Genomic DNA, 57671 nt, shown 5'->3' with positions numbered 1-57671 from the left:
GATTATATAGATGATGAGGTTTAAAAAACTCTCTTTATAAAAACAAAAAACTCACCTATTTGGTGAGTTTTTTTGTTATGTACTAAAATTCTAATTTATTAGAAACATTTCTTTATTTACCTATAAGCGCAACAATAGGAGCTTTATTACTCCAACTTCCTTTTTTATACCAAAAAATAACTTTTTTAACAATTCTTTTATTTCCTTTAAGATCTATTGCTCTTGATTCCTGTCCTTTAGAAAAACGATTCTTTAACCAAACATCTTGTTTGCTACCGTCACCAAAATGTACAATCATTTTTTTCATTTCTAACGAAGAATTTCTTACTTTAATTTTAAGATGTGTAAACATACCTTTACTAGCAGTAACTCTTACTTCATCTCTATCTACACTTCCTTTTACTGTTGTAATACCTAACAACTTCCATTTTCCTACAAGCTTAGGTGGATTATTATTACTCGATTTATTTTGACCTATAAGCGCAACAATAGGAGCTTTATTGCTCCAGTTTCCTTTTTTATACAAAAAAACAACTTTTTTAATGAGTCGTTTATCCCCTTTCAAATCTATTTCTCTTGACTCCTGTCCTTTAGAAAAACGATTCTTTAACCAAACATCTTGCGTACTACCATTTCCAAAATAAACTACCATTTTCTTCATTTCTAAAGAAGCATTTCTCACCTTAATTTTAAGGTGTGTAAACATACCTTTACTACCAGTAATTTTTACTTCATCTCTATCTAAACTCCCTTTTACTGTTGTGATACCTAATAATATCCACTTATCATTTTTTTTAGAAGTATCTTCTGTAGAACTCGCTAAAAGAGAAAATGATTTACAAAATAAGAGAATTGTTACTAATATTATTGTCTTAAAAATCGTTTTGTTATTCATCATTTTATTTATTAAATTAATTTATTAAAAATCTATTAGTTCAATTCCTATCACACCAATAACACCTATATATCAAAGCATTACTTCTTATTCATGGTACAAACATACAGTAAGGGACTAATCTAAATTATTATTTATAAGTGAAGCGTCTAAATTGAGATGTGAAGTATTCTAAAATAATAGTCAACTAAAATTCCTATTGTTTAATAGTAAAATAAGGTGGTGAAAAAAATATTTTCAGAAATTAAACACCCTTAAATAACGACTAACTATTACACGTGATAACTTTTTAGGATATCCTGTTTCGAAAGATCTTGATTATTCCTCCTTAAATGAGCTTTTTCAATTTCCTACCAACAATTTAAATTACTGAAGCAGCTAAAGAGAACACCAACAATCCTTTAGAAAGTGCACCGCATACACAAGGTATGTTAACTGCCGATGAATGGTCTTTACCATACACTCGTAAGCAAGCTGTTTTTCCTTTAGAGTATATTGCTGATAATAAGTTTTGGTCTTCAGTACGTCGTGTTGATGATGCTTTTGGAGATCGTAATTTAATTTGTTCTTGTAATCCTATTGAAGATTATATAGATGATGAGGTTTAAAAAACACTCTTTATAAAATAAAAAGCTTACCTATTTGGTGAGTTTTTTGTTTTTATAATACTCTTACCTTCTTTTACCCCTATGCTGAATTAGAAATATTATATTTTTGTTAAAAAATTAAATGATGAAAAAAATAATATTAATTATTTGTTTTACAGTATATGGAATCTGTTTTTCTCAATATACAGATAGTTATCTTGATTTTACTAATGATTATATATTCTTAGATTCTTCTAAAGTAAATACAAAGTGGAAGAATGGAAAAATTAGAGAATTAAAAAACAATATGAAAATCAGTTATAAAAATAAACAATATGAATATTTGACTGGTGTGTTTTTAGAGTTTAATAAAAGAGGTAAAAAAAGAACAGAGTCACTATTTGATAAATATGGAAACTGTTTAAGTTATAAATTTCATGATTTAAATGGAATTGTTTCCCTAAAAAAAACTACTGAAAAAATTGACTACAATAAGAAAACAGCATTAGTTGAGATTATTATTCACGAGAAGCATTTTATGAAAAAAAAAAAAAGAAAACTACCTATATAAAGAAGGAAAAAAACTAAATGATAAAAAAATAGGAAAATGGTTGACTTATGATTTTTGTGGAAATATAATAAAAGAAAAAAAACACTCCAAATAACATAATCAGAACGCACTTTCATACTAAAAAGGCCTTTCTCTATTTCCTTAAACTACTACTTTTTAAAGAATTCTACAGTCTACAAGATCTTGAAATTTTGCTAAATTAGATCGCTTTTGTGATGCAATGATTTCTACTAGAAAAGAAATTTCTAAAGCAACCAACCTATAATTAAGTATTCATGTAGTCTTGCCAATGCACTAATACATACTTTTCTTTTTTGCTCATAAAACCATATTCATAGCAAAATAAATAAACATCTCCTTTACTATTCTTCCAATAATGTGTAAAGTACTTAGAGTCAAAATTTTTCTCAAAAAGTTCCTCTTTTCTTATAGTTGTAAAACCTGCTTTATTAAAGTACTTTAAAACCTTTCTATTATTTTTTAATTTATTATCTATTGTTTTGAATAAGCTATCCCCTTTTTCTTTATCATTTTCATAATGGTAAGACGATCTACAATATGACGAACAGTATTTTTTATCAATTCTTCCTTCTAATTCATTTTTACAATACAAACATTTCTTTTTCATAAACGTTTAAATCTACGTTTATATTTTTTTAACTGACGGCTTATTTTCATTTTTATGCCATGCAATCAGTTCCAAAACATATTACTTTAAAGCATTTGTTTATTAATAATTCTAAGATGATTGGCTTACAGTTTTCTCCAAATAAGGTTATTCATGCATTAATAAAAGAGTTACCTAAACCCAAATGGAGCACACATTATAACATGGTTTACTTAAAAAATTCAAAGGAAAATATTGATGCTATATTTAAAAAGTTTAAGGATCTTGTTTGGATACACGGTAGCTCTTTCTTTAAAGAGAAGCCTATAAGAAATAATACTTTACCAAATATTGACTGGTATAGAAATAGAGTTAAAAAGGAATCTTATAAATACGCTCCCGAAACCTACTTACAAAAACTAGAACTAAAAAGATACTCTTTAAATACTTGCAAAATTTATATTTCATTATTTGAAAAGTTTATGAATCAATTCTATGAAAAATCTATAAACGAGCTATCTGAAAGAGATATCCAAAATTACCTTCAATTACTAATACAGCAAAATAAATCGAATAGCTATGTTAATCAACCTATTAATTGTATTAAATTTTACTATGAGACTGTATTAGGTATGCCTAATAGATTTTACAGCATAGATAGACCAAGAAAAGAACATAAATTACCAAAAGTAATATCGAAAGAAGAAATTATTACCATTATAAATAATACAAACAATATAAAGCATCGCTGTATAATAAGTTTACTCTATTCTGCAGGGTTACGTAGAGGTGAAATACTTAATTTAAAAATAACAGATATAGACAGCAAGCGTATGCTAATACATATTAACAAAGCTAAAGGAAATAAAGACAGGTACTCTTTACTTTCTAATACTGTACTTAAAGAATTAAGAGAATATTATAAAGAATGGAAACCTAAAACATATTTATTTGAAGGCAAAATAGGTCAAAAGTATTCTGCTGAAAGTATAGCTAAAGTCCTAAAAAAAGCTAGTGAAAAAGCTGGCATACATAAAAAAGTAACTCCTCATATGTTACGCCATTCTTTTGCTACCCATCTTCTAGAAAATGGTACCAACCTGCGCTATATTCAAAATTTACTCGGACACAGTTCTAGTAAAACTACAGAAATTTATACACATGTTGCTTCTCACAACTTTAAATTAATTAAAAATCCCTTAGATTTGTAAAAAACATAATGGAAATATATGTACCAGTACATATATCCCGTTGTTGTAAAACATTTAATGAAAAACAATACTACATTATTAATAATCGGGTTTTTGATTCTGATTTCTTGCTCTGAAAAATCTGAATTTCTTGCTGACTGTAAATGTGAAAAAATAGATTTAAAGAATGGAATAGTCGTAAAAGGAACAGAAAATCGATATTCTATTGTTTTGCCTGACAGTAGCTGGAATCCCGAAATCACAAACATTGGATTAAGCGCTAGAACTTTTGACGACACTTCTTTTAAATATTTTGGCATAAATGAAATGGGTAAAGCAAAACCTTGGATGAGTTTAGAAGAACAACAAAAAGATGTTGAAAGCAAGTACGATGTGATTGAATCTGGAGTTTCGGATTTACTTCAAAAAAAAGCAATATGGAATCTTGTAGAAGAAAAATTTGACACAATTCCAATTATTGGTTTGTATGTGACAGTAGAGCATCCGACAGATGATGTTTTCTATACTGTCAACCTTGCGGTATCAAAAAATAAATATGGGAAAAAAGAATTATGCGAACTTGAAAGTGTAATTAAGTCGTTTAAAATGAACTAAAAAAAACGTTTTACAACAATGTATATAAAAAATAGCGCGAGTCGTTGCTAACACAAAGGTTCGGGCATTTTTGGAAAGTCGCCAAATTTTTAAATTTGACAAATTCCCAAAAACAAAATAATTAGTAAAATTTAAAAATTAGGCTTGTGTTTTATTCGAAAATTATCGCTTTTTTCAGCGCTACTTTTCATATACACAACCGTTGTGCGTCATTTAAAAACCGACTCAAAAACTAATAACAATTATGATTTATAAATGAATCTGGAAAAAGAAAAATTGAAAAATAAGTTTATTAATTCACTTCAATCAATATTGGAAAAAATTGATTTGGAATCAATTGACAACATTTTAGATTCTAGAGATTCTGATTTATTTTCTACTCAATGGACAAAAGCGTGGAATAAACTCGACACTCAAAAGATAAATTTAGAAACTGAACGAGAGGAAATTTTTAAATTGATTTTTAGGAAAACTGAATCGGATGATTTATCTGCATATATTACAGAGGATTTTGAATTGATTGCTAATTATTTGAAGTTGGAAGAAAATAATTGGGTTACAAGTTTATGCAACTCTTATTTTAATGAAAAAATACCTGAAGGAAAAACTAAATCTTCTAATAAAACTTTAATCGAATTAATAAACGAATAGATTGAATAAAAAACGAACGCACAACAAAGAACTGAGGTGAAAAACAAATCTTTTCTTCATTAAATTTATACAATATTATTCTAGGCTCAAAATGCTATTACTTGGTATTTTGAGTTTTTATTTTTTTAGATAAACACTACTTATTTTGACAAAACGGAAACATACTTTTCATTATAAGGCAAACCAGATTTTGCAATAGCAAAACTTTGTTTGATTAACTTATTTGAAACGGCTATTAAAGCTAGCTTTTTACTCTTTCCTTTGTTTACAATACGCTCATAAATATCTCTACATGCTTTATTATGCTTACATGCATTAAAGGAGCATAAAAACAAGAGATTCCGTAATTTTCGATTACCTACTTTACTTATCCTACTTCGTCCTCTTACACTACTTCCTGATTCTCGTATTGTTGGAGTTATACCAACATAACTACAGAGTTCTTTTGAGTTTTCAAACTTGGTAAAACCATCGGTTATTACAATCATAAATAAGGCCGTTTTAAGTCCTATCCCTGGAATACTTGTCAATAAAGTTAATTGTACTTGCTGTTCTTGTTTTACTAATGATAATAGCTTTTTTTCTATCCCTAAAATCTCTTTATCTAAATACTTTTTTATTCGTTTTAAACTACGATATACATATTTAGAAGGAATATCTAAAACTTCCTCACCATGGATTTTATTCTTTGTCGCTGTACGTTTCTTGATACAACTATCCATCAATCTAAACAATTGCAAACATTCACTTTGAACATTTGTAAGTGCTGTATATAAAGGCACTTCATTTATTTGTCCATATTCACAAATGGCTTTAGCATCACTTTTATCTGTTTTTATTTTAGCTAATTTCATTTGAATAAATCGCTTTACCGATAAAGGATTTACTACTGAAACAATAATGTTTTGTTTGTATAAAAACTGAGCTAATCGATAATGATAATACCCTGTTGCTTCCATTACAACTAATGATTCTTTAGGAAGGCTTTTTAGAAAGGACTTAAAACCAGATGCATTATTTTTAAATTGATCATGGCCACTTTTACTTCCATGAACATCAAATACGTCTTTGCTAATGTCAACTCCAAAAATTTCCTTATATTTATTCATAAGAACTGATTTATGAAAGAATAAGCTACTTGACTCACAACAACTTGAAATCGAGATCTAGGTCTCACAGAACTGAACGTGATTTTTAGTAGAAAAGAGAGCCAATTACCAATGTTGTCGAAGTCTAATGCTTCACCGTATAAATTAACCTTAATTCTCTCTTTTATTCTTTCTGATTTATATCTCTTAAATTTAACCTTTTTATTAAATTGCTAACTTAAGATGTATATAAAAAATAGAGCAAATCATTGACAACACAAAGGTTTGGGTATTTTTGGAAAGTCGCCAAATTTTTAAATTTGACGATTTCCAATAAAAAGATAAACAGGAAAATTTAAAAATTAGGCTTCTTTGATGAAAAGAACCTCAGAAAAAAACAACAATCAACAAGGTTAGAAAATAATTTAGTGTAAACACTAATCTTTAACTTGTGTAAACTATGTCCCTTAACGAACATTGCAATGAGGACGAAAAAATCAAAAAGATATACTGAGCAAATTGATCGAGAAATTGAGAAAGCAGTTTCAGTATTCTCAGAGCATCTTATGTCCAATTCGAAGTGGGTTCGACTTATAGATAGACTTGTAGAAAATGTTGCTAAAATTCAAAAAATTGAATTCAAGAAAGTCCAAAAAGACCAAATCGGTGAATTATACTTAGAAGAAGACACAACCTATGGATTTGACTATTGGAAAAACGGATTCGAAGGACATAATTCTCTTGGAGGTTGGTTAACTTTTAAAGAAATTGAATATCTTATTTTCCCAAGGATTGTAAACTCTGAAAATGAAAGTTCACAGGATCTTAATGAAATAAAAAACCTAATCAATAGTGCTGGTCAATTCTTTCTTGAAATTGATGAGAATAAAATAAAACTCATCTGTTATAAATAAAAAACTGTGGGTAACAAAACCTATAAATAATACGGGTTTTGGTGTTTAAAATCTAAAGTTTGGGTATATTTATAATCAAAGCCAAACCTTTTAATTTGGCTTTTTTAAAATGACAAACTAAAAACAAAACAAAAAGCTTATGGCTTGTGACGATACGAAAATCTGCGGATTTTCTGCCCCGAACTATTCATAGCTAAACGTTGGCAACCATTAGAAAGTACGAATATATTATATGAATAGAAAAATTGCTATAGTAACAGGAGTAAGTCGATTAGAAGGGATTGGACGAGCAATTTGCTGTGAATTGGCAAAAAGAAAATTTGACATATTCTTTACTTATTGGACGGAATATGACAATCAGATGCCTTGGAAAGTAAATGAAAGTGAACCCGAAATAATTCAGAAAGAAATCAGAGAATTTGGCGTAAAATGTGAAAAACATGAATTAGATCTATCAAGCGAAAATGCAATCGAAATTTTATTTAGAGAAGTAAAAAATAAATTAGGTTCCCCAATAATTTTGGTGAATAATGCGACTTATAGCACTCAAACAACGATTGACAATTTGACAGCGGGAGAATTAGATAAACATTATGATATTAATCTAAAAGCGACAACTTTATTGACCATTGAATTTATTAAACAATTTGATTTTAACAAAAATGGTAGGATTATAAATTTAACATCAGGACAATCTCTTGGTCAAATGCCAAACGAAATAGCATATGCGATTACAAAAGGAGCAGTTGAAACTTTGACTTATACATTATCCCAAGAAATTGCACCAAAAGGAATTACGATTAATGCAGTTAATCCAGGTCCAAATGATACAGGTTGGATGGATACGAAAATGAAAAAAGAATTACTAAATCAATTTCCAATGAATAGAATTGGAAAACCAAAGGATACAGCAAAATTAATTGGTTTTTTAGCAAGTGAAGATGCTGAATGGATTACAGGACAAATTATTCATTCAGAAGGTGGATTTAAAAGGTAAAACGGGTGCCAACAATGGCTATAATTAATACGGGTTTTGGTGCTTAACCCAAAGTTTAGAGCTTTAAACTAAGTCCGCCAAATCTTTTGATTTGGCTTTAAAAATGAAAAGATAAAACAAAATAAAATAAAAAATTTTGGCTAAGTGCTTAATCGGAAATTAATTATTTTTAATTCCCGTACTAACCATAGCCAAGACGTCAGACTGTCTAAAAACTTAAAATAACCCCTCAGAGAATCCTGTATTTGTTTTTTTTAAAGATAGCCCTCCGAATATTAAAGTTACAAAAATAGGTTTTTAGACAGTCTGACGTTAGCTATAATTCAAGACAAGACATTAAATAAGGATTACTCCCCCATTCAATAATTTAATTATATCACCCTCTATTTACAGTTCTTTTATTTCTTAAAAAGAGACAAAACCTTACTTAACATTAATAACAAAGTGGACACAAAAACGCATTTTGTTTTTGTTTTGGCAAACATAATATCAATTAAAAGAAACTAAAGGTACATAAACCCTAATTATAGTATATTTTTGAGTTTTCAATTACATAATAATTAATGTTACTGACAAAGTATTATACTGAAATTAATACCCAAAAAAGAGTTCTAATACAAATAGTGATATCTCAGTAATCTTTAATTTCGTTACATTTGTTTTTTTCAAAAAAATATGGGATTAGTAAGTTCAAAAGAAATTGCAAAAGCACTAAATGTTAGTAAAGCAGGGTTTTTAGGAACCTTTATAGGTTGGATTGTGTTAAAAGTATTACGAATAGATGCTATTAATCGATTGTATGACAATAATAAACATCTACCAGATATTGATTTTTTGAGAGGTATTTTAAAGGATATGAAAGTCAAGTATGAAGTCTCTGACGAAGACTTAAAGCGTATTCCTAAAAACGGCTCCTTTATTACAGTTTCAAACCACCCAATGGGTGGAGTAGATGCAATATTGCTTTTAAAAATAATGCTAGAAGTTAGACCAGACTTTAGGGCTACTGCTAATTTTTTTGCGCAAAGAGTAGTGCCAGTAGAATCTATCATCATTCCAGTAAATCCTTTTGAAAATAAAAAAAAGGAAATTGGATCCTTAGGAGCTTTTGAGAAATGTCTAACGATTATAGGAGAAGGAAAGCCTTTAGGGCTTTTTCCTGCAGGAGAAGTGTCTACTATAAAAGATGGGGATATTTTTCAAGATAGACAATGGGGACGGTCACCTATAAAATTAATTCAAAAATCTCAAGTACCCGTAGTGCCATTATATTTTCATGCTAAAAACAGTAATATATTTTATTGGCTTTCCGGAATTAGCGGTTTTTTACGTACCGCAAGACTACCTTCGGAGTTTTTTACTCAGAAAAAAAAGATTGTTAAAGTTAGAATTGGAAATCCTATATCTGTAAAGGACCAAAATGGACATACCAACATTGAGGGCCTCTCTAATTTTTTAAGAGAAAAAACATATACCTTGGCTAATTCATATGATGAAACATTTAACTCTTTAAAATAAAAACTGAGCTAATAGATAGTGATAGTAACCTGTTGCTTCCATTATAACTAATGATTCTTTAGGAAGGTTTTATAGAAAGGTTTTAAAACCAGACGCATCATTTTTAAATTGATTATGACCGCTTTTACTTCCATGAACATCAAATACATCTTTGCTAATGTCAACTCCTAAAATTTCCTTATATTTATTCATAAGAACTGTTTTATGAAAGAATAAGCTACTTGACTCACAACAACTTGAAATCGAGATCTAGGTCTCACAGAACTGAACGTGATTTTTAGTAGAAAAGAGAGCCAATTACCAATGTTGCCAAAATTTAAGCTTCACCGTATAAATTAACCTTAATTCTCTCTTTATTCTTTCTGATTTATATGTCTTAAATTTAACCCTTTTATTAAATTGTTAACTTAAGATGTGTATAAAACATAGCTATTTAGTGCTTTACCTAAGGTTTGTGCTTATTTAACAAGTCCGTTAGGTAGCAATTACAAGAATAGTGAAATAGATGACGGAAAAAGATTTAAATATTGACCTAGAAAAGCTTCAATCTGAAGCTCTAAATAATGGAGGTACATTCCGATTTTTAAAATCACCAATACAAAAATAAAGGTAATCTTGAAGAATCGCTTAAAAATATCATTAAAGAAGTAAAACTCGCTTCTGTTTATAATGAACAGATTAAAGATTTAATTATTGAATCAATTGACCACTGGTCACCATATTCTGGTCCTTGCCCTGAAAGGAATGAAAACAGCAAAAATTATGATAGATTAAAAGCAAGTTTTGTTAAAAACCTGTTTCATTTTTTGGATAAAAAAGGTCTTGCCGATATATATCGTGTTAAAAATTTAGACTCTTGGCTTAATGAAGTTATTGAATCAGGAATTGACCATATCAATGAAGATTTCATTATTCAAACTGATGGTGGGAGTTACATTCTACATTTAGGATTCAGTTCATAAAAAAAGCACCTAACACTATATATAGCAAATTGGGCGATTATTATTTAAACCAAAATATTATTATCTATTTGTAAAGTCGCCAAATCTTTTGCTTTGGTATTAAAAAAACACGAAAGATTTAGCTTGTGGCTAATCCGAAAAACATAGAAAACATCATCTTACCAAATGCAAAAAATTACCATTCGAAAAATAAAATAACCTCATTTTTTAGGAAGTTTTGAGATGATTAATCTTGGAGATTTGCTGGTTGACAAAAATATGAAAGAAGGTTTACATCGGCATAATTTCTTTTTCCTTATGATCTTAGAGCAGGCAAGTCGTAAACATCATATTGATTTTAAAAATTATCACGTAGTCTCAAACACTATTTTTATAATACCTTCTGGGCAAGTTCATGAACTAATCCTTGAACAAGGTAGTAAAGGCTATCTTATTACATTTTATTTTAGCTTCTATTCTCATATTCATAGCTATAAAAAAGAAGTATTTCAGAGAGCAACTTTAAATAATCTTTACCATTTAGACAATGAAAAATTTACTAAAATTTTAGCTATTTAAAAATGTCTCTTTGATGAGTTTATTAATAAGGGGTTAAGTTCTGAAGAAGTAATTAAAGCTAATTTGGACATTCTGTTTATAGAGTTAATGCGAGAGGTTTGGGCTAGCAATACTTCAAACAAGCAAAATGCCCCTAAGAAACAAGAACTACTGGAAAAATTTACACAATTATTGGAAAGCGAAATATGCACAAATAAACAAGTTAACAAATATGCCGAGATGCTTTGCATTACGCCATACAAACTAAATACCATTACCAAAAATTTGTTAGACAAAACCAGTTCTCAATTAATCAATGAGCAAATTATTCTTGAGGCAAAAAGATTGTTGCTGGCAACCTCTAATCAAGTAAATGAAATAGCATTTCAACTATGTTATGAAGACCCTGCTTACTTTATCCTGTTTTTTTTAAGAAACATACAGGTTATACTCCCCAAATATTCCTTCAAAATTTCAGATAAGTACAATTATTTTTAAAATTTGTCCTATCAAAACATTTCAATTCCTAGCTACTTTTGTTAAGTCCTTGAACAGGATGAACACAATACTTTAACTAACAAAAATTACAATCATGAAAAAAGACAAATTCTCATTTTTTTGCAAAGCCAATGAAGGAATTCAGGTCATATCCACAGGTAATTTGTATAGAATTATTGCCGATGGTAAAAGAACAAAAAATAGTTTTTCTTTAATGGAAACTATTCTAGAACCTGGTCAAGGAGCACCTCTTCACATTCATACTAGAGAATATGAAGCCTTCTTTATTTTAGAAGGAGAGGTTGCCTTTAATTTAGAAAATTCGGAAATTATTGCTAAAAAAGAAGACTTTATATCTTGTGCACCAAATGAAATACGTGGTTTCAGAAACAATACCAATTCAACTTCAAGAATGTTATTGTTTTATAGTTCTGCAGGAATAGAAGAAATGACCTTGCGAAACGGAACAATTGTAGAACAAGGATTAAAACCGCCCAATGAAGATGAATATGTAGTACAATGCCCTCTTTTATCTGAAAAATATGGGGTTATAGAATTTAAAAGAAAATAAAAATGAATACAGTATTTAAAACTATTCTAATAGGAATTGGAGCTACTTTCACAATGGATATCTATGCCTTTATTTTAAAACTGCTCGGAATTAAAGGACTTGGCTATAAATTTTTAGGTCGTTGGGTTGGGCATATATTTAATGGAAAATTTAATCACAATAAAATATTTGATTCAGTACCTATTAAGTACGAACTAATTACCTAGCAGACAACCAATTATTCTATCTAAATTATCTTCGCTTTTTTATTAGTAATACTGTTTGAAAAAAATTAGCTGAATAATCCTTCACTTTCTCCTGCTTTGGTTGTTGGTTTGCTAACAATGCTTGCACCATTTTTTATAATGCAACCTGCATTTGGGTTTGGTGCTGCAGGTTCAAATTTACCTGACTCAAACAAAGCTAGATTAATGAGCCTGATCATTCACTACATATACGGTTTTGGTTTGTTTGTAACAGCACTAATAGTAAATAGGATTAACTTAGCAACTAAAGTACGAACACATAATAATGGCTATAATTAATACGTGTTTTAGTGATTAAACCAAAGTTTGAAGAAAAGTCTGCTGTTATTTTAACCTAAAGCTGCACATCCAGTCCGACTTTAACCCTATCCATTCCCACAAAAGTTTCAAAACGCTTTATATTGTTATCTTCAAAAAATAAAGCTCTTGTCAGTTTTTCATAATCAGCCATAGTTGGTACAACAATAATTAATACAAAGTCTGCTTTTCCAGTAACATAATAACATTGTTGAACTTCCAGAAAATTTTTAAATTTTTTCTTTGCTTCATCAATGAGTTCGATTTTTTCACTCTCTAATTCAACTTCAACAAATAAAGTTATAAACTTTCCTAATTTTAATGGATCTATTACAGCAATATTAGACTGAATTACACCCGAAACTGTCATTTTCTTAATTCTTCTTTGCACTGCTGCTGCTGATAAATTAACCGATTTGCCAATATCTCGCTGAATAATGGAATTGTCCTTTTGTATAATTGTTAAAATATCTAAATCAAACTTATCTAGTTTCTCCATGTTTCAAAAGTAATTAAAAATGCAATAAAATTGCATATACGTAGTCATTTTTAATAAAAAAACACAGTATTAATGATTTAAATTTGCAAATCATTAATAAAAGTAATTAAAATGAAAACATTAAAAGATTTAGTATTGCTTGGAAACCCTCTTCTATATAAAGTATCTAGCCCCATAAAGAAATCTGAATTACCTCTTGTAACAAAATGGGTTGCAGATTTAGATAATGTAATGAAAGAGATTAGAATGAAATACAATTTTGGACGAGCTATTGCAGCTCCTCAATTAGGAATAATGAGAAGATTAATTTATATGAATATTGAAAAACCTATTGTTTTCATAAACCCAGAATTCACTTATATGAGTGATGAAAAAATGGAAATTTGGGATGATTGCATGAGTTTTCCAAATCTTTTAGTAAAAGTAAAGCGACATAAAAAAGTAACTATAAAATATCTAGACGAAAACTGGGAGACACAAAAATGGGAATTGAAAAATGATTTATCTGAGCTATTACAGCATGAATATGACCATTTGGACGGGATTCTTTGTACCATGAGGGCTATAGATTTAAAATCATTCAAATGGAGATAAAAACTAAAATCAACTCTTCATTTTACATAAATAATGCTACCATAAAAACAGTAGAGAATGTGCCCTTTACTATTATCAAAAAAAGTAAGGCTCTTGAGTTTCATTCTTCTTTACCAATTTATCGACCTACGCCATTAGTCCATTTGCCTAACTTATCTAAAAAATACAATGTAGGTAACATTTATCTTAAAGATGAATCATTTCGTTTTGGTTTAAATTCATTTAAAGCATTGGGTGCTTCTTATGCAATTAATGAAATCCTTAAAGAAAAACCAAACATAACGACTTTTTGTACAGCAACAGATGGAAACCATGGACGAGCAGTTGCATGGTCTGCAAAATACTTTAATAAAAGAGCAATTGTCTTTGTTCCAAAAGATACGACTAACGAACGTATAAAGGCCATTGAAAAAGAAGGAGCCATTGTCGAACAAGTAAATGGAAATTATGACGAAACTTGTGCTCATGCAGAGCAAATAGCCAACAAAAATAATTGGGAATTGATTCAAGATACTGCTTGGAAAGGTTACGAAAGAATCCCTGCACAAATTATGGGCGGTTATTTAACACTCTTTCAAGAATTGGAAGATACACTTCACTTGCCACAAAAGCCAAAAGTAGACATTGTTTTCCTTCAAGCAGGAGTTGGTAGTTTTGCGGGAGCTGGAATCGCTTATTATCTAGAAAAATATGGCGCAAATTGTCCGAAAATTGTAATCGTGGAACCAAAAGAAGCGGATGCCATTCTTTCTTCATTCAAGAAAGGAAAAATAACCACTTCGCAAGGAAATAGCAAAACAATAATGGCTGGGCTTAATTGTGGAACCCCATCCTTAGGTGCTTGGAATTTATTAAAAGCTGGAACATCAGTTTCTATAAAAATTGATGATAAATATTCTAAACAAGCAATTCGGGAACTATATTTTTGTAATGGTTTGGATGAAAAAATAATATCTGGTGAATCTGGTGTTGGTGGTTTAGCAGGATTTATTGCTATAATGATAGAAGATGAATTCAAACATCTTCAACAAAAATTAAATATAGATCATACTACCAATATCCTTTTCGTAAGTACAGAAGGAGCAACAGACATAGATATGTTTAATAGAATTATTCGTTCTTAAGATAAAACTTCACATGACAAAGAACTGAGCTAAAAACCAAACAAATTCTTAATTAAATTCATACAATATTATTCTATGCTCAAAATGCTGCTACTTGGTATTTTGAGCTTTTATTTCCTGTATAAACACTACTTATTTGGGCAAAACAGAAACATAACTTTCATCATAAATTAAACCAGATTTCACAATTGCAAAACTTTGTTTTATTAGTTTATTTGATACTGCTATTAATGCTAATTTCTTACTCTTACCTTTATTTATAATCCGCTCATAAATATTTTTACATGCTTTATTGTGTTTACACGCATTAAAGGAACATAAAAATAAAAGATTCCGTAGCTTTCTATTGCCAACTTTATTTATACTACTTCAACCTCTTATACTACTCCCTGACTCTCGTATTGTAGGCGTTATACCAACATAACTACAAAGTTGCCTTGAGTTTTAAAACTTGGTAAAACCATCGGTGATTATAAGCATAAATAAAGCCGTTTTAATTCCGATGCCTGGAATACTAGTTAATAATGTTAACTGTACTTGTTGTTCTTGTTTTACTAATGATAATAGTTTTTTTTCAATTCCTAAAAAACGTTTATTAGCCAATAACGTCAACCTTAATGCAGAAAAAAAATGAAAATTTTTAAATAACTCCCTTATTAAATTTATAACCAATTAAAAAAGAAAGCTAAAAACAATAATAAAGGATTATTATTAAATTTCCTTTTCTTTAAACTTTATACTTAAAACCTGTAGTACATAATTTATGTACTAAAAGTTTAATTTGTATTTATTAAATAGATTAATTTATTGACCTACGTCAAATAATTTGACTTATAACAACATTAGTTTTGTAGTTGAAAAATTAAAATAATTTAAAATGGTAATTACAGAACTAGATGCACTAAAACTATTTGGCAACAACAGTCAAGAACGGTTAGAAAAAGCATTCACAAATCTTCAAAATGGAAATGGGGTTATATTAATTGACGATATAGATAGAGAAAATGAAGGTGATTTAATATTCTCTGCTCATAACATGACTATTAACCAAATGGCATTAATGATTAGAAAATGTAGTGGTATCGTTTGTTTATGCTTGACCAACGAAAAAGCTGACCTACTTAATTTACCTTATATGATGAAGGAAAATACAAGTAGTTTTCAAACACCTTTTACTATTACTATAGAAGCAAAAGAAGGTGTAACTACAGGAGTTTCTGCTAAAGATCGATTAAAAACTATCCAAGTAGCTTGCAATGAAAATACTAAAAGCAGTGATTTAGCTAAACCTGGTCATATTTTTCCCTTAAGAGCAAATGATAATGGTGTACTAGAAAGAAAAGGTCATACTGAAGGAAGCGTAGATTTAATGAAATTAGCTGGTTTAAAACCAGAAGCAGTATTATGTGAATTAATGAATGATGACGGTACAATGGCTAAAAATGATACGATTATACAGTTTGCCAAGAAACATAATTTGGTTGTTTTATCTATTCAGGATATTATTCAATATCGTAAATTTGTGAGAGACTATAAATAAATGACAAACTATAACGAACTCACAAATTACATAAAAAAGAATATTGATATTGATGACAACGATTTAAAAATAGTGTTATCTCATTTTAAAACAATAAAAAAAAGTAAAAATGAAACTTTACTTTCAAATGGAAAAAATAGCCAGGTTAGTTACTTTGTAAACAAAGGTTGTTTAAGATTGTTCTATTTAGATGAAGAAGGGAAAGATGTTACACGCTATATTGCTTTTGAAAATCAATTTGCTACAGAATTCGTTAGTTTTATAACAAATCAACCTGCTCAAGAATCTATTCAAGTGATTGAAAATAGTGAGCTTTTATATATTACTCACGAAGATTTTAGACATCTTATGAAAATTATTCCCAAATGGAAAGATTTTTATAATACTTATTTAGAAAAGGCATATGTAAATAATTCTAAAAGATTAATTTCATTTACTACTCTAAACGCATCTGAAAGATATAAACAATTGTTTCAAATTAATCCAAATATTGTAAAACGCCTACCAAACAAGATTGTGGCTTCTTATATTAATATATCACAAGAAACATTGAGTAGAATCAAATCTAAATTTTACTACAAAGGAAAATAAGTTAAGATCGATTATCTAAACTTATAGTAAAGCATATCGTGAAATAAAAAATACTAGATACTAACAGTTTATTAAATTAATTGCGAGTGCTCCCCGCTGGTATGAGTGTTACGCTCGTACTTACTTTAATTCTAACACGAGCTTTTTATACTAAACATAACTATAATTCCCCCATCAGAACTAAATCAAATACTTTAATAGAGGTCAGTAGTTAAATACACATCATTAAGTAACTGATTTTAAGCAGAGTGATGTACCTCTTGTTGTCAGTTCGAGCGCAGTCGAGAACTATTAGCCTCTAAAAAATAGGTTTCGACTACGCTCAACCAGGCATTACTCATGGTGTTCCAATTAAAATATAGGTAATTATCTACTGACCTCTTTACTTTTAAATAAAAAAACAGGCTGAAAAAGGGAGAATATTTAACGAACTTATTAGTATTTATACAAAGGTTAAGTTAACTAGAATTAATACCATTTCTCACTTACTACTTTAATCTCTTCTTTTGCTTCCTCTATCATTTGTTCAGACTTATCTGCATATTGTATCATACCAAACTTATTAATAGCTTCAGCTGAAATACCAAGAAATTCAAAACTTGTAATTAAAAGAGGTGTTGCAAAATTAACACTTTTATAAGGTTCCATTCCAAAATCACTCCCACTTGTCATTAAAATTAAAGCTTTTGTGTTTTCGCATAACCCTTTAATACCTGTTTCAGTATATGTAAATGTTTTCCCAGCCTGTATAACGGCATCAAACCAAGCTTTTACTGGTGCAGGAATTGAAAAATTATACATCGGGCTCGCTAAAACAACAAAATCTGCATCTAGTAATTGGTACATCATTTCATCATTTTTAGCTAAAACTTTCTGTTGCTCATCATTAAGTTCTACTCCACCAAAATTTCTATTTACATAAAGGTTTAAATTTTCTTTCAACAATAAATCTGGAGCCTCTTCAGCTAAATCAATAAATGTTATTTCTGTTTTCTCCTTATTATTCTCTATAAAGAAGTCAAGCATTTTTTTTGTATTCGAGTTATCTCTTGGTGTATAACTTATTATTAATGTTTTCGTCATTTCTAATATTCTTTTATTATTGAGTAACAAATTTATATTAAATTTGATATACAAAGTATACTACTATACTAAAGGATACCAGTATCCTTTAGTATAGTAACTATTGAAATAAGTTTAAAATGAAGACAAAAAAAGATAAAACTGATATTTACACACCAACCGAGTGTAAAAAATTTATTCTTCCTGTTCGAGATGTTATAGACATAATTGGAGGCAAATGGAGATTACCAATTATTATAGCGCTTTCTTTTAAAATTCATAGATTTAAAGAATTAGAACGTCAAATTGAAGGAATTACTCCAAGAATGCTCTCTAAAGAGTTAAAGGAATTAGAAATAAACGGCTTAATAAATAGAGAGGTATTTAACACGATACCTGTTTCTGTTCAATACAGCCTTACCGATTATGGAAAATCATTAGATAAAGTAATTGAAACAATGCGAGATTGGGGCTTAACGCATCGTGATAAAATTATTAATAAATAATTATGCTTAGCAAAAAAAGGAGCTAAAAAACCAAGATAATTCTTCATTAATTTCACTAAATACTAAGCTTAAGGTAATATCATTAAGCATTTTTAACTTATCATTTTTTACAATACATAAACCTATGTTTCATCATATGCTAATTCTGATTTTACAATTGCAAAAATTTATTTTATTAGCTTATTAGAAGCTGCTATTAAAGCTAATTTACATCCCATAAATATCGGCTTCTTACAAAAACATTTTCAAATTATAGCTTGAGAATAAAAATTAGTTCCCATTAATTTATAAACCCTATTAGTGTTCAATTTTTGTAAGTATTGTTATTTGTACATTTTTAAAATTATTAAAAAAAAACGTACAATAAATAAAGCTAAACTACTGTACACTCGTTAATAAATAAAAATTACAAGTGTACAACTATGTACATTTTTAGTTTTAATAAAAAAAACCTGTACATCATCATACAGGTTTAAAATATTTAATAAAAAAATATTTTAATGTAAAAATTTCATCCGTAATCAATTACTTAAGCGCTTCTTGTGATACAGATTCACAAATACCTTAAACCAATCACAAAATATTGGTATTATTCTATTAAATTTGAAATAAAAAAACGACTATGTATTTTAAGAATAAAAAACACAAAGATATTTACAATTATGAACTTTAAATATCTAGCCCTGCTAAGTTACTTTATATTATCAATTTCTTGCAAAAAGAATAAATCCAATATTGAACATAAAGTTAAAGAAACAATAGTACAAGGTGCTCCAAAACCGAATGAAGCTACTAAAAAAAGAATAGATACTCTTTATTACAATGAAAATTGGGATACAACAACCAAAGATAAAGCTTCTTTCTTTCGTCCTTTAAACTTCCTTAAAAAGGATGATTTATGGATCATTAGAGATTACTATATTACTGGTGAATTACAGTATGAAGCATATTCAAAAAATAAAATAGAAAAAATTTGGGAAGGTGATGCTATTTGGTTTGAAAAAAACGGAGCTATATCGCAACAAACAAGGTATTTTAGAGGTATCGAAATAACAGGCGATAATAAAAATGAAATTGAACAGGAAAAAATGTATGAAACATATGACATAGAAAAAATCGCAGGAGAAGTTTTAAAATCTAAAGAAACTGGCTATATTTTAAATGATACTATTCCTGACAATCTATTTCTATTCAATGACGATTACACGGATGTAATACCTAATAAAAGACTTATAATTCAATTAAACTCAGAAGAAGGTCTTTATTATCAAAATGAATTTACCTTTAACAAAGACAACTATTTAGATAAAGCTTATTTTGAGAACAACCAGTTAATCTTAAAATTCAAAGATGAAAGAAGATTAACCAATTGGAAACGTACTTTACATTTTAAACTACAAGAACTAGATTCAATAGAATCGATGGATTATGACGAATATTATGAACCTGAATTTATTCTTCAAGAAGATAAAAGTTTTGCAGAATACCCTATACTCAATAAAAAAGATTATAGTAAAAGAAATACTTCTCATTTTGGCGATTCAATATACTTAAGGTCTTTAAAATTTAAAGATACGACCAATAATTATACCTGGAGTAGCTTACAAAAAACAACCAATTATCAAGATACTTTATATAATGATAATGATGTTGAGGACATTAAAATATATTCTTTTTTAGATAGCATTAAAGACAATAAAACTATTCATATAAAAAAAGGAGTTTATAATTTTTCTAAAATATCTTACCACAAGTTTGAGGCATCAGATAAAGAAATCACGGTAGATTATGGAGAGCTATCTATTAAAGGTTATTCAAATATTAAATTTATTGCAGAAAAAGGAGTTTATTTTGTTTCCAACGATACGCATTCAGACGTTGTTGATTTTACAAATTGTAATAATATAGAAATTAACAATATACATGCTGTGCATAATGTAAAAGAAACGTTTTGTGAAGCGCCTGTATACGGTATATGGAATTCAAATAATATAACATTTAATAATTGTATTATAGATGGTAGTGGTAAATATGGTTTTTATATAAATAATAATTCTAACAGTATTAGAATACTAAATTCTACAATAACAAACTGTTCTAGAAGCGCTTTATATGTTTCCAAAAGCAATATTTTTATGGATAACGTAAAAATAATTAATAATGATTTTGAAGGCTGTATTATTAATCTGAATGATTCTTCTTTAGAGCTAGAAAATTGTTTAATAGAAAAAAACACCGTGAAAGCTTACTATAGTTTCGACTTTAGAGATTCTAATTGTAAAATAAGTAACAGCACAATTAATATAGATTTAGATTCTAATAATGAATATATCTTTAATATTTCAAGTAATAAAAACAACACCTTAGTTGAACATTCTACTATCAAAATAAAAAACAAAGAAAAATTATCTAAAGAAAAATCACCAAAACTTAGATTTATAGATTGTACTTTTAAAGAAATGTAGAGCCAGATAAACTAATCAACAAAATGATCTGCCCTGAAAATTGTCATAATCGATGTTTTTTAGTTTTTTAAAATAGAAACTGAGCAACTTTACCTAATAGATATTAAAAATGAGAGAAAATAACTGTGGTATTAATTTACTAAAAAAACTAAAACAAATTATACTCCAATAATTATTTTAGATATTATTTCAATCATGTATCAACTACATAAAATATGACTTTAATATCACACAATCTCTTGCTAGTGCATTATCAATATTTGTATTTTAGACCATAATTAACCTCCTATATTCAAAGGTTTTAAACCTACACAAACCAGTTCCATTTTTAATAAAATGGTGGCAGATTTACGGATTTATAATTTTGTTAGAATAATAGTAAATTGAATTTATTTTTTATAACTAGAATGATTATTCTGTACAATACAAAAAAATAAATTCTAGGATTGTACACGCTCGTACAATTTTAAAAATAAAAAAACAGGATTGTACAGCCATGTACAATCCTGAAAAATAAAATTTAAAAACAGTACAAAAACAAGCAAAAATAAAACCAGTTTTAATCACTTATTTTAAAAGAATATTATAAAAATCTATTTTTTTATGCACAAGAGTTGTTCTGTTTAAGATTCGAGACAATCTATTTATTGATATTAAAAAAAATAAGTCAATAATAAAATATGTGTGTTGTGCTGCTATAAACTATTTTAGAGGTGTTAAAGATTTACTACCTTGATACACATAAAATAGATATATAGTTAATATTAACTATATATCTATTTTAGCTACAAGCTTGAAAAATGTCCGTACCCAATTTATTACATTCAAAAAACAAAACATGAACATTAAAATTAGAAAATCAACAGAAAAAGACTTTCCTCAAATACTATCTTTAATCAAAGAGCTCGCTACTTTTGAAAATGCAGAAGATCAAGTTAAAAATACTGTAGAGCAAATGGTAAAAGATAAAGATTATTTTGATTGCTTTTTAGCAGAAACTGAAACTAAAGAAATCGTAGGTATGGCTCTATATTACTTTGCTTATTATACATGGGTAGGTAAGTCTTTATATTTAGACGATTTGTATGTAAAACAATCTGTTAGAGGAAATAAGATAGGCTCAAAATTACTAGAAAAACTATTTGATATTGCTAAAAAAGAAAACTGCAATCGCATACGCTGGCAAGTATTAGATTGGAATGAACCCGCAATTCAGCTATACAAAAAAATGGGAGCAAAACTTGATCCAAACTGGTATAATTGTGATTTTGATAAAAAAGCAATCAAAGAAGTCATCATATAAACAAACTAGAAGATTACCTAGTTCTTATTAAATGATATAAATATGTTTATTCATTATACATACTAAATTCTTTAAAAGTAAAATAAATTAGCTGACCTAGAGAATTTATTAATACCTGTTGCCAACAATATGTCTAAAACATAGCCCGTTTGTATTTTCCTAAAGGTTCGTGCTTATTTACAAAGGTCTCAAAATTTTATAATTTGGCTTTTAAGTAATTTACGATAAAAACAAAATTATAAAAGTTTAGCTCGTGCATAATTCTAAAAATTAGCACCCTTTTATGTGCTACGCTTCATACACCAACCGCTAGAATATACATCTTATTATCTGTAATATAGAAATTCCGACAAATACATTTTATAAATTCATAGCCTAAAAACTTAATCAAAACACTACAAAAATAACCATTTAATTAATAATTTCAAGTTGTTAAATGGGGGTATTTCAAATATGACTTCTATCACAAATTTGATGATCTATAAAAATAAAAAGCTACCAAAAGAGTAGCTTTTTATTAAAATATAAAATTATAGAGTAGCTATCACTTCTTTTGTTGATTTTACATCTGCATAAGCAAATGCTAGAGAAGCCATAAAAGCAGCATGTACATATTTAGCTGGTACTTTTACATCATTAAACTCTAAGTCTAATGTTGCACAAGCATCATGAGCAACGGTACATTTGTAACCAAAGTCGTTTGCAGCACGAGTAATACCACCAATACACATATGACTCATAGCTCCACACACTAAAACTCTTTCAATATTTTGTGCATCTAAAATTTCTTTCAAGTTTGTTTCACGAAAGCTATTAATAAAATGCTTTAAAACAACTGGTTCATTTTCTAAATTTGCAACCGATGAATGTATTTCCGCACCTTTAGAATTAGGTCTAAAAAATGGAGCCTCAGTTGTTGTAAACTCATGTCTAATATGCACTACAAGCATGTCATTTTCTCTTGCAAAATCAAGTAATTCTCCTGCTTTTTTTGCTGCTGCTTCTGTTCCTACAAGTTCCCAATCACCACCTTTAAAATAATCATTTTGTAAATCCACTACGATTAATGCTGTTTTCATAATATTTTGTTCTCTAGCTATAGAATTAATTTCCTACACTGCAAAATTATACACAAATAGAAAACAACAATTTACTCTAAAGTTTTTTGTTTTTGCTCTAAAGTTATTCAATAATATTTAAATAAAAAACTACACTATTCTCTAGTTTTAACAGGACTATAACTATATTTTTCTTTATAGACTCTAGAAAAATGAGAAATATTTTCGAACCCAGATTGATACGCAATATCCGAAATAGCACCTTCTGTTGTTCGTATTAAATAATTGGCATAAGTTAACCTACGGTCGATTAACCATTTCATGGGTGAAGTATTAAATTCTTTTTTAAAATCGGTCTTAAAAGCACTTAAACTACGTCCTGTTTGTTTCGCTAAGGTTTCTAAATTAAGATTTTTGGTGAAATTAGTTTCCATATAATAAGGTAAGTCTAACTTTTTATTATTAACCAAATATTTAAGGAACGATACATACTTTTTATCCTTAGACTTATCCAGAATTTGCAATAAAATTTGATGTAGTGAAAGTTTAGTAATACATCCTCTATATTCTCTATTACTTTTGATCACATTAATAGTTTCATGAACATTAGACAAGATAAATGGTAAGGTTTGAAAGGTAAAAGGAGATATTTCTGCATGTATTATTTCTTTTGAATAGGAAATAACATGTTCTTTTAAAAAACTTAAAATAAAAGGGTTTTCAAAATAATAAACTACGCTCGAATAATCTTCGGTGCTTTCAATAATGTAATTCCCTCTTTTTCTAAATTGAATCGCATTTTTTTCAAGTTTTTGCACATCTACAGAACTAATAACTGTACATGCCCCACTCAACACTATTTCTAAACAATGTTTGGTTTGTAGAATTTTTTCATCTAAAAAACTCTTATTTTTTTCCATATAAAAAGCTTGTATATCTCTTTTTATACTCTGAATGCATACGTGCTCTTTTTCTAAATATTCTGGAAATTGTAACATATTTTTTTAGTATTGATACTAATATCAAGCACAAAAGTATAAAATATCTTCTAAAAACATTTTGATAAAACCGTTAATACAACTAATCATTAAGTAACTAAATTATAAAAAATAATCCCATCATCTTTCTATAGATCATTTCAAAAAGATAAACCTAAAGTTATAACGAGTCAATTATTGTTTAATCCAAAAGTTGCATTTGTAACTTGAACCCTACTATCATAAAAAATAACGCTTGCTAACTTAAGTAGTGTATAAAAAATTGCTAAATTAGTACTTAAACAAAGTCAATTGCATTTTTGTTACGTCAGAATTTATTTCAGAAATTCCTCGCACACAAAAACGTAATTTTCCATACACAAAACCGTTAAAGTACAAGCTTGCCTCTACTATGAATAATAAATCGTTATTAGAATACATAAATAAATTCATTACGCTAACTGATGAAGAAGAAACCTTTTTACTTTCTAAAATAGTTCATAGAAATTACCTTAAAGATCAATATATAGCACAACAGGGAGATATATGTAAAACCGTAAATTTTATTATTTCTGGATGTACAAAAACATTTTATATGGATCTAGAAGGTCAAGAACATATTGTAATGTTCTCAATTGAAGATTGGTGGACATCCGATTTAGGAAGCTTCATAACACAAACCCCTGCTGACTTTAATGTTCAATGCATTGAAGGCACACAGCTTATTCAGTTTACCTACGATAATCTTGAAGAGTTATACAAAGAGATTCCCAAACTCGAACGTCTTTTCAGAAAGATTGTAGAACGTGCTTTTGCAGCTTCACAGAAACGTATTATTAGAAATTTTAGCCTTACTGCCAAAGAACGCTATCATATTTTTAAAGATAGCTACCCTGCTATTAACCAACGAATTCCTCAATACATGATTGCTTCTTACCTAGGTATTACTAAAGAGTTTTTAAGCAAAATTAAAAGCCAAATCATACAAAACCAATAAATGTTAATCTAGTTTAACATCATTTCATAATCTACTTCATTTTCTGTCATTTCATAGTTTTAGATATTTGTACTATACTATTTAAAACAAAAAAAAATGAATATACTTTTAGAAAAAATTAGTACCGTTAATGACATGATTCTTCAAGGAAAAGCCTTGGAAGCTTTTGACCAATTTTATCATGACGACGTAGTTATGCAAGAAAACAATAATCCTATTATTGAAGGTAAAATAGCCAATAGACAACGTGAAGAAGAGTTTTTTGGTGCCATTACAGAATTTAGAGGAGCTCAACCTTTAAAAGTAACCATCGGAGAAAACACAACCATGGTAGAATGGCATTTTGATTATACACATAAAGATTGGGGAATTAGAAATTACAATCAAATTGCTGTGCAAGAATGGCAAGACGGAAAAATAATTAAAGAAAAATTTTACTACGGAGCATAATTAAACGAAATAAAAATTTAAAAATAATAAAAATGAAAAACTTAACTAAAAACACAGTACTTATTGCAATACTTGCATTTATTACATTCTCATTTACTACAATTAACAGTAAAAAAGAAATTAAAATAAAAAACAGTAACGTTGTTTGGAAAGGGTATAAAGTTACCGGTGCTCATCAAGGAACAATAGCTATTAAATCTGGACATTTAAATTTTAATGAAGATAAATTAACCGGTGGAGAGTTTACTATAGATATGTCTTCAATTTCGAGTACCGACTTACAAGGTGAATACAAAGGTAAGCTAGAAGGTCATTTAAAATCTGATGATTTCTTTGGTGTTAAAAAATTTCCAACAGCATCTCTAGTTTTCAAAAAAGTAAAATCTGTTAGTAAAAACGCATATAAAATAATAGCAGACATTACTATTAAGGGTAAAACTGAAAAGGTTTCGTTTAATCTTTCTGTTTACGGAAATAAAGCAAATGCATCGTTAAAAATTGATAGAACAAAATTCGATGTAAAATATGGCTCTACAAGTTTCTTTGATGGATTAAAGGATAAGGCTATTTATGATGAATTTGATTTAATTGTTGATTTAGAATTTTAATAAAAATCATTAATTACAAGGAAAAATCAGTGCCTAATAGCATATATAAAAATAGTAAGATTAGCGCAAGCCATTAGGTTTGCGCTTTTTTAGTATCTTTAATCCATCAGGAATGGATAAATATTAATCTGCGAATCCGTATGCCTTTAAAAAATTAAATTTGAAAATAAAAATAACATTATACATCGGAGTTTTAATTTTCAAAGTTGTGCATCATTTCAAAAGAATGTTTCAAATCCTACTCTTTTAAATGAAAAAAATATAACTGAATTAAATGGAAAATATAATATTCTAAATATTGAGGCTGACTCTATTCAAAAAAAAAACTGGATACATAACAACTTCTTAAGAGAAATTGATTGCAAAAAATTAAAAAACACGCTGGAATTAGATAATTTAAAAACTTATGAATTTGAATTAAAGGTAATAGATCAAAAAAATATAAATTTTAAGTTTGTTGAAAACGGAAAAGTTTTTAAAGAAATACCACTAAAAGGAAAATTTAAAAAAGATGGATATTTTTACCTAAAAAATAAGAATGTTGAATTCTGGGGAGTTCCTTATTTAGCAGGAGCTATTCATATTAACAAAAGTCGCTTAAGTAAAACAAAAGAAGGAAATCTAATTTTTGATTTAGCACATCATCAATCTGGAGCATTTTTTTTAGTTGCTTTTCTTGATGGAACAAATTGGAAGTATCGAAAAATATATGAAAGGAATCAATAAAACACTCAATTAACACAACTCTTATTATATAGTAATTACTATTTTAGTAAGTTTAAATTTATACTTACTTTTATTGTTAACTCTGTAACATTTTTTTGCTATTAAAATGGATAAATTAAACAATATAATAGAAGAAGTATTATTAAAAGAAAAACGAAATAAATTTACTTTTCTAACTGGTGCAGGAATATCTGCTGATAGTGGAATTCCAACATATCGTGGATCAGACGGAATTTGGGTTAAAGGAACTAAGTTTCATAAACCTGAAGAGTTTGGAACATATAAATACTTTACAGAACATCAAGAAGAAGTTTGGCAATACACATTGTTTAGAAAAAAAATGATTGAAAGCGCTAAACCAAATAAAAGTCATAAAATACTTGCTGACCTTGAAAAAATATTAAATGATCGATTTCATTTGATAACCCAAAATATCGACAATCTTCATAGAAGAGCTGGGAATGAAAACATTTACGAAATTCACGGAAACTATAGAGAAGTTAAATGCTCTAAAATCTGTAATAAAATAATACCTATTCCTAACAATATTACAGGAAAAGATATAAAAGAAGAGCTTAGAAAAGATGAAATTAACGCTTTAAAATGTACTGAATGTGGAAATTGGCTAAGACCAAATATTTTATGGTTTGACGAATACTACAATGAAAAAACGAACAAAAGATTCAGCTCTTTAAAAATTGCAAAAAATAGTGGAATTCTTTTTATTGTTGGAACATCAGGTGCAACTAACTTGCCTTTAGAAATTGCCAGAACAACTTTAAAATATGGTGGGTATGTTATTGATCTGAATATTGAGGATAATCATTTTACGGAACTTTTAAAGAATAAAAAAAGAGCACTAATAGTTAGAGAGCGAAGTAGTGAAATACTTCCTATAATAAAGGAACAAATAGAAAAGAATCTAAAAAAAACTATCTAATTTATTAGGTGTAGTCTACTTACAAAAAACTATTTTTTTCAATAATTCTATGCTTCAACATCTGATTAACGAAGAAAAAAACATTAATTGATATAAAAAGAAATGGGAATATTTAGGAAAAAAAATAACAAGAGTGAATCAAATAATGAAGATATTTTTTACGCACAACAAGATGATAAAATGAAAAATGCCTATATACAGGCACAACAGAATTTTAAATATTTTTGGAGAGAACTGTCTTGGGAATATAGACGAATAGTTCCTGCACATGACTTTGCAATGGTAAAAATTCCATTCGAACAAATAGTCGCTGAACAAACAGCGCCACTGGTTGAACATATGTGGATTAATAACATCAACTTTAATGGTGAGTTTATCACTGGTGAATTGGTAAATACCCCAAATGAATTAACTAATGTTACGAAAGGAGATTTAATATCAAAAAAAATCAACGAAATAGATGATTGGATGCTAGCAATTCAAGGAAAAACATATGGAGGTTTTACAATTCAAGCAATGCGCTCTGAAATGAACGAGGAAGAAAGAAAAAATCATGATGAAGCTTGGGGATTGGATTTTGGAGATTATAATGAAGTTTTATTGGTTTACAAACAAAAAGAGAACCCTGAAAATTTACTAGAACATCCGATGAGTAAAAATATGGTTGAAAATATGCGCATATTTTTAAAAGAAAATCCAAATGAAATAGCTACAAAAGATGAGCACGGGCTCACCATTTTACATAAAGAAACAATTGCTGGTAATAAAATAAATGTTGAAATTTTACTAGAATTAGGTGCTGATAAAACAAATAAATCTAAATCAAATAAAACAGCTTTAGAATATGGAAAGTTAATGAATTGGGAGACTATAACAGAACTATTAGATTAAACAACTTCCATTAACAAAAGCTTTTTTTACAAATTTATATAATATCGTAAATTAACCAATCCCTAGAAAGGGGTTGGTTTTACTTTAGTTTTCATAAAAAAATAAATGTTACCCTCTACGCTATTCCCCCATTCAAAATCTGTAAATAATCTATAAAACAACGTAAGATTACATGTATCTTTATATTATAAAAAAATAAGATTGACAAGAGAAAAGCACATTTCAGAATTAAGATTAAAATTTGAAAGTTACGCTCCAATTTCTAATGAATCTTGGTTGTTAATTGAATCGATAATTTCATTTAAACAATTAGAAAAAGATGAAATTCTACTAAGAAACGGGCAAGTTGCAAAAAATGTGTATTTTATTTGCAAAGGGGCTATGCGAGCATATGTAACAGATTATGAAGGAAACATTTACAATAAAAATATTTTTCTTGAAAATGATTTTGCTGGGTCTACCGTCTCATATTTATTAAAAACCCCATCAAACTTCACATTAGAAGCACTTGAAAAAACGATTCTTATTAGCCTTGATTATAAAAAGTACAGACAGTTTATTGAGCTAAATATCGATTTAAAAAATTTCTATATCGCTTATTTAGAAAATAATTGGATTATTGAAAAAGAGCAGCGAGAAGTTTCTTTAGTAATGGAAAACGCGACTGAAAGATATCTAAAACTACTTCAAAAACATCCAAATATCGATCAACGAATACAAAAACTACATATCGCTTCGCATTTAGGCATTACCCCTACACAATTAAGTAGAATAAGAAAAAACATAAATAAAATTTAGTGAATCGACATATGTAAAGGCACAACTTTATTTCCCATTTTATCTTTGCTCTATTAATTAATAGTAAAAAAGATATAATGGATTTAATAAACAATCTTGAATGGGAATATGTTACTAAAAAATTTGATTCTTCCAAGAAAGTTTCAGAAAAAAAAATAGAACAACTAAAAAAAGTCATTCAATTATCAACCTCTTCTTATGGTCTTCAATTATATAAAGTATTAATTATTGAAGAGAAAATATTAAGAGAAAAGCTAAAAAGTGCTTCTTATAACCAAAATCAAATAACTGAAGCATCTCATTTAATTCTTTTTTGTAATTACGCGACAGTTAATGAATCACATATAGATGAATACTTCGATCTAAAATATAAAACAGCACAACTTAACATAGCCAATTACAAGGAGTACTCAGATTTCATAAAAAAAGATATTAGTACTAAATCTCAAATAGAAAAAGATAAATGGACTTCTAACCAAACTTATATTGCTTTAGAGAATTTATTAAATGCCTGTGCAGCACTTAAAATTGATACTTGCCCGATGGAAGGTTTTAATGCCGAAAAGTACAACGAAATACTAAACCTTACTAAACAAAACTTAAGTACCACTGTTATAGCAACTGTAGGTTACCGTTCAGATAAAGATTCTTCTCAGCATTCTAAAAAGATTAGAAAACCTATCGAAAATATATTCATATAATGAAATCACTAAAAAAAGTATTTATCTTAATGTTGATTAACATCATAGTATTCTTTACAACTCCCTATTTTGTATTAGCCACTTGGGTTTTATTTATAACCTGGTTAAATTGTGTTTTTCATTCGACAAACATAAACTTAGGTAAATCAACTGAACTAAAGCATCAATAATGATAAACATGACAAGTAAATATAACTTATTAATTTTAGCTTTTATTGGTGGTGTATTTTTAGCTATGCAAGGTGGTTTAAATACACGATTGGGTATTCTTTTAAAGAACCCTGTGTTGGCTAGTCTAGTCGCATTTTTTAGTAGTACTGTGTTTGCCCTAATATTTGTACTATTCAATTTTAAAGCTATACCAACAATCCTACAAATAAGAGAAATACCTTTTTATCTGTGGTTTACAGGTGGTTTTTTTAGTGTTTTAGGAATAAGCTTATACTACTACACGATTCCAAAATTAGGAATTTCTACAATGATTTCAATTGGACTCTTTGGTCAATTAATCTTTGCAGTAATTGCAGGAAACTACGGTTGGTTAAATTTACCATTAGAACCGATAACTTTAAAAAAAATAATTGGAATTTCATCAATGATTATTGGAGTCTTATTAATTAATATAAAATGAAAAACATATTAGCAAATATTGAAAACTTAACCTCGCTTTGGCAAATAATATGCGAACCTTTTAATTCTAACTTTAAAGAAGAATGTTTTAATTATAATTTAATTAAAAACTCTGAGTGGCCAAATAAATTGTGGTTTACTAAAGATATTGATATGAACACTGTGTTATTAGCTAAAGAAAAACTAGTATCGCTATCAACAGATTTAACGGTACCGTATTGGGATATTTACAATAGTAATTCTTTTAATATATTAGAAAAAAATGGATTTAACCTTAAGTTTGAACAAATAGGAATGTCTTTAAAAAGAGATTACGTATTTACAAAATTAGGTACTGTAAGTTTAAAAAAAGTATCTTTTGAAAACGAGACTCTTTTATGGTCGGAATTATTCTCTAAGTCTTTCGGGTATTTTATAAACCCAATATTGCTTACCAAATCTCAAAAAAACACCACTTTTTATATTGCTTATCATAAAAATGAAGCTATAGGAACAGGCGTTTTACATACAACAAACAATATTACGGGTATTCATTCTGTAGGAGTTACTCCTGAACAAAGAAGGAAAGGTTATGCTGAGCAAATAATGAAACTTTTAATAAATGAATCAATTAAAGCAAATAGCAATTATATTACTTTACAATCATCTAATATGGGAAAAGGGTTGTATTTAAAACTAGGGTTTGAAGAACAGTTTACAATAAAAAACTACAGTTTACAACGAAATTTAGAGAACTATTAGCAAGTTAAAAATAGGTTTCGACTGCACTTCATCCAAACACTTTAAAGATGATTAAGATTAGCTTATACCGACACTAAAATTGATGTAGAAAAATAATAGTAAAATTGTTAATTTTGGCTAAGTGCTAAAATCGAAAAAGTAAGTGCTTTTTTACACCTTACTATTCTTATGTAAAATTGTTGTGCTTCATTATACAATCAACTTTAAAACACAAAACCTTTACACAATCTAAAAAACGAAAATTGAATGAATAAGATACTACTCTTTATGTTTTTACCTTTTATGTTTTTATCTTGTATATCTAACAACTATAAAAAGCAAAAAACTGAAGAAATAAATAATTCAAAAAAAATTCAGACTTCAACTAAATCTGAAAATATAAAAACCGAGACTGAACATAAAACAGCTACTCAAAAAGAAGTAATTGTTGTTGTTAAAAATAAATCTGACTATAGCGAAAAATTTATAAAGGGGTTGAAAAAAATAGTTGGTTTTGGAGATTTTGAATTAACTGACAACTTTTTAATATTAAAAAATAAAGACACCGTTGAATTTCCTGACAAACCTAAAATAAACAAACAAATAGTTTTAACTGCTGAAAAAGATAATTTAGCAATAACTCTAAAAATTAAAAGAATTAATCAAGTTTCAATTGAATATATAATTGATATGGCTCAATTTGGTAAATCAACATTTAAAAGTAATGGAACTGCTGAAATAAGTCCAGGTTTCTTTTTAGGTTCAGAAAGTGATACAGATGAAGCAACAGGCATTTCATACTTTTCAACATCATATGAAAATGTAAACAACAAATGCTTTACATATATCCGATTAGGAACTCAAGAAGAATCTCCTCTTTTACTTGGTAAAGTAATAAAAAATTGCAACGACAAAATAAAAGAAATAAACCTAGAGAACTTTCCTACATTACGTGAAGAATAAAGGCGAATAAAAACACTTTAGCTAGGTACCATACTTAAAATCTAATGTTACAACTCTAGCATTAAACATAATTAGAAAAAAAGAAAATGAATTTATTCAAAAGACTATTTAGTTCGAAAGCTAAAAAAGAAAACACAGAAAAAATAACATTATCTACAACAACAATATCTAAATCTGAATTAGATAAATTGAAGGTTGGAGATACTATTACTTTAGGAAACGACAATAAAGTTACCTACGAATCTAAATGGATTAAAGCAAGTGACAACTCATATCAAAAAGACATATTTGATTGTAGAGAATATGCGATAAATATGCTTTCTTCAACCCAAAATTCTGAAATAGCAAATAAATTTCTAGAACTTAGAAAGAGCGATGGTAAAGAATACATTGGTCAGTTTCCTAACAATGGAACAAAGTGTGAAGTTGAATTAAACTTTAACAATAATAGAGAACAACTTTCGGATGGAATAATTTTTAAAGCGCAAACAATGGAAGAAAAATGGGATATTTATAAATATGCAAATTTTCTTTTTTTTATTAGAAGCTGGACTGGTGATTTAGTTTACTTTTCAAATTACATACCTACAGAAGAAGGTTTTAAAGTTGATCTTATTGTTTTAGATGCCAATAAAATTGACCAGAAAGATCCGTTTTTTGAATTTAAAGTTGTTGAATTTTTAATTCATAGCCATATTTTAAATTACAAACTACCACATCCCCTACCTAAAAGTTTAGAAAATAAAGTTGATAATATTTTAGGGTATTCATTTTCTATGTTTGGAAATAGAGGACATTACGCTTCTTATGAATAAAGCTAATTATTTTAAAGAAACAGTCATGATTTAGTGGATAGTCCAGCCTTTTTTCTATTTTTACTGAGTTTAATAAAGTACGATAATAACCTAAATATTGGTAATCGTATTTTAATATAAACATCCTAAAAATTGCAAAAAAATGAAAGATCAAATTAAACGAATGCGAGTCGGTGAAGGACGAATTAGCGGAGCTATTTCAATATTCCTTGGCTGTCTATCCTTAGTAGGAATATTATGTTTCAAATTCCCAGAACAACTAACAACACCTGAATTCCGAGAGGTTTATACCGCTGAAATTGTTGAAAACCTTATGCTAGGAGGAATCATTGCTACATTTCTTTTTGCACTAGTTAGTATACTACTTAATAAAAACAAACAAAATGCCGTAATAGGAATTTGTTTGGGTGCACTAACAATCGTTTTTGGAGGAATTACAGTTGAAGGTAGGACTGTGCAAGAAATTAACTGGAGTATAGGACTGGATTGGCTTATTTTAGATTTATTAATAATGGCATTACTATTTGTACCTATAGAATTAGCTTTTCCAAAAAACAAGTTACAAACCAAATTTCATGAAGAATGGAGAACTGACCTTATATATTTCGGAATAAGCCATTTAGCTATTCAATTATTTGGAGTTATAACCAAAAAACCAGCAGTTGCCTTTTTTGGTTGGATGAATTTAGATCAGGTTCATATTTTTATTTCAGAATTACCATTTCTAGTTGAGTTATTCCTAGCTTTATTTATAACAGATGTTTTTCAATATTGGGCACATCGTTTTTTTCATTCACACCATTACTTATGGAGATTTCATTCAATTCACCATTCAACACAAAATATGGATTGGCTTGCTGGCTCTCGAACTCATTTTATAGATATATTTTTCACCCGTAGCATATCTTATATACCTCTTTATGTATTAGGTTTTTCTACGCTTACATTTAATGTTTATATTTTATTTATTGCAATTCATGCCGTTTTAATTCATGCCAATACAAGAATTAATTTCGGGTTCTTAAAGTACATTATAACAACACCGCAATACCATCATTGGCATCATTGCGAAGAGCCTGAACATTACGGAAATAATTTTGCTGTTGTGTTTCCTTTTATAGATAAAATCTTTGGAACTTATCACCTGCCTGGAAAAGAATGGCCAAAAGGAACTGGATTAATTGATGCAACATTTCCGAAGGGTTTTGTAAAACAGCTTTTCTTTCCCTTTACAAAGAATCCTTTCAAAAACGACTTATTGCCTGAAGAAAAGAGTAATCGATAATTAAACATTTTTTTTTAAGATTTCTTTTTTTGATGTTCGAAAATAGAAAAATAATAAAACTATTTAATTACGGTAAATCGAGTTAAAAATTTATTTTTTTATAGTGATTACACGTTTAAGGAAAATTAAAATATAAATAGGTAGCCTATTTATCTACCCAATAAAATTAAAGATAAAGAATGTTTAAAGTAGCTATTAAAAGCAAAGAAGATGAGGATATTTCTATTTTAATAAAAGTAGCTAATCATTCATTTAATTATGTATGTGATTGTGGTGAGGCTAAAAGTTTAACTGTAAAAGAATGTCAAAACATAAATGCAATTTTCATAAGCCATACTCATATAGATCATTTTGTGAATTTTGACACTATTCTAAGACATCAAATTGGTATTAAACGAAAAGTTGTTATTTGCGGACCTAGAGGCATAATTGACCAAGTTCAAAACCGTATTAAAAGTTATTGTTGGAATCTTATTGAGAAAGATGCTATCTCATACGAGATTAGAGAAATTCTAACAAAAAATAAAATTAAAACAACTATTTTAAATCCGCCTTTGTGGGAAAAAGAAGAAATTAAAGAAATAAACAATACTGTAATATTTAAAGAAAAAGACTTTTTAGTAAATTTTGATATTCTTGATCATAAAACAGCTTCTATCTGTTATTTATTTAAAGAAAATGATAAAACTAAAATTGAACTTAACAATAATTTTAAAGGTGGGAAATGGGCTTCTGAACTAAAAAAAGCCTTTGAAACAAACAATGAAAATTTAATAATTACTGTTAATAATAAAGATTATTTAGCAAAAGAATTATTTCACATGGTAACCTCTCAAAAGGGAAAAAAAGTTGGTGTTATTATGGATCATAGTGCGAATACAGAAAATCATAAGAAAATAAAAGAGCTATTTATTAATGCTGATGAGGTATACATTGAATGTTTTTATAAAGATGAAGACAAAGAGTTTGCTATAAAAAATTACCACAGTTATGCATCTATGTCAGGAAAAATAATGAAGGAAACAAATGTTAAAAATGCAATTCCGGTTCATTTTTCTCGTAAATATGATGAATATGAAATTCTACAATTAATTAAACAATTTGAAAATGCGAAAAAATGATTTTAAATAATCAATAATTACAGAATAACTTTATTACCTCCTATAATATTAATGCGAACTTTGTAGTTCCTACAATATACTTATCGAGTATTATCAACACTAAAAAACGGATATAAAAAACAAAACCTAATGAGAAAATTATTACTAGTTATCTTTATTATTACAACAGCAGTTTTTATTTCATGTAAAAAAACTTTAGCTAAACACAATCAGAAAAAACAAGAGACTAGCAACAAGAAATCTAAAACAAATTTTGTTGACAGTTTAACTATTTATCAATCGAAAAATTTGATAATTAAAAAACTTTCTAATCATGTTTATCAACATGTTTCTTTTTTAAATACTGACTCTTTTGGAAAAGTATCCTGTAATGGTATGTTAGTTATAAATGAAAATAAAGGGATAGTTTTTGATACCCCAACTGACAATAAAAGTTCTTTAGAATTAATAAATTTTGTTGCCAATAAACTTAAAAGTAAAATAATAGCACTTATTCCGACTCATTTTCACAAAGATTGCATTGGCGGAATACAAATATTTGAAGAAAATAATATACCAACATATGCTACAAACCAAACTATAAAGTTATTAAACAACAATGGTAAAGCCTTTACAAAACCAGTTAATAAGTTTAATACTAATCTCACTTTAGAAATTGGAAACAAAAAAGTATATGCAGCATATTTAGGAGAAGGTCATACTAAAGATAATATCATAGGTTATTTTACTGAAGACAAAGTTCTGTTTGGTGGATGTTTAATTAAAAAAGTAAATGCAAGTAAGGGGAACTTAGAAGATGCAAACACAAACGATTGGTCAGAGACTGTTCGTAACATAAAATTAAAGTACCCTGACACTAAGATTGTTATTCCTGGACATGGAAAACATGGCGGAACTGAATTATTAGAATATACAATAACTCTTTTTGAAGAAAAATAGATTACTAATTACGATGCACATACAAACTTTAACTATTAAATAAGGAAACACCAGAAACCACCAATAAAACCTGAAGATGTTTGTATTAGACGAAGAGATCTTAATTGTTGTCTTATCTGGTATTAAAACATTTAACGACTGTTAATTTACCTCTCCTTTTAAATTTTAATCGATACTTAAATGCCACTTATCTAACATTTAAAAATTAAACCCTCTTCTTAAATTATATTTACTACATGGTTTAAGTTTGAGTTATATATATATAGAAAAGAAGTTATCCCGGGGGACGGCTTCTTTTCTCTTTTATTACAATTTGATTAAAATTTATTTTATGGTTTTACCTTACTTATTTTATGTTTTTTTTCTATACCCTTATCTTTAATTATTTAATTTTGAAAATATTAAATGTAAAGAGCTTTCTTTATGGGGATAAAAGCTTTTATTAAAAAAGAGTTCAGAAATGAACTCTTTTTTATTTTATTTGTGACCTAACATAAATAACTGTGTCACAACAGTGTAAGAATTATTTTATCCCCTTTTAATAATTCCCTTATAAAATAAACATCCCTATATTATTTGAATTGATTATAAGCTCCCTTTGGAGCTTTTTTCATGTCTTTTAACTACATTTTTTCACCCTTTTACCTTGCTTATTTTATGTTTTTTTTCATAATTATTCTTTTTGATTACATACTTCTACAATTTCACAATTCAAGTTCCAATTTTATTTAAACAAATAAGCTATTCATCTATACTTATCTTCAATTAGTCTAATTTTTTAATTAATTACTATATATGATACTATCTTTAACATATCAATTTGAATTAAAAAATTTCATTGTAGTTTTTATTTAATTAGTTTTCAGAAAAGAAGTATCCTTAATAAAGGATTGCTTCTTTTCTTTTTTATTACGCTTTTTTCACTTTTTAATACTCACTTTGTAAGCTAAAAAAAATCCCTCGTCTAAAAGCTCGAATTTAATAGTTAGGGGAACTTTTATTTTCATTTAGGGGTAAGGAGCATATAACTATGCTCCTTTTATCTTCTGTTATTTATTTTTTTATACTTTTGAATAAATATCTCTCATCATGTTAACTATTGGAGTCATTGCTATTGTTTTAATCGGTTTATATATTCGCCCAAAAAATCGCAACATTGGTAAATCAGATTATTTCAAACGAAAATTCAAGAAATAACTACATTATTTTAATAATTTGTTTCTTTCTATATTTTCTACCATCTGAACTACCGCAATAACAGCTCAAAGCTCTTTTCTATAATCATCAAATCTTCTGCCTTACAAATTTCTTAGTTTGGTGTATTTTCCGCAAGTAAAAAGGTTTTTTAAATGATAATCCAAAACTTCTTTACTTACGTCTCCAAATTGTTAAGATAATATTGCAATCCACTCAATTGGTTTATAGCGTTGTTCTCCCGATCTTTCATTTATGAGCTTGACATTATTTTTGTATTTTCAATAATACCCCTCCCATAATTTGCGTTATTTTTTTAACTTAAACTTTATGGTTAAGCCTTACCTTTTTTACGGTTTATTAAACTCATTTTAGTTTTATTATGTATATGTTTGTCATAAGTTTATTATAGTTTTATTTAGATTTACTATTTTAATCTTAATTTTCTTATTCCTAATTACACAGCTCCTTCGGGAGCTTTTTTTATATTAATTTTACTACTGTTTATTTACCCTCTCTTTTCTTAAATTATCTTTGCTGCATGGTTTAATTTTGAGTTGGTTATATAGAAAAGAAGTTATCCAAAGAGACAACTTATTTTCATTTTCACTACTTTTTAAGTAGTATTTATTTTACGGTTATACCTTACATATTTTATGGTTTTTTATCTACATTTTCACTCTTAATTATTTAATTTTGAGATATTCAATTTGTATATTGTTTTTTTATCAGACAAAAAAACTTTATAAAATAAAGAGTTCAGAAATGAACTCTTTTTTATTCCTTTAACTACTGTTTTATTAATATTTATTTTACGATTTCACCTTACTTATTTTATCGTTTTTATCGATCCCCTTATCTTATCCTTAATAATTTAAAAAAATTAAAATGTATATAGCTCTCTTTATGGGGAAAAGCTTTATTAATCAAGAGTTCATTTCTGAACTCTTTTTTATTGCTTTAACTACTATTCTTACTTTATTTTGTTATTACTATCTTAAATCAATGGAAAACAGCTATGACCAACTTAAAACCGAATATGTTTCTCTGGTTATTAAATTCATAACTATTTTTTTATTCTAATTTTTGCTTTAATTTCTTTAGCTGAATTTATTGACGGATTAGATTATAATCATGCAACTCCACATTCTTCAGTACACACCTGCGTTATTAATTGGCCTTATGAGCCTTTACAATTTAAATAACTTCCTCTTCCAAATAAAAATCTTCTTTAGTCATTTTTCTACTTTTTTATAGTTTTTTTTTAATTAAGATTTCACGATTGAGCCTTACCTTTTTCATGTTTTATTAAACACATTATATATGATTGTTATCGTTTTATTTATATAAATTTTATTACTTTTTTATTGATTAATATTTTACGGTTTTACCTTACTTTTTTTACGGTTTTTTTTTATAATTATTCTTTTTTATTACATACTTTTGCCGACTCATAATTTGGAAGGGTTATGATTAGTAATTTAGATTAATGTAGAACTCCTTCGGGGGTTCTACTTTTTTATTCTTTTTTCTTAATATTAAATTCATTTGTGACTTTTCGTAAAACACTGTGTCAAAACAATGTAACCCAAAACGGGTAAGATATTTTTTCTTTTCTGAGTTTGTAAATGAAACATAAAGTAAATCTCGCCATATATAAAGAGGTCACTAAAAAGAAACATTTAGATACTTTTGATTTTATATAAAAAAGAAGTTATCCAAAAGGACAGCTTCTTTTCTTTTTAATCATTGCTCTAATAAATACATCCGTTCAACTATTTCTGAATGTTCACTTGGTATTTTAGAAATGTATTTGAGATAATCATCATGTATCCTCCCAAAAACCCACCACTAATTCTTACACTATCTTGTAGTCTCATACCTACTTTTTTAATATTAATTGTATCATTTTATATAATGTTTAAAATTCAAATAGAATCAGGAGTTACATATAGTTTTGATCGTATAAAATTATTTAAACTTATACCTTATTGCTCCCCTAATTAGTATGCCCCCCTTTTCTCATGATTACTTCATGTATAAAATTGATACATGAATTTTTGATAAATTTCAAAAGAAAATTATAAATATTTCGGTCTTGCATTTGCTAATACCTTTAGATTAAATCTTTGCTTTTATTAACATCAATTCATTTTTAACCACCAATTATTACATTATTTAACTACAGTTTTATTAATATGTATTTTACGTTTTTACCTTACTTATTTTATGGTTTTTTTTCTATATACTTATCCTTAATTATTTAATTTTGAAAATATTAAATATAAAGAGCTTTCTTTATGGGGATAAAAGCTTTTATTAATAAATAAGAGTTCAGAAATGAGCTCTTATTTAATTTATATTCGACCTAACATAAATAACTGTTTCACAAAAGTGTAAGAATTATTTTGTCCTCTTTTAATAATTCCCTTATATAACAACATACCTATATTATTTGAATTGATTACAAGCTCCTTTTGGAGCTTTTTTCATATCTTTTAACTACAGTTTAATTAATATGTATTTCACGTTTTTACCTTACTTATTTTATGGTTTTTTTTCATCATTATTCTTTTTGATTATATAGTTTTGCTCACTCATAATTTGGAAGGGTTATGACTAGTAATTTAGATTAATGTAGAACTCTTTCGGGAGTTCTACTTTTAATGTTTTTTTCGTTCTCTTAGCTGAAATAGTTACTACTATAGATTTTCATAAAATCAACAGTTATTTCGTGCCTCTTTGTGGTTTTGGCAACTTTAATTAACTACACTTATTTTAATATTCATTTACTTTAATTTTTGACATAAAAAAACACCTTAAAAAAGGTGTTCGTGGTAAGTATTATTTTATAAGGTTATTGTATATGATTTCGTTGTACGGTTTAAAGGTAACCGAACGTAGAGAAAATCTGTACGATTTTTCGAGTACACATACCCAAGAAATTAATTATAATCGTTGTTATACTTTCCTCTTCTTTTTTCATTTTCGAAACAAATAAACATTAATCAATATCTAATTATTCTTTATCAAACCCATCAACAATGACTCCTCCCATAGATGCAGGAAAACCAAGTATGATTATTCTTTTCAAAGCAATTATCGGGTCTTCTAAAATGGGCATTCTGTTAAGTGCAAATAGAACAATAAAAACGATAATAAGAGCAACTCCATAATCAATTATGATCCGAAAAATGAAATGGGATAATCTGTTTTTTATTTGCCCTTGAAATATTCCTTGAATAGAGTATAAACTTATAAATGATAACGATAAAAAAACAAGTAGAATTACGTTAAATAAAGGTAACGTTTCACTAAGCCTCCAAGATTCTTCTGAGAATGCTACAGGAACAGTCAATGCTGAGGCCCCAATTATTACCTGTACAATATCTTCTGTATTTATAGATTTTTTGAAAGATTTAATCATTTTTCTTAATATAATTTACGTTTCTGTTTGTTTTAAATATTTAATAATTTGTGCATAAAACACAACAGTGTTATATAGTTGCTAAGGCAACTGTACATCTTATATGAGATGGATATAGATAACATAGTAATCATATGTTTTGTACAAACTTAATGAATTAATTATACCCTTATGAAAATTGCAATTTTTTTAACTTACCTCAATTATGTGAATGAATTTTTCAGTTTTAAGGATCAGAAAACTTACAGTATTTTTAATGTTCAATTACTTAAATTTTGACATAAAAAAACACCTAAAAAAGGTGTTTGTGATAAGTAGTATATTTTTTTAACGTGACTGCATATATCTTGTTAGTAAACGTTTTTATTTCTATTTTACTAATCCGTGTTTTGTTCATTTTATTCAATCAGATTTTGATGAAAATAAATTTTTAAGAATTCGTATTAAACTATTTACCAAAAAGCATAATATCAATAATACCGTCCCGATTATAATTGGTAGTATTCCTCCAAATGTAAATAACATTCCAATTACAAACCCTAATAAGTATTCTGGTAAATGAACCGGTTTAAAAAAGGCAATAAGAATAGGGAAAAGAATAAAATATTGCAAGATACTCCCAAGATTAAATCCCCATAATAAAGACACTATAATACCAAATGCTAGTGCTGCTAAAAAACGTTTCAAAATTTCAGCTTCATAAGCTTCAAAATTGGATCCTGATTTTATTTTCTTATCTCTTCGTCGATGTATTAAAAATAGGCTTAACCAAGATAATAGAGGAATAGTTAATAAGCCCCACCAGTTAGAAATTTTTGGCAAATCTTGTCTTCCAAGCAGATGATGAGAAATCACTCCACCATTAAAGTACTCCCAAAGAGTAAATGCAAGAGCTAAAAAAAATACTCCTACAGTCACTTGAATTTTGTTATTTACTATTAATTTCATTTTCAATTATTTTTTTGCATTTAACGAATGTTATTTTTAGTGAGACGAAAGTCTTAAACTTTTGTTACTAGTTAATGTTACGTCATGTTTACGTTCCTTGTTGTTAACATGTTCATATACGGACTTCTTTTCTCCACACACACCATATGGAAGGGATACGCGGAATAAAAGTATTTAATAATAAATTCTTAAATACTTTTTATTACTTACCACAACTATGTCAATGAACTTTTCAGTTTTAAGAACCTGAAAACCTACAGTATTTTTAATATTCGATGAGCATCAAAATCGTTCATGATTAACACACCATAGATTCACACTATACACTAGCCTACTAAACGGCATTTTATAGATTAATTTCACTATTACAAAACATTTGCAAAGCTTCTTTTTTTTAACGAATTCTAATTTATTGACTACGAATTCTAATTAACTTAAAACTACACCCTACTTCTCCCCTAATTTTGACTGTATAAAACAAGTATTATGTGGTCTGATAACAATTATTCATCAATATTAAAAATGTATTTAAATAAATACAATAGCTTAAAACTAGAAGTAAACAACAACGGATTAATTGTAGCTGTTAAAAAGGAAGAAAATGGGAGATGGATTAACGATAGAAATCTACCTAATATTTTAAACAAACTACCTAACTGTTACAATTTAGAAAAAAATATAACAATCATTTTAAAACAATAATTATATAATAACCTTAAAATATAGATCTATGAAAAAACACATTTTAAAAGTAGGAATGGTAATGGGATTACTACTACTAATCGGAACATTTACAAACTGTAAAAAAACAAAAGAAAACAATAACCAAGAGTTGGGAAACATTGCTAAAAAAGAAGAAACTGTAAATAAAATTAAAGTAAACTCAAGAAAACCAATTGTATTTATTGCTGGGTTTGATAAAAGTGACAGTAAGTTTTACGATAGTGCTAGAGCTTTTTTTAAAGAAAAAAATTATCAAATTATAAATGAAGAATATTCTTTAGAAGAAATTATTTCTTGGATGAATAAAAATGCTTCTAAAAACCCGTATGGCGAAATTCATATTGTTAATTACAACGCTCCTTTTAAAGGCATGAACCTTGAAACAGTTATAAACGGAGAAAAGATTACCTCAGAATCGTTACAAAGAAGTATTGCTAAAAAAACATTACCTAGTTTAAAAACTGGAATTAACACAAATACTAAAATTGTATTTCATTCAAACGGTTTAGGCAAGAATACTGAGCTTTTAAAAAAATTAAAACAAGTATTCTCTACTGATCAAGTTCCGCAAATTGTTGCCTCACCATACTTTAATATATTCGGTGGAGAGTTTGCAAATCATTATTTAGCGCAACCATATTATGTATTTTACCCAACTGCAAATTCACCAGGAAAGGTAGATTTATCTAAAGAAATTGCAAAAAAATATCCTGAAGAAAAAGAAATAGACTGGTTTTCGGCTTTAACAAATGAAAGAGAGCGTTACATAGGCGAACCATATACACAACAATATAACGTACCTATTAAATTAGAGGTAGATTATATTAATGCAGATTATGAAATTCCAACATTTATAATGCAAGAAGAAATTATGGATTTCATAGCTGGTGATGAAGATTTAATGAAAGAAATGAATAAGCTAAAAATACCTGTAGATAAATTTAGATGGACTTATACAATAAAAGGTACAAAATTAATAATTAAAGGAAAAACATCAGTTTTATGTGTACTAAAGCCCTTAACAAAACCTTATGGTGATTTAAAACATGTAAAACCAGATACAAACAATAAGCGTTTGTATGCCATGAAATAATTAAATATTTTTAGGGAAACGTCATTGCGAATAACATGAAGTAATTTATAGTAAGATTACTTTATCGCAATGACGTTTAAATTAGTTAAGTTTGTTTTTATGAAGTTTCTTCGAAGTTTATTTTTTATTGTTTTTATCTTTTCTACATGTAATATTGTTGCGCAAATTAATGCGTTTAAAAATTACAACTCAAATAGTGGGTTACCAAGTGCAACTATAACTAATATCACACAAGATAACACTGGTTATTTATGGCTTACAACCAACAAAGGACTATCTCGTTTTGATGGAAACGAGTTTCTTAACTACACAAATAAAGATGGCTTAATTTCAAATAAAACAACAGTTATCTCTTCAAAAAACAACCTTTTAATAGGTACAAATAAAGGTTTAAGTATTAAAACCAGTAATAAATTTATCAATTTTGAAGAAAAAAAAATCAATTGCATTATTACAACAACTACTGGTACTTTTTTAGGAACCGATAAAGGTATTTTAAGAGTTCGAGAAGATTTTCTTTCAAATATTAGAACAAATTTTCAAATAGATTTAAATGTTATTAATGACCTAAAATTTGATGGTAGATTTTACTGGATAGCGACTAATAAAAGTTTATGGAAACTAGATAAGCTAATTAACCCAACACTTTTAAAAAGAGTTGGATTAGGTAATTACACCGCTATTCTTATCAATAATAAAAATTGTATTGCGACTACTTATAATGACGGAATTAAATTAATTAGAAATAATATTGCTGAAACAATTAGTACTACTCCAAATAAAATAACTGGTATCAAAAAAATTAATAATCAATTTTGGATTATTACAAGAAATGAAGGAATTGTTGTACTTGACGAAAATTTTTCTTTTGAAAGAAGCATTAATAAATACAATACCATAAATACCAATAAAATAAATACAGTATATCAAGATCAACAAAAAAACATTTGGATAGCCTCTAATAACAGAGGGCTCTTTAAACTAGAAGGAGAAACAGCTTTAAAAAACAAACCAGTAATTACTTTTCAAAACATCGAAGTTGTTTACAAAGCACTAGATACTATCGATATTAATAATTACCCTAAAACATTACAATTAAAACCAACCAAAAACCATATTTCATTTACCTACAAAACAGTTAATATAAATAACCCAAAAAAGGTTTTGTATCGTTATAAATTAAACAACCAGTTTAGTAGTTGGACGAGTAAAAACACTGTTGATTTAGCTTATTTAAACGCTGGTAATTATACTTTTATAGCACAATCGAAAATTGGAAAAATAGAAAGTAATCCTATTCAATTTAACTTTTTTATTGATAAGCCTATCTATCTGAAAAGTTGGTTTCAATGGCTTTGTATTACTTTAGCTGCTTTATTATTAAGTGGTACAATTTTGTTTTATATTAAAAAGATAAAAGCTAAAAACAGAGCAAAAGTAAAAAAACTACAATTAAAAAATCATTTATTGTCGCTCGAACAAAAAGCGTTACAATTACAAATGAATCCTCATTTTATCTTTAATGTTTTAAACAGTATTAAAGCCTTAGGAAACTCAGGAAAAGCTACTGAATTAAATACTACCATAAGCAAATTTGCTGTTCTTTTACGCAGTGTTTTAAATAACTCTAGACAAGAAGAAATTAGTTTAGCAGAAGAAATATCAGCTCTTAAAAACTATATAGAACTAGAACAACAAATGAGTTCAAACTCTTTTAACTATCAAATAAACACAAACTTAAATTTAGATTCCGAAGAAATTTTAATTCCACCAATGCTTATACAGCCCTTTGTAGAAAACAGCATTAAACACGGTATTAAAGCAAAAAAGGATGGAAAAATAACATTAGATTTTTCTACTAAAAATAATTATTTACGTTGTAGTATTATTGATAATGGTATTGGAATTCTTGAATCTAAAAAAAATAAAAAAGTAAGTTCTCACAATTCAGTAGCTATTAAAATTACTGAAGAACGTATTAAAACATTAACTAAAAGAAATGCTTTTCGTATTAAAGAACTTCTTGATAAAAATATTACCACTGGAACAAAAGTATCTTTTAAAATTCCTTTAAAAACTGATTTTTAAAAAATGAAAAGACGAAATTTCATAAAAAAAACAATTGCAGGATTACTTGGAACAGGCCTTTTAAGCGGAATATATAGCTGGCAAATTGAGCCTTTTTGGTTAGAATTTGTTCAGAAAAGAATGCCTATAAACAACCTACCAACAAACCTTATTGGTAAAAAATTAATGCAACTTAGTGATTTACATATAGGTGATCGTTTTGATTACACCTATATCATAAACTCATTTAAAAAAGCACAAAAATTAAATCCCGATTTTGTTGTATATACAGGTGATTTTGTTAGCTATGATAGTAAAAAGCAACTTAAACAATTAGAAGAAGTATTAAAACACGCCGTTAAAGGTAATATTGCTACTGTAGCTATTTTAGGAAACCACGATTATGGTAAAAACTGGACTGAAGCAAGTGTTGCTAATACGATTACCGCTTTATTAGAGCAAGCAGGTATAACCGTATTAAGAAATACCCAAAAAGAATTTAATGGTTTAAATATTATAGGTCTTGATGATTATTGGGGGTTAAATTTTAATCCTAAACCAATTATGCAGCAACATGATTCTAAAAAAGCAAATTTAGTATTATGCCACAACCCTGATGTATGTGATTTAGATATTTGGAATAATTATAAAGGTTGGATTTTATCTGGACACACACACGGAGGTCAAGTAAAACCACCCTTTTTACCAGCGCCTATACTGCCAGTTAAAAATAAAAGATATAGTGCTGGTAAAATAGATTTAAAAGATGGGAGAACTTTGTATATAAACAGAGCTTTAGGTCATTTATGGCAAGTTCGATTTAATGTAAGACCCGAAATAACATTATTCAAATTAACCAATACAACGCATGAATAAACTTACAGCCATTTTAGTTGAAGATCAATCAGCTGCTTTAGAAATGCTACAAAACGACATTTTAAACCATCATAAAGAAATTGAGATTATTGGTACAGCAAAAAGCGTTGTTGAAGCTTCAATATTATTGAGAAAAAAACAGCCTGATGTTTTATTTTTAGATATTATGCTTGGTGATGGTACTGGCTTTGATGTTCTTGAAATACATCCTAACCTATCATCAAAAGTTGTTTTTGTTACCGCTAGTGATGAGTTTGCTATTAAAGCTTTTAAATTTGCTGCAATCGATTATATTTTAAAACCTTATTCTAACGAAGATTTAGCAAATGCTATTAATAAAGCTAAACAACAAATAAAGCCAAATAAAGAACAACTAAATGTTTTACAAGAATCTATAAAAAAGCCAAATCAACGTCCTCAAAAAATTTCCTTAAACACTTCTGACAAAATAATCATTGTAAATTTAGACGATATTATTCGTTGTAAGTCAGATAATAATTATACTGAGTTTTATTTAATCAATAATCAAAAAATATTAGTAGGTAAGACTCTTAAATATTTTGCTGACATATTAAAAGAGTTTGATTTTTTAAGAGTTCACCAAAGTCACTTAGTTAATATACAGTATATCAAAGAGTTTATTAAATCTGACGGTGGTTATTTGGTTTTAAAAAATAAAAAAACAGTTCCGGTATCAGTTAGAAAAAGAAATGAAGTAATCAATACTTTAGAAAAAATACAACAACTTTAATCCTCTTTATTAAAAATTTTAACATTTATGTTAAAGTTTTATTAATATTTTACTTATTTTAGTGATATAAATACTAAAATTATGATTGCACTTACCCCCGAAAAAGGCAGATTACTAATTGCAAAACCGGCTATTTTAAATGATAATTGTTTTAAACGAACCATTATTTTATTAACAGAGCATACCTCTAAAAATGCGGTTGGTTTTATTTTAAATAGGCCTTCAAATCATGTTTTAAATGATTTAGTTCCTGAGATTGATTGTGATTTTACCGTATACCAAGGCGGACCTGTAGAACAAGACAATTTGTATTTTATACATAAAGTACCACTATTAATTCCTAATAGTATTGAAGTTGCTAACGGTATTTATTGGGGAGGTAATTTTGAACTTTTAAAAGATCTTTTAATTGAAGGGCTATTAAAATCTACCGATATTCGGTTTTTCTTAGGCTATTCTGGTTGGGAAACAACACAGCTAGAAGATGAATTAAATACAGATTCTTGGTTTATTTCTGAAAATGATTATGAGAATATCTTAAACACCAAAAATGAGAGTTTCTGGAAAAACAAACTACTTCAAAAAGGTGGTGAATATAAAATTTGGGCAAATGCACCGAGCGATATTCAAATGAATTAACCTGTTATCATTACTAATTTAAGGCTGCTTTTTATTTTATTGGTAACTTCATATGTAAATACTTTTTTTCGATAATTAGATACAGATTGAATACCTACAATTGCATTTGTTATAAAAACCTCATCTGCTTTTTGTAATTCAAATGGAGAAATAGCTGTTTCTTCAATAGAATAATTAGGGTTCTTCTCTAAAATTTCAATAACTTTTTTTCTAATAATTCCTTTTATACACCCTTCTGTTAAAGCTGGTGTTTTTACAACAGTACCTTTTACAACAAAAATATTTCCGTTTGTAGCCTCAACAACACCTTTACGTTCGTTAAGTAGCACACAATTATCTAAATCATTCTCATCAGCAAAAATAGCTGACAAGGTATTTATCATTCTATTTGTGGTTTTTATTGTAGATAAAAGTCCTGAATAATTATAAAAGTCTTTAAATAAATCTATCGTATAGGTCGTTTTTTCAACTTCGTTAAATTGATTCGCTTCAATTAAGTAATCAATTTCATTTGTTGTTGGTTTATAAAGCCCACCATCTTTTCTATAAACAGTTAATCGAACTCTATAATTTTGAGATTTTGGAAGCTCTCCTACTATTTTTAAAATTTCCTCTTGTAAAAATTCAAGAGTAAATTTCATTGGAATTTTCATACGTAACATTCGCATTGAAGCCATTAATCTAAAATAATGATCTTCAATAAAAACAACCTTACTATTAAATACCCTTATCGTTTCAAAAATAGCATCACCATATTTAAAAGCTCTATTTTCATTAGATAATTGCAGTTCTTTCTCTGAAATTATTTTCCCGTTAAAATTTATCATTCTTCAAAAAATTTGACTGCAAATTTACTGTTTAGGTAATAAGAATCCATAAAAAAACTCGACAAAATGTCGAGTTTTTAATTATCTAGCATAAAAACTATGCTCCTATGCTATTCTTTAAACTATCTATTTGGCTTTCCCACAACATTTTTGCTTCTTCTACCTCGTCTTCATCATCAGCAAAATCGGTAATAATTACCACTACATCTTTCGTTAATGGGTCTACTTCTATCTTAAATTCAAAATAACTTTCATCATTTTCACTCTCTACCCACTTAAATTTTATGCGCTCATTGGCTTTTTTTGCTAAAATTTTAGCTTCCTCCTCCGAGTCGTCCCAGGTAAAAGTGATTAGTTTTCCGCGAGAATTTACTCTATCTGCAAACCATTCTTCTAATCCTGAAGGAGTTGCCAAACTATTATATAACATACTTGGTGAAGCATGTATAGGGAACTCTAATTCAAACTTTACTTTTGTCATTTTGTTTTTCTTAAGGTGGCAATATATATCTTTATTTTTTCAAAAAAAAATTACATTTTACTGTTGCGTATAAGTAAATAAGTTCTATATTTGCACCCGCAAACGGCGAGATAGCTCAGTTGGTTAGAGCGCAGGATTCATAACCCTGAGGTCGGCAGTTCAAATCTGCTTCTCGCTACATAAACTCTGAAACCCTTTTAAAAAAGGGTTCTCAGAGTTTTTTCATTAAAAAAGCGTGTCAAAAACTCGCCAATTGGTATTCATTTTACAGTCAAATCAACAATTTGATGTAAAAAAAAAATGTCAAAACCTCAATTCCCAAAAAAACTTATTCCTTTTATTGATTATATTCCTGCAGAACTTAAAGAAAATAAGACCTGGGAAATAATATATTACGCTATTGACCCTTACGAAGTAGACCCTAATAAAAAACTTAAACGTAAGAGAAATAGAGTAAAAAAAATTGAAAATAAAACAGAGAGAAGGAAACATGCTGTAAGAATAATAGCAAACTTAAATTCAAAACTACAAACAGGCTGGACTCCTTTTATTCAAGATCAGAATATAAAATCATTTGCAAACCTTTTTGACGTATTCGACATCTTCATTAAACAAATTGAACAACAAATTATTAAAGGCGCACTTAGAGAAGACACCTTACGTGCTTATAAAAGCTATATCAATAACTTAAAAGAGTTTTTAAAAAAAGAAAAAAAACAAGATTGTTTTGTTACTGATTTTAATGAAACCTTAAGTAGAGATTTTTTAGATATGATTTTCTATCAACGAAAAAACTCGGCAAGAACTCACAATAATTATTTAGCTTTTATAGGAATATTTACAAGATGGCTAATTAAAAGACGATATATTAATGTTGATTTTACAAGTCTACTTTCAAAAATTAAGCAAAATGAAAAAAAGAGAACTATTATACCCAAAACTGAAAGAGAATTAATCTTTAACCATTTAAAAAAAACCAATTACCACTATGGAGTTCTTTGCCAAACCGCATTTTACTGCTTAATAAGACGTACCGAACTCACTAAATTAAAAGTGAAGGACGTTATACTTTCTAACGGAATAATAAACGTTCCTGCTGAAGCTAGTAAAAATAGAAAATCACAAATAGTCACAATCCCCTTAGACATTATGACAATTTTAGCAAAACACCTTAGCAAAGCAAACAACTCTGATTATTTATTTTCTGCTGATAGTTTTAAACCTGGCTCACAAAAAGGAGATCCGAAAAAAATATCAGATACCTGGACAAAACTACGTAAAGAATTAAAATTCAACCAAACATATCAATGGTATAGCTTAAAAGATACTGGTATAACAAATTACCTTCAATTAGGTATCCCAACTATTGATGTAAAAAATCAAGCTCGTCATTACTCTATTAAACAAACTGAAGAATACCTACCCAAAAATATCTTTAAAGCAATAGGAAACATACAAAGTGCAAAATTAAATTTTTGAAGCAAAACGAGTTATAGTGGAACATTCCAAACATTACCTTTCCAAAGTGTTATTTCTGTAGAGGTATAAATTTTACCTTCAATGACTGTCGTACAACTCATAGAATAAACGCCATCCCTCGTAGGAGTTTTAATGTAATGCGATTTTGTTAAATCTGTAAGTGTATAATATTCTCTTGAAACGACTACACCTTGAAGATTTGATTTTGCTAATTCAAATGTTAACTCTGTTGGTGCAATGCCGTCAAATTCAAATCTATATTTAAAAAAGTCTCTAATACCCAAAACACCCCCGACAACATCCAAATGAATTAGTTTAATCTTTTGCATATTAACATAAGGCACATGAATATGATGATGATACATTTTATTAGATACTACAGAACCATCAAAGTTAGTTGCCTGTAACTCCCACCATGCAGTCTTGTAAGCTTCTAGATAAAAGATACTAACAGTTCCTTTTTCTTGATCAGCAACATTATATTCAAAATATTCTTTCCCTGTATATTCAATTCCCAAATCAGGGTTTTGCTTTAACTGTTTTGCTATCATTCGACCATTAAAAGCTGTAAAATTAACTAAAGTGTAATGCAGGTAATAACTAAAGGTATTACGAGTTAAACTGTTTAATATTATTTCTTTTTCAGGGTTTGAAACAACAAAATCAGTATTAGATACAGCACCATTTCTTAAAATATTCCTTAAAGTCATTTGAACCTTTATTAACTCATTGTTCGAGAGTGAATAATCTATTTTAGTAACTGCATATTGTATCGTATCATAATATATTTTATGTTTTTTGCCAAGTTGCTCAACAACGGTCTGAGGTAAATAAGCGTCCGCTTGAATGGTAGACGAATTATTTAATAAAAATAACCAATCCCTCCAGGCAATATTATACAAACTACCTAAAGACTCATCTAATTTTAAAGACTTATCCTCAAAGAACTCAATTACCTCATTACCTCCATCATAAATAGCGAGTGTAACACCATCTTTATCAAACTCACCTTTATTACTATAATTAGTTTTAAAAACGTTTGCAATACTTCCTGTTTTCCCGTTACTCGGCTCATCGGCATAAGAAATTTTGTATTCGCCTACCGTGTTGTTTTTTAAAGACTTTTGTTTAAAAATATAGTCCGTTAAATCGACATAATCAAAATTAGAAAGAAACTTCGTATTATAATTCATTGCGACAACCTTTCGCTGTTCGTCTATATCTATTTTTAAGTTTCTGAATTGCTTTAAGTTGTTCAGTAAATCCAAAAAAGACCAGTCTGGCACATATCTTTTTAAATCGACTGTTGGATGAAAAAGCACCGCTTTTTTTTCGGTATAAGAATTTCCTTTTATTATAAATTCACCAGAATTAGGCGTTGCTGAGTTTTGATGAGAGTACAAAAAAACAAGATTTTCAGTTTTATTTTCTTCTGTAACTTCAAATTCAAAAGAGCCTTTAAAATCTTCTGTTTCTATTGTTTCAGAATATAATGTTTCACTACCTCTTAGAACCAAAGCAGAAACACTAACCCCCGCAGCATTATTAACCCCTTTCAAATTTAATTCTACTGAAAACGTCCCTTTCTCTAATTTATAGTGAGTAATAATGTGTTGTTTAGAGCCGTTTGTCATATTATTAATAGGCATTACATATCCTGCATTTATAGGAAACAAAGTGTTATTATGTACTTTAGGTACTATTATTATTTTCTCATTAAAAGAGTCATTTTTAAAGTCTCCTTCTAACTTCCAACCTATACTTTTTAACGGTTTTTCAACTAATGCCATCAAGTAAGGCATAGGGTTTAAAGACATATAATCCAACGATCTATAAAAATTTAAAGCAGCTGATTTATATAAATTATTTGTTTGTAAATCGGTACCGAATAACTCCCTAAAGTTTAGAGGTGTATTAGGTTTTAAAATTCCCTCTTCTTTAAAAAAATCAGGAATTGACATTGCAGGAAAACAAAAATCAACTTCTGGGTATTTTTTTAAAGCATGAATATTTACAGCATCCATAAAAGTCTTAGGGTCTATAGGAGCGTTTACAGTTTCACTATATGGTATTTGTGTACCGAAATAATGATTCCCAAAAAAACTAGAAATTGATGTTTTTATTATAGTTAATAATTCAGATCCGAATCTGATATTACATTTTCGAGATCCTTTTAAATAGTCTGTAATGATTAAAAAACCTTTGTGTGTTTCAGTCCCAAACTGCACTAAAACTTCAAACTCTTTATTTCTTCCCATAGTAGATAAATGTCTATTTCCAAAATTCCTAACGGCAACAATATCTTCTTTTATTAAAAATGGGTATTTAGAATGAAAAACTGAAAAATCAGTAGAAAAAGCATTGTTTTCTTTTGTTATATTTATTGATGATTTCACAACATTTATTTCTTCTCCAGAAGTGCTATATATTTTAATCATTTTATTCTATTGGTAGTTATAAGTATCGTTCGTTAATGGAAATTCTGACTGTTTTAACTCGATATATTCCTGGTAATAATTTTTACTTGAATCACCTGCAGAAGCTTTTTTTGTTATTGCAACAAACGGTAAGAAGACACCATCTTTTAAGTAGAAAACCTTTTTACTTTCATTGAATAAAGAAAGTAAAGGCAACTGATTTTCTAGTAAGAAATGAGAATATATTTTAACAGTATGGGTTTTGCTTAAATCTACCTGATGCACTACATCATTATAATCGTTAATGATATTTCTTTTATATGAATTAGTAGCTGTTTTCTTACCAAACAACTCCACATATTCATAAATATTTATATTATTTAGTACGTAAAACTGCTCAATATCATAAGCTCTTAAAACAGCAAACTGTATTATCTGCTCAATAGTCTTATGGCCATCTGTAAAAGTTATTATTGCTACATCATCCAAATTAGAAATAGTACTAAAATCAAAGTCAAAATAAAAAACACCCTTCTTTAAATTTGTTTTTTTAAGGTTGTAAATTTCTGCAATTCCACTTATTATTTTTATATCAAGTTCAGGGGCATTTAGCCATAAAGGAACGCGAATAACACTTTTTTTAGTTACAGATACAACGTCCGGTAATATTGATAATTTTTGTAAATTAATTGAACTATCAAAGGATTGTTTTTCATTGGATGAAAGCACGTAAAAATTAGGTAAAACAAAAGTAGAAACAACTTCTTCAGCCCCAATAACAACCTCCTTTAATTCAATAATTACCTTTTTTAATAAATCACTTTTTCGCATTAATCCGTTCGTAGTAACCTTTTCAAAATCAACTTTAAAAAAGTCTAAAAATAAGTTTTGCAAATTCACTTTTAAATTTGTTGGTGTATATCTACCCCAAATTTGACTTATAATCTCACCTGTATCTAAAGTTACTTTAGCTGTTATGTAATGCGAAGCATCTAAATCTGTTGACACTTCGAAAATGATAGGATTGGTTGTTAAAAAAACGGTGTCTTTTTTTGGTATTTGTACTGCTGTTATCATGGTTGTATTATGCCGTTATTAGTTGCTGAATCTATTTCACTAAGCAATTCGGTTAAATCCTCTGCTTCTGAATAACCAAATTTTATATTCGCTTTTATCCCTTTAATTAAAGTTGCGTTTAAATCTATTAATACAGATACTAATTGACTATTTACCACAGATGAAGTTCCTGGTATATTTACATCTTCTTCTATTTCTTCGCTTGAAGAAGTAGAAACACTTGTATTACCTCCGTTATAATGCCCTGTTAACCTGCCTCGTTCGGCCTCTAAATAAGATAGTGTTTTTGCATATTTTGGGTTAGAAGTCATTATCTCAGGCATTACCCATTCGTTCGCGTGAACATACCCAGTTATTTTACCGTCACCATCATAAGCAATCGCTTGATCACCTGTATTACCTCCTTTAAAAAAACCTTTATCTGGCATAGGTGCTGACAATATCATTCCTGCCTGTATAGCTCCCATTCCTGCAATAATTCCCGCCCATGGCATACCACCTGTAAGCGGAAAAGAAGCAACCGCTTTCATTATTCCCGATGCTGTATTTGAAGCAACATTAAATAAGGCACTTATACGTTCTCTTTTCGCTCTTTTATATTCTATTTCAGCCTTTTTCTTATCTAATTTAAGATCTAGCTCTTCAATTTTTTCGTTATAGACTTCTTGACTTATAGCGCCATTATCTAATTGTTCTTTTAAAGCTTTCTTTTTCTTGTTATTTGATTGTTCAAGCTTTTGAAGTTGCTTGTCTTCAGCTTGAGAAACAAATTTATTATACATACCCCAGGCTTCCTGTAAGCCTTTTAAGACACCAACTAAAGCACCCATTTTTTTAGCAGAAGTATCTAATTTTCCGAAAACGTCCTCCCACTGTTCAGGACTAGAGCCAAGGATATCTAAACCTGAATCTGCCGCTTCTTCTTCTTTTTCTTCTTCACCTCCTGCAATTTCTTTTTTAGCCAGACCAACCTCAGACAGTTTTAATTTAACTTCTTCTAATCTTTCCGTTAAAGCTTCTTTTTGCTCGTCAGTTAAAACACTATCTGATAAACTCGCCTGTGTGACTTCTACAGATAATACTTTAATTAACTTTTGTAAATATTCAGCCTTTTTAGTTAACTCTGCCTGTTCATGTTGTCTTTTCAAAGCGCTTTTAGCTTCTTCTAGTGTCGTTATTTTGGTTAATTGCTCTTTACTTAAACTATCCTTAAGTAATGCTTTAGCTGCTTCAAATTCAACAACACCATTTAAGAAATTATTAAACACTTTTTGTCTAATTCTTTTCTCAGAATCGTAGTTTTTAGAAATAGCAGCAATATTTTTATCAGCCTCTCCCGCTTTTAATTTGACCATATTTACCTGATGTAATTTTAGTAAAATTTCCTTTACCTTTAAATCATCTTTGCTTAAATCAATTTCTTTTTTACCATAAAGACCTGCTAATTTTAAATTTTCTTCATAAGTTATTTTTTCTTGCTCCATAAGACTTTTTGAAGCAAATAGTACTTCATCTTTATATTTCTGTTGAGACTTCAAAAGACTATCTTTTAATTTTTTATCACTTTTTATTTTAGATTCATAAAGCTTTTTAGATTTTTTAATTTGCGCCTCTATCTTCTTTTTTAATTCCTGATCTGTTAAACTTGCAATATTTTTAATTTTCAATTTAGCTGCAGTAGCTTCTAATATCTTTCTTGCTGATATTTGCTCCGAGGTTTTAACAGTAGCTGCTTCTTCTTTTTTACTCAGCTTGTCTAAATAATCACCATTGTGAGCATCTAAAATTACCTGATGTTTTACTAATTCTTCTTGTATTATTTTTAAACGAGCTTGACGTTTCCTGATTTCATCTTCACTAACTTTTTCCTCTGAAACAATAAGCCTATCTGTTTTCGTAATCGTATGCTTAACCCTTACAATATCACCGTCTTTATTTCTATTTTTTAAAATAGCTTTGTTTTTTTCGAGCTCTTTGTTTAATTCAGACAATTTATCTTTCTGCTCCTCAATTACTTCTGAGTTTTTATGATTAAGCAATATTTTTTGAGTTTTAATAAAATCTTTCGCTTTCTCAGAATTAATATCTAAGGCATTACCATAATCATCAAATGCTGTAATTGCAGTTGGAACAATACCTCCAATTTTACCAATAACCACCTTTAACCGATCTTGTTCTTCTTTTGTTAAAGATGTTTTAGCTGTTAAATTATCGTATTCTGAAATAAGCGGTACCAAATTTTTATCTAAATCATTAACAGCCTTTGCTTGTGCATCAAATGATTTAATCGACTCTAAAGAGGAATCTTTTACACCTGTTAAAGTTCCAAGTAAATCTGCTGAAACCATCTTAAATGCACTAAACACCATAGATAAAGAACTTCCTGTACCTGTTAATCGAATCATTACATTGTTTAGAGCTTCATTTGCATCAGCTTCTAACTTTTTAGCTCTTACATAATCATTTGTTTTAGCAGACAAGTTGCCTAAACTTAAATCAATCTTATGTAAATTAGAAATGTAACGAAGCCCTGCATCCTCCCCTGCTCCTCCAAAAATATTGGCAATTGCTTCTCCTACAACTTTACTTTGAGGCGGTAAGGTTGACATTCTTTTAGAAACTTGTT

The 57671-nt window shown here is 28.1% G+C and carries 54 protein-coding genes, 1 tRNA gene and 3 pseudogenes (2 of these 58 cut by a window edge); 42 read left to right on the top strand and 16 right to left on the bottom strand.

Features of this window, described 5'->3' with window-relative positions; genetic code table 11:
• Positions 1-24, top strand: the end of a protein-coding gene (gene gcvP, locus CXF68_RS09600) for an aminomethyl-transferring glycine dehydrogenase (protein WP_101044136.1). The gene continues 2832 nt to the left of window position 1, outside the view; only the last 24 of its 2856 coding nucleotides appear in the window; its start codon lies off the left edge, out of view; the stop codon is at positions 22-24.
• Positions 25-112: 88 nt separating this feature from the next.
• Here the strand turns inward: gcvP and CXF68_RS09595 are convergent, their stop codons facing one another.
• On the bottom strand, positions 113-895 hold the full coding sequence (locus tag CXF68_RS09595) for a DUF2541 family protein (protein WP_101044135.1): 783 nt from the start codon (positions 893-895) through the stop codon (positions 113-115).
• A 392-nt stretch (positions 896-1287) separates the two neighbouring features.
• Here CXF68_RS09595 and CXF68_RS09590 point away from each other — a divergent pair.
• Positions 1288-1503, top strand: a pseudogene (locus CXF68_RS09590) (hypothetical protein); the annotation flags it as partial.
• Between the two features lie 124 nt (positions 1504-1627).
• Positions 1628-2053 carry a hypothetical protein gene (locus CXF68_RS09585; protein WP_101044134.1) on the top strand — a complete coding sequence of 142 codons (426 nt, stop codon included), beginning with the start codon at positions 1628-1630 and terminating at the stop codon, positions 2051-2053.
• 265 nt (positions 2054-2318) lie between these two features.
• On the opposite strand, the gene CXF68_RS09580 is transcribed toward CXF68_RS09585, so the two are convergent.
• A complete protein-coding gene (locus CXF68_RS09580; protein WP_101044133.1) occupies positions 2319-2681 on the bottom strand; it encodes a hypothetical protein in 363 nt (120 codons plus the stop codon).
• Positions 2682-2740: 59 nt separating this feature from the next.
• Between CXF68_RS09580 and xerA the strand changes: the two genes are divergently transcribed.
• From xerA to CXF68_RS09565, 3 genes are all read left to right on the top strand, one after another.
• The gene (gene xerA / locus CXF68_RS09575; protein ID WP_232771634.1) at positions 2741-3871 is read left to right on the top strand and encodes a site-specific tyrosine recombinase/integron integrase; all 1131 of its coding nucleotides are present in this window, start codon (positions 2741-2743) and stop codon (positions 3869-3871) included.
• 18 nt (positions 3872-3889) lie between these two features.
• Positions 3890-4465 (top strand): hypothetical protein, encoded by a 576-nt coding sequence (locus CXF68_RS09570; RefSeq protein ID WP_101044132.1) that lies wholly within the window; start codon positions 3890-3892, stop codon positions 4463-4465.
• Positions 4466-4720: 255 nt separating this feature from the next.
• Positions 4721-5116, top strand: coding sequence for a hypothetical protein (locus CXF68_RS09565; RefSeq protein WP_101044131.1), 396 nt, complete (start codon positions 4721-4723; stop codon positions 5114-5116).
• Between the two features lie 140 nt (positions 5117-5256).
• Here the strand turns inward: CXF68_RS09565 and CXF68_RS09560 are convergent, their stop codons facing one another.
• A complete protein-coding gene (locus tag CXF68_RS09560; RefSeq protein ID WP_101044130.1) occupies positions 5257-6225 on the bottom strand; it encodes an IS110 family transposase in 969 nt (322 codons plus the stop codon).
• A gap of 545 nt (positions 6226-6770) precedes the next feature.
• On the opposite strand from CXF68_RS09560, the gene CXF68_RS09555 reads away from it, so the two are divergent.
• The 3 genes from CXF68_RS09555 to CXF68_RS09545 all read left to right on the top strand — a co-directional run bounded on the left by CXF68_RS09555 (position 6771) and on the right by CXF68_RS09545 (position 9633).
• A complete protein-coding gene (locus CXF68_RS09555; protein WP_157821899.1) occupies positions 6771-7118 on the top strand; it encodes a hypothetical protein in 348 nt (115 codons plus the stop codon).
• Positions 7119-7350: 232 nt separating this feature from the next.
• Positions 7351-8115 carry an SDR family oxidoreductase gene (locus tag CXF68_RS09550; RefSeq protein WP_101044128.1) on the top strand — a complete coding sequence of 255 codons (765 nt, stop codon included), beginning with the start codon at positions 7351-7353 and terminating at the stop codon, positions 8113-8115.
• Positions 8116-8790: 675 nt separating this feature from the next.
• Positions 8791-9633 (top strand): GNAT family N-acetyltransferase, encoded by an 843-nt coding sequence (locus CXF68_RS09545; RefSeq protein ID WP_101044127.1) that lies wholly within the window; start codon positions 8791-8793, stop codon positions 9631-9633.
• Between the two features lie 69 nt (positions 9634-9702).
• Here the strand turns inward: CXF68_RS09545 and CXF68_RS21090 are convergent, their stop codons facing one another.
• Positions 9703-9825, bottom strand: a complete 123-nt coding sequence (locus CXF68_RS21090) for a hypothetical protein (RefSeq protein ID WP_255398682.1) — start codon at positions 9823-9825, stop codon at positions 9703-9705.
• Between the two features lie 1028 nt (positions 9826-10853).
• Here CXF68_RS21090 and CXF68_RS09535 point away from each other — a divergent pair.
• The 4 genes and pseudogenes from CXF68_RS09535 (at position 10854) to CXF68_RS09520 (ending at position 12725) form a co-directional block, all read left to right on the top strand.
• Positions 10854-11153 carry an AraC family ligand binding domain-containing protein gene (locus CXF68_RS09535; protein WP_198553787.1) on the top strand — a complete coding sequence of 100 codons (300 nt, stop codon included), beginning with the start codon at positions 10854-10856 and terminating at the stop codon, positions 11151-11153.
• Between the two features lie 87 nt (positions 11154-11240).
• Entirely contained in the window at positions 11241-11630 is a 390-nt protein-coding gene (locus CXF68_RS21185) for an AraC family transcriptional regulator (protein WP_101044125.1), read from the top strand.
• Between the two features lie 94 nt (positions 11631-11724).
• Positions 11725-12201 carry a cupin domain-containing protein gene (locus CXF68_RS09525; protein ID WP_101044124.1) on the top strand — a complete coding sequence of 159 codons (477 nt, stop codon included), beginning with the start codon at positions 11725-11727 and terminating at the stop codon, positions 12199-12201.
• 2 nt (positions 12202-12203) lie between these two features.
• Positions 12204-12725 (top strand): annotated as a pseudogene (locus CXF68_RS09520) (DUF2938 family protein).
• Between the two features lie 55 nt (positions 12726-12780).
• Here CXF68_RS09520 and CXF68_RS09515 read toward each other — a convergent pair.
• Positions 12781-13242, bottom strand: a complete 462-nt coding sequence (locus CXF68_RS09515; protein ID WP_101044123.1) for an Lrp/AsnC family transcriptional regulator — start codon at positions 13240-13242, stop codon at positions 12781-12783.
• A gap of 111 nt (positions 13243-13353) precedes the next feature.
• Between CXF68_RS09515 and CXF68_RS09510 the strand changes: the two genes are divergently transcribed.
• On the top strand, positions 13354-13836 hold the full coding sequence (locus tag CXF68_RS09510; protein WP_101044122.1) for a peptide deformylase: 483 nt from the start codon (positions 13354-13356) through the stop codon (positions 13834-13836).
• A complete protein-coding gene (locus tag CXF68_RS09505) occupies positions 13827-14960 on the top strand; it encodes a diaminopropionate ammonia-lyase (protein WP_101044121.1) in 1134 nt (377 codons plus the stop codon). Before CXF68_RS09510 ends, CXF68_RS09505 begins: the two co-directional genes overlap by 10 nt.
• A 132-nt stretch (positions 14961-15092) precedes the next feature.
• On the opposite strand, the pseudogene CXF68_RS09500 reads toward CXF68_RS09505, so the two are convergent.
• Positions 15093-15539: pseudogene (locus CXF68_RS09500) on the bottom strand (transposase); the annotation flags it as partial.
• Between the two features lie 298 nt (positions 15540-15837).
• On the opposite strand from CXF68_RS09500, the gene ribB reads away from it, so the two are divergent.
• Both ribB and CXF68_RS09490 read left to right on the top strand, forming a co-directional pair.
• Positions 15838-16500 carry a 3,4-dihydroxy-2-butanone-4-phosphate synthase gene (gene ribB / locus CXF68_RS09495; protein ID WP_101044120.1) on the top strand — a complete coding sequence of 221 codons (663 nt, stop codon included), beginning with the start codon at positions 15838-15840 and terminating at the stop codon, positions 16498-16500.
• Positions 16501-17091: a Crp/Fnr family transcriptional regulator gene (locus tag CXF68_RS09490; protein WP_101044119.1), complete on the top strand. Its 591-nt coding sequence runs from the start codon at positions 16501-16503 to the stop codon at positions 17089-17091.
• Positions 17092-17559: 468 nt separating this feature from the next.
• On the opposite strand, the gene CXF68_RS09485 is transcribed toward CXF68_RS09490, so the two are convergent.
• Positions 17560-18174 carry an FMN-dependent NADH-azoreductase gene (locus CXF68_RS09485; protein ID WP_101044118.1) on the bottom strand — a complete coding sequence of 205 codons (615 nt, stop codon included), beginning with the start codon at positions 18172-18174 and terminating at the stop codon, positions 17560-17562.
• A 119-nt stretch (positions 18175-18293) separates the two neighbouring features.
• On the opposite strand from CXF68_RS09485, the gene CXF68_RS09480 reads away from it, so the two are divergent.
• The 3 genes from CXF68_RS09480 to CXF68_RS09470 all read left to right on the top strand — a co-directional run bounded on the left by CXF68_RS09480 (position 18294) and on the right by CXF68_RS09470 (position 22427).
• The gene (locus tag CXF68_RS09480) at positions 18294-18659 is read left to right on the top strand and encodes a helix-turn-helix domain-containing protein (RefSeq protein WP_101044117.1); all 366 of its coding nucleotides are present in this window, start codon (positions 18294-18296) and stop codon (positions 18657-18659) included.
• 662 nt (positions 18660-19321) lie between these two features.
• Positions 19322-21124 carry a right-handed parallel beta-helix repeat-containing protein gene (locus tag CXF68_RS09475; protein ID WP_101044116.1) on the top strand — a complete coding sequence of 601 codons (1803 nt, stop codon included), beginning with the start codon at positions 19322-19324 and terminating at the stop codon, positions 21122-21124.
• 838 nt (positions 21125-21962) lie between these two features.
• Positions 21963-22427 carry a GNAT family N-acetyltransferase gene (locus tag CXF68_RS09470; RefSeq protein WP_101044115.1) on the top strand — a complete coding sequence of 155 codons (465 nt, stop codon included), beginning with the start codon at positions 21963-21965 and terminating at the stop codon, positions 22425-22427.
• A 530-nt stretch (positions 22428-22957) separates the two neighbouring features.
• Here the strand turns inward: CXF68_RS09470 and CXF68_RS09465 are convergent.
• Positions 22958-23506, bottom strand: coding sequence for a cysteine hydrolase family protein (locus tag CXF68_RS09465; protein ID WP_198553785.1), 549 nt, complete (start codon positions 23504-23506; stop codon positions 22958-22960).
• Between the two features lie 134 nt (positions 23507-23640).
• A complete protein-coding gene (locus CXF68_RS09460; RefSeq protein ID WP_101044113.1) occupies positions 23641-24483 on the bottom strand; it encodes a helix-turn-helix transcriptional regulator in 843 nt (280 codons plus the stop codon).
• A 391-nt stretch (positions 24484-24874) separates the two neighbouring features.
• On the opposite strand from CXF68_RS09460, the gene CXF68_RS09455 reads away from it, so the two are divergent.
• The 14 genes from CXF68_RS09455 (at position 24875) to bla (ending at position 37046) form a co-directional block, all read left to right on the top strand.
• Positions 24875-25459, top strand: a complete 585-nt coding sequence (locus CXF68_RS09455; RefSeq protein WP_101044112.1) for a Crp/Fnr family transcriptional regulator — start codon at positions 24875-24877, stop codon at positions 25457-25459.
• A 96-nt stretch (positions 25460-25555) separates the two neighbouring features.
• Positions 25556-25909: a nuclear transport factor 2 family protein gene (locus CXF68_RS09450; RefSeq protein WP_101044111.1), complete on the top strand. Its 354-nt coding sequence runs from the start codon at positions 25556-25558 to the stop codon at positions 25907-25909.
• A gap of 32 nt (positions 25910-25941) precedes the next feature.
• On the top strand, positions 25942-26517 hold the full coding sequence (locus CXF68_RS09445; RefSeq protein WP_101044110.1) for a YceI family protein: 576 nt from the start codon (positions 25942-25944) through the stop codon (positions 26515-26517).
• An 832-nt stretch (positions 26518-27349) separates the two neighbouring features.
• On the top strand, positions 27350-28183 hold the full coding sequence (locus CXF68_RS09440; RefSeq protein WP_101044109.1) for a Sir2 family NAD-dependent protein deacetylase: 834 nt from the start codon (positions 27350-27352) through the stop codon (positions 28181-28183).
• Between the two features lie 102 nt (positions 28184-28285).
• Positions 28286-29074, top strand: coding sequence for a DUF2314 domain-containing protein (locus CXF68_RS09435; RefSeq protein WP_101044108.1), 789 nt, complete (start codon positions 28286-28288; stop codon positions 29072-29074).
• A gap of 201 nt (positions 29075-29275) precedes the next feature.
• Entirely contained in the window at positions 29276-29872 is a 597-nt protein-coding gene (locus CXF68_RS09430; protein ID WP_232771633.1) for a Crp/Fnr family transcriptional regulator, read from the top strand.
• 77 nt (positions 29873-29949) lie between these two features.
• Positions 29950-30573 carry an NAD(P)H-dependent oxidoreductase gene (locus tag CXF68_RS09425; protein ID WP_101044106.1) on the top strand — a complete coding sequence of 208 codons (624 nt, stop codon included), beginning with the start codon at positions 29950-29952 and terminating at the stop codon, positions 30571-30573.
• A 178-nt stretch (positions 30574-30751) separates the two neighbouring features.
• Complete coding sequence (locus CXF68_RS09420) at positions 30752-31204, top strand: DMT family transporter (RefSeq protein WP_101047440.1); 453 nt, start codon at positions 30752-30754, stop codon at positions 31202-31204.
• Entirely contained in the window at positions 31201-31944 is a 744-nt protein-coding gene (locus CXF68_RS09415; protein ID WP_101044105.1) for a GNAT family N-acetyltransferase, read from the top strand. The genes CXF68_RS09420 and CXF68_RS09415 overlap by 4 nt, the downstream gene beginning before the upstream one ends.
• 246 nt (positions 31945-32190) lie before the next feature.
• A complete protein-coding gene (locus tag CXF68_RS09410) occupies positions 32191-32886 on the top strand; it encodes a hypothetical protein (protein ID WP_157821898.1) in 696 nt (231 codons plus the stop codon).
• 86 nt (positions 32887-32972) lie between these two features.
• Positions 32973-33701: a hypothetical protein gene (locus tag CXF68_RS09405; RefSeq protein WP_101044103.1), complete on the top strand. Its 729-nt coding sequence runs from the start codon at positions 32973-32975 to the stop codon at positions 33699-33701.
• Positions 33702-33843: 142 nt separating this feature from the next.
• On the top strand, positions 33844-34986 hold the full coding sequence (locus CXF68_RS09400; protein WP_101044102.1) for a sterol desaturase family protein: 1143 nt from the start codon (positions 33844-33846) through the stop codon (positions 34984-34986).
• A gap of 179 nt (positions 34987-35165) precedes the next feature.
• Positions 35166-36107, top strand: a complete 942-nt coding sequence (locus CXF68_RS09395) for a peptidase (protein WP_101044101.1) — start codon at positions 35166-35168, stop codon at positions 36105-36107.
• Positions 36108-36236: 129 nt separating this feature from the next.
• Positions 36237-37046 carry a subclass B1 metallo-beta-lactamase gene (gene bla / locus CXF68_RS09390; protein WP_101044100.1) on the top strand — a complete coding sequence of 270 codons (810 nt, stop codon included), beginning with the start codon at positions 36237-36239 and terminating at the stop codon, positions 37044-37046.
• Between the two features lie 4213 nt (positions 37047-41259).
• Here the strand turns inward: bla and CXF68_RS09385 are convergent.
• Together CXF68_RS09385 and CXF68_RS09380 are read right to left on the bottom strand one after the other, a co-directional pair.
• Positions 41260-41667 carry a DUF2391 family protein gene (locus CXF68_RS09385; RefSeq protein WP_101044099.1) on the bottom strand — a complete coding sequence of 136 codons (408 nt, stop codon included), beginning with the start codon at positions 41665-41667 and terminating at the stop codon, positions 41260-41262.
• Positions 41668-42069: 402 nt separating this feature from the next.
• Positions 42070-42615: a hypothetical protein gene (locus tag CXF68_RS09380; RefSeq protein ID WP_101044098.1), complete on the bottom strand. Its 546-nt coding sequence runs from the start codon at positions 42613-42615 to the stop codon at positions 42070-42072.
• 486 nt (positions 42616-43101) lie between these two features.
• Between CXF68_RS09380 and CXF68_RS09375 the strand changes: the two genes are divergently transcribed.
• The 6 genes from CXF68_RS09375 (at position 43102) to CXF68_RS09350 (ending at position 48764) form a co-directional block, all read left to right on the top strand.
• Positions 43102-43317: a hypothetical protein gene (locus CXF68_RS09375; RefSeq protein WP_101044097.1), complete on the top strand. Its 216-nt coding sequence runs from the start codon at positions 43102-43104 to the stop codon at positions 43315-43317.
• A 28-nt stretch (positions 43318-43345) separates the two neighbouring features.
• On the top strand, positions 43346-44431 hold the full coding sequence (locus CXF68_RS09370) for a hypothetical protein (protein WP_101044096.1): 1086 nt from the start codon (positions 43346-43348) through the stop codon (positions 44429-44431).
• Between the two features lie 99 nt (positions 44432-44530).
• Entirely contained in the window at positions 44531-46519 is a 1989-nt protein-coding gene (locus CXF68_RS09365; RefSeq protein ID WP_198553784.1) for a histidine kinase, read from the top strand.
• A 3-nt stretch (positions 46520-46522) separates the two neighbouring features.
• Entirely contained in the window at positions 46523-47374 is an 852-nt protein-coding gene (locus CXF68_RS09360; RefSeq protein WP_101044094.1) for a metallophosphoesterase, read from the top strand.
• The gene (locus CXF68_RS09355; protein ID WP_101044093.1) at positions 47367-48125 is read left to right on the top strand and encodes a LytTR family DNA-binding domain-containing protein; all 759 of its coding nucleotides are present in this window, start codon (positions 47367-47369) and stop codon (positions 48123-48125) included. The genes CXF68_RS09360 and CXF68_RS09355 overlap by 8 nt, the downstream gene beginning before the upstream one ends.
• A gap of 81 nt (positions 48126-48206) precedes the next feature.
• The gene (locus CXF68_RS09350) at positions 48207-48764 is read left to right on the top strand and encodes a YqgE/AlgH family protein (RefSeq protein ID WP_101044092.1); all 558 of its coding nucleotides are present in this window, start codon (positions 48207-48209) and stop codon (positions 48762-48764) included.
• On the opposite strand, the gene CXF68_RS09345 is transcribed toward CXF68_RS09350, so the two are convergent.
• Entirely contained in the window at positions 48761-49591 is an 831-nt protein-coding gene (locus tag CXF68_RS09345; RefSeq protein ID WP_101044091.1) for an aminotransferase class IV, read from the bottom strand. The genes CXF68_RS09350 and CXF68_RS09345 overlap by 4 nt on opposite strands.
• Before the next feature lie 97 nt (positions 49592-49688).
• Complete coding sequence (locus tag CXF68_RS09340; protein WP_028887627.1) at positions 49689-50072, bottom strand: START-like domain-containing protein; 384 nt, start codon at positions 50070-50072, stop codon at positions 49689-49691.
• Positions 50073-50176: 104 nt separating this feature from the next.
• On the opposite strand from CXF68_RS09340, the gene CXF68_RS09335 reads away from it, so the two are divergent.
• Both CXF68_RS09335 and CXF68_RS09330 read left to right on the top strand, forming a co-directional pair.
• Positions 50177-50250, top strand: a tRNA-Met gene (locus CXF68_RS09335).
• Between the two features lie 122 nt (positions 50251-50372).
• On the top strand, positions 50373-51551 hold the full coding sequence (locus CXF68_RS09330; protein ID WP_101044090.1) for a site-specific integrase: 1179 nt from the start codon (positions 50373-50375) through the stop codon (positions 51549-51551).
• A gap of 11 nt (positions 51552-51562) precedes the next feature.
• On the opposite strand, the gene CXF68_RS09325 is transcribed toward CXF68_RS09330, so the two are convergent.
• The 3 genes in view from CXF68_RS09325 to CXF68_RS09315 are tightly spaced (at most 6 nt apart) and all read right to left on the bottom strand, a layout consistent with a single transcriptional unit that may run on beyond the window.
• On the bottom strand, positions 51563-53989 hold the full coding sequence (locus CXF68_RS09325; protein WP_101044089.1) for a hypothetical protein: 2427 nt from the start codon (positions 53987-53989) through the stop codon (positions 51563-51565).
• A 6-nt stretch (positions 53990-53995) separates the two neighbouring features.
• Positions 53996-55045 carry a hypothetical protein gene (locus CXF68_RS09320; protein WP_101044088.1) on the bottom strand — a complete coding sequence of 350 codons (1050 nt, stop codon included), beginning with the start codon at positions 55043-55045 and terminating at the stop codon, positions 53996-53998.
• Positions 55042-57671 carry the 3' portion of a phage tail tape measure protein gene (locus CXF68_RS09315; protein WP_101044087.1) on the bottom strand. 820 nt of this gene lie beyond the right edge of the window, so 2630 of the gene's 3450 nt are visible here — the last part of the coding sequence; the start codon falls outside the window, past its right edge; its stop codon occupies positions 55042-55044. Before CXF68_RS09315 ends, CXF68_RS09320 begins: the two co-directional genes overlap by 4 nt.

It is taken from the genome of Tenacibaculum sp. Bg11-29, from assembly GCF_002836595.1.
Lineage (GTDB): Bacteria > Bacteroidota > Bacteroidia > Flavobacteriales > Flavobacteriaceae > Polaribacter.
Note: the sequence above shows the minus strand (reverse complement) of the source record. Positions and strands in the feature narration are given on the sequence as shown.

Coding starts and splice junctions, on each gene's coding strand:
- CXF68_RS09535 (WP_198553787.1), top strand. CDS start 10,854: ATGAAAGAAGGTTTACATCGGCATAATTTCTTTTTCCTTATGATCTTA.
- ribB (WP_101044120.1), top strand. CDS start 15,838: ATGGTAATTACAGAACTAGATGCACTAAAACTATTTGGCAACAACAGT.
- CXF68_RS09485 (WP_101044118.1), bottom strand. CDS start 18,174: ATGACGAAAACATTAATAATAAGTTATACACCAAGAGATAACTCGAAT.
- CXF68_RS09480 (WP_101044117.1), top strand. CDS start 18,294: ATGAAGACAAAAAAAGATAAAACTGATATTTACACACCAACCGAGTGT.
- CXF68_RS09510 (WP_101044122.1), top strand. CDS start 13,354: ATGAAAACATTAAAAGATTTAGTATTGCTTGGAAACCCTCTTCTATAT.
- CXF68_RS09515 (WP_101044123.1), bottom strand. CDS start 13,242: ATGGAGAAACTAGATAAGTTTGATTTAGATATTTTAACAATTATACAA.
- CXF68_RS09340 (WP_028887627.1), bottom strand. CDS start 50,072: ATGACAAAAGTAAAGTTTGAATTAGAGTTCCCTATACATGCTTCACCA.
- CXF68_RS09450 (WP_101044111.1), top strand. CDS start 25,556: ATGAATATACTTTTAGAAAAAATTAGTACCGTTAATGACATGATTCTT.
- CXF68_RS21090 (WP_255398682.1), bottom strand. CDS start 9,825: ATGAATAAATATAAGGAAATTTTAGGAGTTGACATTAGCAAAGATGTA.
- CXF68_RS09420 (WP_101047440.1), top strand. CDS start 30,752: ATGACAAGTAAATATAACTTATTAATTTTAGCTTTTATTGGTGGTGTA.
- CXF68_RS09475 (WP_101044116.1), top strand. CDS start 19,322: ATGAACTTTAAATATCTAGCCCTGCTAAGTTACTTTATATTATCAATT.
- CXF68_RS09435 (WP_101044108.1), top strand. CDS start 28,286: ATGGGAATATTTAGGAAAAAAAATAACAAGAGTGAATCAAATAATGAA.
- CXF68_RS09490 (WP_101044119.1), top strand. CDS start 16,501: ATGACAAACTATAACGAACTCACAAATTACATAAAAAAGAATATTGAT.
- CXF68_RS09395 (WP_101044101.1), top strand. CDS start 35,166: ATGTTTAAAGTAGCTATTAAAAGCAAAGAAGATGAGGATATTTCTATT.
- CXF68_RS09560 (WP_101044130.1), bottom strand. CDS start 6,225: ATGAATAAATATAAGGAAATTTTTGGAGTTGACATTAGCAAAGACGTA.
- CXF68_RS09585 (WP_101044134.1), top strand. CDS start 1,628: ATGAAAAAAATAATATTAATTATTTGTTTTACAGTATATGGAATCTGT.
- CXF68_RS09545 (WP_101044127.1), top strand. CDS start 8,791: ATGGGATTAGTAAGTTCAAAAGAAATTGCAAAAGCACTAAATGTTAGT.
- CXF68_RS09360 (WP_101044094.1), top strand. CDS start 46,523: ATGAAAAGACGAAATTTCATAAAAAAAACAATTGCAGGATTACTTGGA.
- CXF68_RS09405 (WP_101044103.1), top strand. CDS start 32,973: ATGAATTTATTCAAAAGACTATTTAGTTCGAAAGCTAAAAAAGAAAAC.
- CXF68_RS09370 (WP_101044096.1), top strand. CDS start 43,346: ATGAAAAAACACATTTTAAAAGTAGGAATGGTAATGGGATTACTACTA.
- CXF68_RS09345 (WP_101044091.1), bottom strand. CDS start 49,591: ATGATAAATTTTAACGGGAAAATAATTTCAGAGAAAGAACTGCAATTA.
- CXF68_RS09425 (WP_101044106.1), top strand. CDS start 29,950: ATGGATTTAATAAACAATCTTGAATGGGAATATGTTACTAAAAAATTT.
- CXF68_RS09380 (WP_101044098.1), bottom strand. CDS start 42,615: ATGAAATTAATAGTAAATAACAAAATTCAAGTGACTGTAGGAGTATTT.
- CXF68_RS09365 (WP_198553784.1), top strand. CDS start 44,531: ATGAAGTTTCTTCGAAGTTTATTTTTTATTGTTTTTATCTTTTCTACA.
- CXF68_RS09415 (WP_101044105.1), top strand. CDS start 31,201: ATGAAAAACATATTAGCAAATATTGAAAACTTAACCTCGCTTTGGCAA.
- CXF68_RS09580 (WP_101044133.1), bottom strand. CDS start 2,681: ATGAAAAAGAAATGTTTGTATTGTAAAAATGAATTAGAAGGAAGAATT.
- CXF68_RS09440 (WP_101044109.1), top strand. CDS start 27,350: ATGGATAAATTAAACAATATAATAGAAGAAGTATTATTAAAAGAAAAA.
- CXF68_RS09555 (WP_157821899.1), top strand. CDS start 6,771: ATGTCCAATTCGAAGTGGGTTCGACTTATAGATAGACTTGTAGAAAAT.
- CXF68_RS09320 (WP_101044088.1), bottom strand. CDS start 55,045: ATGATAACAGCAGTACAAATACCAAAAAAAGACACCGTTTTTTTAACA.
- CXF68_RS09375 (WP_101044097.1), top strand. CDS start 43,102: ATGTGGTCTGATAACAATTATTCATCAATATTAAAAATGTATTTAAAT.
- CXF68_RS09460 (WP_101044113.1), bottom strand. CDS start 24,483: ATGTTACAATTTCCAGAATATTTAGAAAAAGAGCACGTATGCATTCAG.
- CXF68_RS09355 (WP_101044093.1), top strand. CDS start 47,367: ATGAATAAACTTACAGCCATTTTAGTTGAAGATCAATCAGCTGCTTTA.
- CXF68_RS09350 (WP_101044092.1), top strand. CDS start 48,207: ATGATTGCACTTACCCCCGAAAAAGGCAGATTACTAATTGCAAAACCG.
- CXF68_RS09385 (WP_101044099.1), bottom strand. CDS start 41,667: ATGATTAAATCTTTCAAAAAATCTATAAATACAGAAGATATTGTACAG.
- CXF68_RS09400 (WP_101044102.1), top strand. CDS start 33,844: ATGAAAGATCAAATTAAACGAATGCGAGTCGGTGAAGGACGAATTAGC.
- xerA (WP_232771634.1), top strand. CDS start 2,741: ATGCAATCAGTTCCAAAACATATTACTTTAAAGCATTTGTTTATTAAT.
- CXF68_RS09595 (WP_101044135.1), bottom strand. CDS start 895: ATGAATAACAAAACGATTTTTAAGACAATAATATTAGTAACAATTCTC.
- CXF68_RS09570 (WP_101044132.1), top strand. CDS start 3,890: ATGTACCAGTACATATATCCCGTTGTTGTAAAACATTTAATGAAAAAC.
- CXF68_RS09330 (WP_101044090.1), top strand. CDS start 50,373: ATGTCAAAACCTCAATTCCCAAAAAAACTTATTCCTTTTATTGATTAT.
- CXF68_RS09505 (WP_101044121.1), top strand. CDS start 13,827: ATGGAGATAAAAACTAAAATCAACTCTTCATTTTACATAAATAATGCT.
- CXF68_RS09455 (WP_101044112.1), top strand. CDS start 24,875: ATGAATAATAAATCGTTATTAGAATACATAAATAAATTCATTACGCTA.
- bla (WP_101044100.1), top strand. CDS start 36,237: ATGAGAAAATTATTACTAGTTATCTTTATTATTACAACAGCAGTTTTT.
- CXF68_RS09525 (WP_101044124.1), top strand. CDS start 11,725: ATGAAAAAAGACAAATTCTCATTTTTTTGCAAAGCCAATGAAGGAATT.
- CXF68_RS09470 (WP_101044115.1), top strand. CDS start 21,963: ATGAACATTAAAATTAGAAAATCAACAGAAAAAGACTTTCCTCAAATA.
- CXF68_RS09465 (WP_198553785.1), bottom strand. CDS start 23,506: ATGAAAACAGCATTAATCGTAGTGGATTTACAAAATGATTATTTTAAA.
- CXF68_RS21185 (WP_101044125.1), top strand. CDS start 11,241: ATGCGAGAGGTTTGGGCTAGCAATACTTCAAACAAGCAAAATGCCCCT.
- CXF68_RS09550 (WP_101044128.1), top strand. CDS start 7,351: ATGAATAGAAAAATTGCTATAGTAACAGGAGTAAGTCGATTAGAAGGG.
- CXF68_RS09445 (WP_101044110.1), top strand. CDS start 25,942: ATGAAAAACTTAACTAAAAACACAGTACTTATTGCAATACTTGCATTT.
- CXF68_RS09410 (WP_157821898.1), top strand. CDS start 32,191: ATGAATAAGATACTACTCTTTATGTTTTTACCTTTTATGTTTTTATCT.
- CXF68_RS09565 (WP_101044131.1), top strand. CDS start 4,721: ATGAATCTGGAAAAAGAAAAATTGAAAAATAAGTTTATTAATTCACTT.
- CXF68_RS09325 (WP_101044089.1), bottom strand. CDS start 53,989: ATGATTAAAATATATAGCACTTCTGGAGAAGAAATAAATGTTGTGAAA.